The organism is Pseudoselenomonas caprae (genome assembly GCF_008271345.1).
Taxonomy (GTDB): Bacteria; Bacillota; Negativicutes; order Selenomonadales; family Selenomonadaceae; genus Selenomonas_A; species Selenomonas_A caprae.
This window is the reverse complement of sequence record NZ_VTOZ01000015.1, coordinates 1-57400: the sequence shown is the minus strand read 5'-3', so window position 1 is coordinate 57400 and position 57400 is coordinate 1. Positions and strand designations below refer to the sequence as shown.

At 55.0% G+C, this 57400-nt stretch carries 60 protein-coding genes and 1 riboswitch (1 of these 61 cut by a window edge); of the genes, 56 read left to right on the top strand and 4 right to left on the bottom strand.

Annotation, left to right across the window (positions count from 1 at the left end; genetic code table 11):
* The 7 genes from FZ041_RS08375 to FZ041_RS08345 form a co-directional block, all read left to right on the top strand.
* Positions 1-1328 carry the 3' portion of a recombinase family protein gene (locus tag FZ041_RS08375; RefSeq protein WP_149189248.1) on the top strand. It extends 250 nt beyond the left edge of the window, so 1328 of the gene's 1578 nt are visible here — the last part of the coding sequence; its start codon lies off the left edge, out of view; the stop codon is at positions 1326-1328.
* Between the two features lie 172 nt (positions 1329-1500).
* Positions 1501-1905: a hypothetical protein gene (locus FZ041_RS08370; protein WP_149189247.1), complete on the top strand. Its 405-nt coding sequence runs from the start codon at positions 1501-1503 to the stop codon at positions 1903-1905.
* A gap of 24 nt (positions 1906-1929) precedes the next feature.
* On the top strand, positions 1930-2415 hold the full coding sequence (locus tag FZ041_RS08365) for a flavodoxin family protein (RefSeq protein WP_149189246.1): 486 nt from the start codon (positions 1930-1932) through the stop codon (positions 2413-2415).
* Positions 2416-2536: 121 nt separating this feature from the next.
* Entirely contained in the window at positions 2537-3460 is a 924-nt protein-coding gene (locus tag FZ041_RS08360; protein WP_255449314.1) for a type I restriction-modification system subunit M, read from the top strand.
* Between the two features lie 2 nt (positions 3461-3462).
* Positions 3463-4740 (top strand): restriction endonuclease subunit S, encoded by a 1278-nt coding sequence (locus tag FZ041_RS08355; protein ID WP_149189245.1) that lies wholly within the window; start codon positions 3463-3465, stop codon positions 4738-4740.
* 21 nt (positions 4741-4761) lie between these two features.
* Positions 4762-5778, top strand: coding sequence for a PDDEXK nuclease domain-containing protein (locus FZ041_RS08350; RefSeq protein WP_149189244.1), 1017 nt, complete (start codon positions 4762-4764; stop codon positions 5776-5778).
* Positions 5779-6216: 438 nt separating this feature from the next.
* Positions 6217-9255 carry a type I restriction endonuclease subunit R, EcoR124 family gene (locus FZ041_RS08345; RefSeq protein WP_255449313.1) on the top strand — a complete coding sequence of 1013 codons (3039 nt, stop codon included), beginning with the start codon at positions 6217-6219 and terminating at the stop codon, positions 9253-9255.
* 111 nt (positions 9256-9366) lie between these two features.
* Here FZ041_RS08345 and FZ041_RS08340 read toward each other — a convergent pair whose 3' ends face one another.
* A complete protein-coding gene (locus FZ041_RS08340) occupies positions 9367-9933 on the bottom strand; it encodes a zinc-ribbon domain-containing protein (protein WP_149189242.1) in 567 nt (188 codons plus the stop codon).
* A 216-nt stretch (positions 9934-10149) separates the two neighbouring features.
* Here FZ041_RS08340 and FZ041_RS08335 point away from each other — a divergent pair, with 216 nt between their 5' ends.
* The 10 genes from FZ041_RS08335 to FZ041_RS08295 all read left to right on the top strand — a co-directional run bounded on the left by FZ041_RS08335 (position 10150) and on the right by FZ041_RS08295 (position 18685).
* Positions 10150-10968 (top strand): zinc ribbon domain-containing protein, encoded by an 819-nt coding sequence (locus FZ041_RS08335; protein ID WP_187626348.1) that lies wholly within the window; start codon positions 10150-10152, stop codon positions 10966-10968.
* 137 nt (positions 10969-11105) lie between these two features.
* Entirely contained in the window at positions 11106-13160 is a 2055-nt protein-coding gene (locus FZ041_RS08330) for a methyl-accepting chemotaxis protein (protein WP_149189240.1), read from the top strand.
* A gap of 354 nt (positions 13161-13514) precedes the next feature.
* A complete protein-coding gene (locus tag FZ041_RS08325; protein ID WP_149189239.1) occupies positions 13515-15641 on the top strand; it encodes a PTS sugar transporter subunit IIABC in 2127 nt (708 codons plus the stop codon).
* A gap of 121 nt (positions 15642-15762) precedes the next feature.
* Positions 15763-15900: an adenosylcobinamide-GDP ribazoletransferase gene (locus FZ041_RS08320; protein WP_187626347.1), complete on the top strand. Its 138-nt coding sequence runs from the start codon at positions 15763-15765 to the stop codon at positions 15898-15900.
* Complete coding sequence (locus FZ041_RS14970) at positions 15858-16028, top strand: histidine phosphatase family protein (RefSeq protein WP_369407319.1); 171 nt, start codon at positions 15858-15860, stop codon at positions 16026-16028. Before FZ041_RS08320 ends, FZ041_RS14970 begins: the two co-directional genes overlap by 43 nt.
* On the top strand, positions 15998-16408 hold the full coding sequence (locus FZ041_RS08315) for a histidine phosphatase family protein (RefSeq protein ID WP_187626345.1): 411 nt from the start codon (positions 15998-16000) through the stop codon (positions 16406-16408). The genes FZ041_RS14970 and FZ041_RS08315 overlap by 31 nt, the downstream gene beginning before the upstream one ends.
* A 203-nt stretch (positions 16409-16611) precedes the next feature.
* Positions 16612-17193, top strand: coding sequence for a translation initiation factor IF-3 (gene infC, locus FZ041_RS08310; protein ID WP_082336330.1), 582 nt, complete (start codon positions 16612-16614; stop codon positions 17191-17193).
* Positions 17180-17377, top strand: a complete 198-nt coding sequence (rpmI, locus tag FZ041_RS08305) for a 50S ribosomal protein L35 (RefSeq protein ID WP_075445608.1) — start codon at positions 17180-17182, stop codon at positions 17375-17377. The genes infC and rpmI overlap by 14 nt, the downstream gene beginning before the upstream one ends.
* A 47-nt stretch (positions 17378-17424) precedes the next feature.
* The gene (gene rplT / locus FZ041_RS08300) at positions 17425-17778 is read left to right on the top strand and encodes a 50S ribosomal protein L20 (protein WP_075431006.1); all 354 of its coding nucleotides are present in this window, start codon (positions 17425-17427) and stop codon (positions 17776-17778) included.
* Between the two features lie 85 nt (positions 17779-17863).
* Entirely contained in the window at positions 17864-18685 is an 822-nt protein-coding gene (locus tag FZ041_RS08295) for a TrmH family RNA methyltransferase (RefSeq protein WP_149189236.1), read from the top strand.
* On the opposite strand, the gene FZ041_RS08290 is transcribed toward FZ041_RS08295, so the two are convergent.
* Entirely contained in the window at positions 18667-19383 is a 717-nt protein-coding gene (locus FZ041_RS08290; RefSeq protein ID WP_149189235.1) for a thiamine diphosphokinase, read from the bottom strand. The genes FZ041_RS08295 and FZ041_RS08290 overlap by 19 nt on opposite strands.
* A 130-nt stretch (positions 19384-19513) precedes the next feature.
* On the opposite strand from FZ041_RS08290, the gene FZ041_RS08285 reads away from it, so the two are divergent.
* From FZ041_RS08285 to FZ041_RS08180, 22 genes are all read left to right on the top strand, one after another.
* Positions 19514-20188, top strand: a complete 675-nt coding sequence (locus tag FZ041_RS08285) for a metal-dependent hydrolase (protein ID WP_149189234.1) — start codon at positions 19514-19516, stop codon at positions 20186-20188.
* Positions 20188-21135, top strand: a complete 948-nt coding sequence (gene miaA / locus FZ041_RS08280) for a tRNA (adenosine(37)-N6)-dimethylallyltransferase MiaA (protein WP_149189233.1) — start codon at positions 20188-20190, stop codon at positions 21133-21135. Before FZ041_RS08285 ends, miaA begins: the two co-directional genes overlap by 1 nt.
* A gap of 28 nt (positions 21136-21163) precedes the next feature.
* A complete protein-coding gene (gene hfq, locus FZ041_RS08275; RefSeq protein WP_075445613.1) occupies positions 21164-21415 on the top strand; it encodes an RNA chaperone Hfq in 252 nt (83 codons plus the stop codon).
* A 70-nt stretch (positions 21416-21485) separates the two neighbouring features.
* Complete coding sequence (gene dut, locus FZ041_RS08270; RefSeq protein ID WP_075445614.1) at positions 21486-21941, top strand: dUTP diphosphatase; 456 nt, start codon at positions 21486-21488, stop codon at positions 21939-21941.
* A gap of 146 nt (positions 21942-22087) precedes the next feature.
* Positions 22088-23341 (top strand): replication-associated recombination protein A, encoded by a 1254-nt coding sequence (locus FZ041_RS08265; RefSeq protein ID WP_255449316.1) that lies wholly within the window; start codon positions 22088-22090, stop codon positions 23339-23341.
* Between the two features lie 81 nt (positions 23342-23422).
* Positions 23423-23872, top strand: a complete 450-nt coding sequence (locus tag FZ041_RS08260; protein ID WP_149189232.1) for an RrF2 family transcriptional regulator — start codon at positions 23423-23425, stop codon at positions 23870-23872.
* A complete protein-coding gene (locus tag FZ041_RS08255; protein WP_075445616.1) occupies positions 23869-25023 on the top strand; it encodes a cysteine desulfurase family protein in 1155 nt (384 codons plus the stop codon). Before FZ041_RS08260 ends, FZ041_RS08255 begins: the two co-directional genes overlap by 4 nt.
* Before the next feature lie 187 nt (positions 25024-25210).
* The gene (locus FZ041_RS08250) at positions 25211-26032 is read left to right on the top strand and encodes a helix-turn-helix domain-containing protein (protein WP_149189231.1); all 822 of its coding nucleotides are present in this window, start codon (positions 25211-25213) and stop codon (positions 26030-26032) included.
* Positions 26032-27918, top strand: coding sequence for a YgiQ family radical SAM protein (locus tag FZ041_RS08245; protein ID WP_149189230.1), 1887 nt, complete (start codon positions 26032-26034; stop codon positions 27916-27918). The genes FZ041_RS08250 and FZ041_RS08245 overlap by 1 nt, the downstream gene beginning before the upstream one ends.
* Entirely contained in the window at positions 27915-28391 is a 477-nt protein-coding gene (gene nrdR, locus FZ041_RS08240) for a transcriptional regulator NrdR (protein WP_149189229.1), read from the top strand. The genes FZ041_RS08245 and nrdR overlap by 4 nt, the downstream gene beginning before the upstream one ends.
* Before the next feature lie 35 nt (positions 28392-28426).
* Positions 28427-30151 (top strand): TIGR03960 family B12-binding radical SAM protein, encoded by a 1725-nt coding sequence (locus FZ041_RS08235; protein WP_149189228.1) that lies wholly within the window; start codon positions 28427-28429, stop codon positions 30149-30151.
* A gap of 47 nt (positions 30152-30198) precedes the next feature.
* Entirely contained in the window at positions 30199-31020 is an 822-nt protein-coding gene (gene pgeF / locus FZ041_RS08230; protein ID WP_149189227.1) for a peptidoglycan editing factor PgeF, read from the top strand.
* A 14-nt stretch (positions 31021-31034) separates the two neighbouring features.
* Positions 31035-31727, top strand: coding sequence for a YggS family pyridoxal phosphate-dependent enzyme (locus FZ041_RS08225; RefSeq protein ID WP_075445622.1), 693 nt, complete (start codon positions 31035-31037; stop codon positions 31725-31727).
* 12 nt (positions 31728-31739) lie between these two features.
* Positions 31740-32237: a cell division protein SepF gene (locus FZ041_RS08220; protein WP_075445623.1), complete on the top strand. Its 498-nt coding sequence runs from the start codon at positions 31740-31742 to the stop codon at positions 32235-32237.
* 15 nt (positions 32238-32252) lie between these two features.
* Positions 32253-33047, top strand: a complete 795-nt coding sequence (locus FZ041_RS08215; protein ID WP_149189226.1) for a YlmH family RNA-binding protein — start codon at positions 32253-32255, stop codon at positions 33045-33047.
* Positions 33048-33083: 36 nt separating this feature from the next.
* Positions 33084-33707 (top strand): DivIVA domain-containing protein, encoded by a 624-nt coding sequence (locus tag FZ041_RS08210; RefSeq protein WP_149189225.1) that lies wholly within the window; start codon positions 33084-33086, stop codon positions 33705-33707.
* 7 nt (positions 33708-33714) lie between these two features.
* Positions 33715-34158, top strand: coding sequence for a signal peptidase II (lspA, locus tag FZ041_RS08205; RefSeq protein ID WP_075445626.1), 444 nt, complete (start codon positions 33715-33717; stop codon positions 34156-34158).
* A gap of 1 nt (position 34159) precedes the next feature.
* Entirely contained in the window at positions 34160-35113 is a 954-nt protein-coding gene (locus tag FZ041_RS08200; protein ID WP_149189224.1) for an RluA family pseudouridine synthase, read from the top strand.
* A gap of 45 nt (positions 35114-35158) precedes the next feature.
* Positions 35159-35713, top strand: coding sequence for a bifunctional pyr operon transcriptional regulator/uracil phosphoribosyltransferase PyrR (gene pyrR, locus FZ041_RS08195; protein ID WP_075445628.1), 555 nt, complete (start codon positions 35159-35161; stop codon positions 35711-35713).
* A 146-nt stretch (positions 35714-35859) separates the two neighbouring features.
* On the top strand, positions 35860-36453 hold the full coding sequence (locus FZ041_RS08190) for a DUF5662 family protein (RefSeq protein ID WP_149189223.1): 594 nt from the start codon (positions 35860-35862) through the stop codon (positions 36451-36453).
* The gene (locus FZ041_RS08185; RefSeq protein WP_149189222.1) at positions 36419-36766 is read left to right on the top strand and encodes an arsenate reductase family protein; all 348 of its coding nucleotides are present in this window, start codon (positions 36419-36421) and stop codon (positions 36764-36766) included. The genes FZ041_RS08190 and FZ041_RS08185 overlap by 35 nt, the downstream gene beginning before the upstream one ends.
* 139 nt (positions 36767-36905) lie before the next feature.
* Entirely contained in the window at positions 36906-37289 is a 384-nt protein-coding gene (locus FZ041_RS08180) for a DUF488 domain-containing protein (protein WP_255449311.1), read from the top strand.
* Positions 37290-37432: 143 nt separating this feature from the next.
* Here the strand turns inward: FZ041_RS08180 and FZ041_RS08175 are convergent, their stop codons facing one another.
* Positions 37433-38743, bottom strand: coding sequence for a flagellin N-terminal helical domain-containing protein (locus tag FZ041_RS08175; RefSeq protein ID WP_149189269.1), 1311 nt, complete (start codon positions 38741-38743; stop codon positions 37433-37435).
* A 762-nt stretch (positions 38744-39505) separates the two neighbouring features.
* Positions 39506-41260: an Rqc2 family fibronectin-binding protein gene (locus FZ041_RS08170; protein ID WP_149189221.1), complete on the bottom strand. Its 1755-nt coding sequence runs from the start codon at positions 41258-41260 to the stop codon at positions 39506-39508.
* 161 nt (positions 41261-41421) lie between these two features.
* On the opposite strand from FZ041_RS08170, the gene dapF reads away from it, so the two are divergent.
* The 17 genes from dapF (at position 41422) to pepD (ending at position 57345) form a co-directional block, all read left to right on the top strand.
* Positions 41422-42255, top strand: a complete 834-nt coding sequence (dapF, locus tag FZ041_RS08165; protein WP_075442582.1) for a diaminopimelate epimerase — start codon at positions 41422-41424, stop codon at positions 42253-42255.
* 24 nt (positions 42256-42279) lie between these two features.
* Positions 42280-43158: a YicC/YloC family endoribonuclease gene (locus tag FZ041_RS08160; RefSeq protein ID WP_149189220.1), complete on the top strand. Its 879-nt coding sequence runs from the start codon at positions 42280-42282 to the stop codon at positions 43156-43158.
* Positions 43159-43172: 14 nt separating this feature from the next.
* The gene (remA, locus tag FZ041_RS08155) at positions 43173-43469 is read left to right on the top strand and encodes an extracellular matrix/biofilm regulator RemA (RefSeq protein WP_075442584.1); all 297 of its coding nucleotides are present in this window, start codon (positions 43173-43175) and stop codon (positions 43467-43469) included.
* Positions 43466-44068 carry a guanylate kinase gene (gene gmk / locus FZ041_RS08150; protein ID WP_075442585.1) on the top strand — a complete coding sequence of 201 codons (603 nt, stop codon included), beginning with the start codon at positions 43466-43468 and terminating at the stop codon, positions 44066-44068. The genes remA and gmk overlap by 4 nt, the downstream gene beginning before the upstream one ends.
* Positions 44068-44304, top strand: a complete 237-nt coding sequence (gene rpoZ / locus FZ041_RS08145) for a DNA-directed RNA polymerase subunit omega (protein ID WP_371263007.1) — start codon at positions 44068-44070, stop codon at positions 44302-44304. The genes gmk and rpoZ overlap by 1 nt, the downstream gene beginning before the upstream one ends.
* Positions 44305-44307: 3 nt before the next feature.
* Positions 44308-45534: a bifunctional phosphopantothenoylcysteine decarboxylase/phosphopantothenate--cysteine ligase CoaBC gene (gene coaBC, locus FZ041_RS08140; RefSeq protein ID WP_149189219.1), complete on the top strand. Its 1227-nt coding sequence runs from the start codon at positions 44308-44310 to the stop codon at positions 45532-45534.
* Positions 45535-45611: 77 nt separating this feature from the next.
* Positions 45612-47351, top strand: a complete 1740-nt coding sequence (locus tag FZ041_RS08135; protein ID WP_149189218.1) for a phosphoethanolamine transferase family protein — start codon at positions 45612-45614, stop codon at positions 47349-47351.
* The gene (locus tag FZ041_RS08130) at positions 47335-48153 is read left to right on the top strand and encodes a Cof-type HAD-IIB family hydrolase (protein ID WP_075442588.1); all 819 of its coding nucleotides are present in this window, start codon (positions 47335-47337) and stop codon (positions 48151-48153) included. Before FZ041_RS08135 ends, FZ041_RS08130 begins: the two co-directional genes overlap by 17 nt.
* Before the next feature lie 16 nt (positions 48154-48169).
* Complete coding sequence (locus FZ041_RS08125) at positions 48170-48454, top strand: hypothetical protein (protein WP_075427881.1); 285 nt, start codon at positions 48170-48172, stop codon at positions 48452-48454.
* Positions 48455-48464: 10 nt separating this feature from the next.
* A complete protein-coding gene (locus tag FZ041_RS14810) occupies positions 48465-48599 on the top strand; it encodes a hypothetical protein (protein WP_255449310.1) in 135 nt (44 codons plus the stop codon).
* A 145-nt stretch (positions 48600-48744) separates the two neighbouring features.
* Positions 48745-49749, top strand: a complete 1005-nt coding sequence (locus FZ041_RS08120) for an ABC transporter substrate-binding protein (protein ID WP_149189216.1) — start codon at positions 48745-48747, stop codon at positions 49747-49749.
* Between the two features lie 96 nt (positions 49750-49845).
* Positions 49846-50727, top strand: coding sequence for an ABC transporter permease (locus FZ041_RS08115; protein WP_149189215.1), 882 nt, complete (start codon positions 49846-49848; stop codon positions 50725-50727).
* Complete coding sequence (locus FZ041_RS08110; protein WP_149189214.1) at positions 50727-51521, top strand: ABC transporter ATP-binding protein; 795 nt, start codon at positions 50727-50729, stop codon at positions 51519-51521. Before FZ041_RS08115 ends, FZ041_RS08110 begins: the two co-directional genes overlap by 1 nt.
* An 84-nt stretch (positions 51522-51605) precedes the next feature.
* Positions 51606-51710: riboswitch (SAM riboswitch) on the top strand.
* A 104-nt stretch (positions 51711-51814) separates the two neighbouring features.
* On the top strand, positions 51815-53005 hold the full coding sequence (metK, locus tag FZ041_RS08105) for a methionine adenosyltransferase (protein ID WP_149189213.1): 1191 nt from the start codon (positions 51815-51817) through the stop codon (positions 53003-53005).
* Between the two features lie 225 nt (positions 53006-53230).
* Positions 53231-55051 (top strand): translational GTPase TypA, encoded by a 1821-nt coding sequence (gene typA, locus FZ041_RS08100; RefSeq protein ID WP_074515485.1) that lies wholly within the window; start codon positions 53231-53233, stop codon positions 55049-55051.
* A gap of 205 nt (positions 55052-55256) precedes the next feature.
* Complete coding sequence (locus tag FZ041_RS08095) at positions 55257-55799, top strand: cell division protein SepF (RefSeq protein ID WP_075442594.1); 543 nt, start codon at positions 55257-55259, stop codon at positions 55797-55799.
* A 97-nt stretch (positions 55800-55896) separates the two neighbouring features.
* Positions 55897-57345, top strand: a complete 1449-nt coding sequence (gene pepD, locus FZ041_RS08090; protein ID WP_149189212.1) for a beta-Ala-His dipeptidase — start codon at positions 55897-55899, stop codon at positions 57343-57345.
* Positions 57346-57400 lie beyond the last annotated feature (55 nt).

The following is a 57400-nucleotide window of genomic DNA, read 5'->3' as shown; positions in this document are numbered from 1 at the left end:
TCACCCGTATGATAAAGGATGCCCTTGATGGGAAAATCCAACTTATTATTACGAAATCCGTTAGTCGTTTTGCGAGAAACACCGTTGACTGTCTGACTACTATAAGAAAACTGAAGGCCGCTGGGGTTGAGGTGTACTTCGAAAAAGAGGGTATCTGGACATTGGATTCTGCCGGCGAACTGCTAATAACCGTGCTCTCGTCAATAAGCCAAGAAGAAGCCCGGAGCATATCGGAGAATACCACATGGGGGCATCGGAAGCGGTTCGCTGATGGCAAGGTCAGCGTGCCCTTTAAGCGGTTTCTTGGCTACGACAGGGGCGAGGATGGGAATCTGGTCATCAACCCGGAGCAAGCCAAGACAGTGAAGCTTATCTACAAGTTGTTTCTTACTGGGCTGTCCTATAAGGCAATCTGCAGGGAACTGATGGCGAGGGGCATAAAATCCCCGGCTGGCAAAGATAACTGGAATGCAGGAGCGGTGAAGAGTATCCTTACCAACGAGAAGATGAAGGGTGATGCCTTGCTCCAAAAGCAGTTCACCGTGGACTTCCTCACCAAGAAACACAAGAAGAATGAAGGGGAGATTCCGCAGTACTATGTGACGGGCAACCATGAAGCTATCATTCCCCCAGCCACCTTCGACTTGGTGCAGGCGGAGATTGAGCGGCGTAAGGCTGGCAAGCGGTATAGCGGCGTGACCATTTTTTCCAACAGAATCAAGTGCGGCGAGTGTGGACATTGGTATGGTTCCAAGGTCTGGCACAGCAACGATAAGTATCGGCGGGTGATATACCAGTGCAATCATAAGTTTGATGGAGAAAAGAAATGCTCCACGCCCCATCTAGTGGAAGAAGAAATAAAGACAGCCTTCATCAAGGCGGTGAACAAATTGCTGAAGGGTAGGAATGACATGCTAGAAAATATCCGGCTAGTAAAGGAGCAGATATGTGTTACGGCTGACCTTGAAGCCGAAAGCCAGCGGCTGATGAGGGAGTTGCAGGTGCTATCGGACATGGTGCAGAGCTGCATCAATGAAAATGCCCGCATTGCCCAAGATCAGACGGACTACCAGAAACGCTACGATGAACTGGTCAGCCGTTACGATGCCGTCAAAGCAAAATACGATGCGGCAGAACAAGGCATCAAGAAAAGGAGAGCCAAGGCCGAGCGGCTGGATGCTTTTGCTAAGGCAGTTAAAGCGCAGGATACGGTGGTGACGGCATTTGACGAAGGTCTGTGGGGGACGCTGGTGGACTTCATGATCGTTTACAGCAAGGAGGACATAGGCGTAACATTCAAGGATGGGACAGAAATTCGAATACGGTAAGAAGTGGCACGGGCAAAGGGCTCGTGCCCTTTTTGAATATTTGCAGGAGCATATGATTGATGGTAAAATTATAAAAGAGTAAGATTTTGAGAGGGTCATTCCTACAGGTGTGGTCATGCTACGATATACGGAAGTAGAGTTAAGCCCATATGAGATTCCAGGTGAGCGTTCGTTGAATATCTACATATCAGGATGCTTGAATCATTGCCCTGATTGTCATTATCCAGAACTGCAATGCCCTGATTTTGGTGAGGAGCTTACCAGATATATTGCGAATATTGTTTCTTTATATGAAAGATTTGCTACTTGTATTACGTTCATGGGTGAAGGTTCCTGTACAGATGAGGAAAAGGCTGAACTATGTGGGTATGCGAAAAAGATTCATGAAAGAGGGATGAAGGCAGCACTCTATTGTGGCAGAGATACAGAAATTGAGTCATGGATGGAAAATTTTGACTATGTTAAAATCGGTAGTTATCAAGCGAAGAAGGGAACTCTGACACAGAAATCCACCAACCAAAGACTGTATAAACAATCTCAGGGAGAATGGACGGATATTACATCTGTATTTTGGTAGTGCGGTATAAAGGAGACATTGTAAGTGAAGACAGCAATAGTTTACGATTCGAGAACACATACAACAGAGAAGGCCGCAGGCTTTATTGCAGAAGGGCTGAATTCGGTGGCTGATATTGAGGTGAAGTGCTTCAGTATCGATGAGGCCGATTTTGATTATATCCATCAAGCCAATATGGTGATATTGGGCTCTCCAACCTACATGGCTTCTGTTACGGCGAAAATGAAGAGCTGGCTGGAGAGCAATGCTGGCAAGCTGAAGTTGGCGGGGAAACTTGGTGGTGCTTATGCTACGGAGCAGTATATCCATGGTGGTGCGGAAAATGCCATCCAGGAAATGTTGGTCTTTATGATGGTCATGGGCATGATGACATACTCTGGCGGCTCTGCCTGTGGAAAGCCCGTAATTCATCTTGGACCGGTAGGCATGAGTCAGGACATTGAAAGCTTTAAGGAGTTGTTTGTAACCTATGGGCAGCGGATGGGCGAGCAGTTGCTTAAGATACGATGAGGCGTTCGAACAGGCTGAAGCAAGCAATATCAAGGGCGTTTGGGTACAGTCAAACGGCTTGCAACCCCCACATTTAGGGGTATGTGATTGTATCAATTTTATACAAAGGTTGGATCCGTGCATGGGGTCTGGTTCTTTGCTGCTGCATGCCCGCAGCTATATCCATGAGGATTGCCGCAATGGCATCCAGTTCTACGGGCAGGAAATCTCTCATACGACCTACAACTTGGCGCGCATGAATATGATTCTGCATAATGTGCCGTTCCAATATCAGCATTTCCGTAATGGCGATACCCTGGGGGCTGACTGGCCGACGGAGGAGCCGACAAACTATGATGCTACCGTGATGAATCCTCCCTATAGCCAGCATTGGAGTGCGGCGGCAGGCTTTTTGACTGACCCGCGGTTCCAGCGGTATGAGAAGCTCGCGCCGAAGTCCAAGGCGGATTTTGCCTTCCTGCTTCATGGCTTTTATCATCTGAAGGAAAACGGCACCATGGGCATTATCCTGCCTCATGGTGTATTGTTCCGCGGGGCAGCGGAGGGGACAATCCGCAAGCATCTGCTGGAAGATGGCAATATTTACGCCGTTATCGGCCTGCCTGCGGGGATTTTCTTCAGCACGGGCATACCGACCTGCATTATCGTGCTGAAAAAGAATCATCAGAGCCGCGATGTGCTCTTTATTGACGCGTCAAAGGAGTTCCGCAAGGAAAAGGCGCAGAACTTTATGGATGCGGAGCACATTGACAAAATTATGGCGGCTTATAATGAGCGCAAGGATGTGGACAAGTTTGCCCATCTGGCTACCTTTGAAGAAATCAAGGAAAATGATTACAACCTCAATATCCCCCGCTATGTGGATACCAGCGAACCCGAGCCGGAAGTTGACCTCAAAGCCGTCTGCGCCAATTTGCAGGGAATTGATGCCGAAATCAATGCGGCTAATAATGAACTGATGGCCATGCTGAATGATTTGACCAGTGATAATGCAGAAGCAAAAGCGGCATTGGCAGAACTGGGCAAAATCATACAGGGGGTGTGAAAATGAGCACACCTAAAGTTAGATTTAAGGGATTTACGGATGATTGGGAACAGCGGAAGCTAGGGGATGTTATTGACGACTTAAAAAGTGGTCTTTCACGAGAATTACAATTGGATGATATAGGTATACCTGTTGTTAGAGCAAATAATGTAGATGATAATAAACTTGATATGAAGAGTGAGGTAAAATATTGGTATAAGGATGACCCACAAGGGGCGAATACTAGTAACTATTTGATTCACAAGGATGATATACTGATTAATTTTATCAATTCAGAAGCAAAAATGGGGACAGCTGCTATTGTAGAAGATGAGCCTTTGCGAGATACAATATACACCACAAACATTTTAAGGTTAAGAACCAATGAAGAATTACATCCATATTTTTTCTTGATGGAAACCAATTTAGCGGAATATAAATCGTTCATAAAAGCTATAACTAAACCAGCAGTTAATCAGGCTAGTTTTACAACAGTTGATTATAAAAAGTATGATATTAAGATACCAAATTATAAGGAACAAGCGAGGATAGGAGGCTTTTTCAAGAAGCTTGAAAATCTTATCACATCGTATCAGCGAAAGTGTGATGAACTGCAAAAAGTAAAGAAGTATATGCTTCAAAAAATATTTCCGAAAAAAGGAGAAAAAGTTCCAGAGATTCGCTTTGCTGGATTTACTGGCGATTGGGAACCGCGAAAGTTGTTTGATTGTCTTGATAGTATAATCGATTTTAGAGGAAGAACTCCTAAAAAATTAGGTATGGAATGGAGTGAAGATGGATATTTGGCTTTATCCGCTTTGAATGTAAAAGATGGGTTCATAGACTTTGCACAAGATGTTCATTATGGCAATCAAGATTTATATGACAAGTGGATGACTGGAAAAGAATTACATAAGGGACAAGTCTTATTTACCACCGAAGCGCCGATGGGGAATGTAGCTCAAGTACCAGATGAGAGGAAATATATTCTTAGTCAAAGAACGATTGCATTTGAAGTAAAAGACGATATTATAACTGAAAATTTTTTGGCAGTGATTCTTCGTTCTCCAAATGTTGTAGATGATTTGAATGCTTTAGCAAGTGGAGGAACGGCCAAAGGGGTAAGTCAAAAGTCGCTTGAAAAAGTATCATTTTTTATGCCTAGCAATATAGAAGAGCAAACTAAAATAGCAGATACGTTTTCTAACCTCGACAACCTTATCGCCCTTCATCAGCGTAAGCATGATACCCTTAAAGAAATCAAGAAATATATGTTGCAAAATATGTTTCCTAAGAAATAAAGGCGTTGGGGGTTAATCGGTATGAATGAAATCGAGAAGGTATCGCAGGATATTTACGGCGAAATCAGACGAAGCATAATTCATGTGCAGCATAAGGTACAGCAGACTGTAAATGCTGGCATGGTGCAGATATATTGGGAAGTTGGTCAGCAGTTGGATAAGGCCTGTGATGGCAAGCAGGCAGAGTATGGCAAAGGTGTATTGCAACAGGTTTCGGAGAAATTAACGGCTGAATTTGGGAAGGCCTACTCTATTAGAAATTTGCAGATGATGCGGCAGTTTTATCTGGCTTTTCCAAATGCGAACACACTGTGTTCGCATTTGAGCTGGTCGCATTATAGACTGCTGATGAGAGTGAATAATATTGAGGCAAGGACATACTATGAGAAGGAATGTGCCGCCTCACGTTGGAGCGTAAGGGAGTTGGAAAGACAAATTTCAACCCTTGCATATCAGCGAACATTGTCGATACAAAAAGAAGACCAAAATCTGCCACAAGTGGCTTCAAAAGAAGAATCCGATGTGGCATATACAGATTTTATTCGTGACCCGTATGTATTGGAATTTCTCAATTTGAAATCTACGCCAAACTTTCATGAAAAGGATATAGAACAGGGAATCATCGAACACTTAAAAGAATTCCTCCTTGAGTTGGGACGTGGGTTTTCATTTGTTGCCCGCCAGAAGCATATAGACCTGGATGGTGACCATTTCTATATCGATTTGGTGTTCTATAATTATATATTAAAGTGTTTTGTTCTTATTGACTTGAAGTTAGGTAAGGTAAAACATCAGGATATGGGGCAAATGCAGATGTATGTCAATTACTATAAGCGCAATATGAAAATTGACGGAGATAATGACCCTATCGGTATTGTTTTGTGTGCAGAGAAAAATGAAGCGGTAATTAAATATACTTTAGGGGATGACAGCAACACGCAGATATACGCTTCCAAGTATTTGTCGTATATGCCGACTGAGGAAGAATTGAAAAAGGAGTTGCATTTGCAGGAGCTTCCGCTAGTGGAAGAAGACTGAGTTTTCGGTAGCAAGGTGCTTTTTGAAAAAGAAAAGGGAGTTCTGATGTCGCGGTTATCGTGACATCGGAACTCCCTTTATGTTATAATATCCGTGGTGCTATCACACAGGAAGCGGTTAGCCCTCTGCGGAGGGACTGTGACCCTCCGATTACATAGAAATCCCTTTCGGGAAATATGTATAAGGAGGGATGTCTGGTGACAATAGAGTCTTTGCTGGCTGTAATTGGTTTTGCCATAGCCATCTTTAGCCTAGGCTATATGATTGGAAAAGACTTGAATACAAGAAAATGACCGCCCCTAGCCTGCAAAACTAGACGGTCATTTTTCTTGTGACTATCAAAACGGGCTAATACCCTTGTGTGAAGCACCCTTTGCTATATACAAATTATAGCAATAAAATAAATCCTCGTCAATGATGAGGTGATAATCGAGGTGCATGAACATGGCGCAGAGCGAGGCTGTGATGGAAAGGGATTTGATACGGCAGTTGACGCAGGATGTGTCGCAGTGGACGTATCGCAAGGATATTCGGGATGAAGCGTCGCTTTGGGCGAATTTCCGCGATAAGCTCAATCAGAACAATCAAGCCGCCCTTGATGGGGAGCCTATTACCGATACCGAGTTCCATCAGATTCGGGAGTATATGCTCGATGTGGCCAAGAGCCCTTATAAGGCGGCACTGTGGCTGGCGGGGGAGAATGGCGAGGCGGTTATCCCGCTTACGCGCGAGGATGCCAGCAAGGGGACGATTCATCTTATGGCAGTCAGCAACCGTGAGATTGCGGGCGGCCGTTCGTCCTATGAGGTCATCAACCAGTTCGTTTCCGATAAGCAGGATGCGGATGACCGCGAGCGCCGTTTTGATGTGACGCTGCTCATTAACGGCCTGCCGATGATTCATATTGAGCTCAAGAATCAGGAGCATCCTTTTATGGATGCATTCCATCAAATCAAGAAGTACAGTCTCGAGGGCAAGTTCCGCGGGCTCTTTGGCATGGTGCAGATGTTTGTGGTGTCCAATGGCAGTAATACGCGCTATATCGCGGCCGATACGGGCTCGAATCTCAATGAGAAGTTCCTGACGGCTTGGGTCAATCAGCAGAATGAGCCGGTGGAGAATTATCTGGAGTTTGCGCGGGAAGTCCTGCGGATTCCTGCGGCTCATGAGATGATTGGTCATTACAGTGTCATTGATGCCGAGCGCCATAAGCTCATCCTGCTGCGGCCCTATCAGGTCCATGCCATTGAGGCGGTCAAGCGGGCGTCGGCCAGACAGGAGTCGGGCTTTGTCTGGCATACGACCGGTTCGGGCAAGACGCTGACTTCCTATACCGTAGCCAAGAATCTCTCGCTTATCCCGGGCATCGACAAGACGATTTTCCTCATTGACCGCAAAGACCTTGACCAGCAGACGTCGCTCGCGTTCAAGGCCTATGCCGAAAATGACAGCATTGATGTAGACGATACCGATAACGTGCACGAGCTTTTGCAGAAGCTCAAGAACAAAGACCGGCTGGTGATTGTCACGACTATCCAGAAGCTACAGATCATCATGAAGCGGTACAATGCGGAGGTCAAGAGGGATTCGCCGACGGCGAAGCGCTTCCATGGATTGTGCATCGCCTTTGTCGTCGACGAATGCCATCGCACGGTCACGCCGGAGACCCAGCGGGAGCTGCAGAAGTTCTTTTGCCATTCGCTTTGGTATGGCTTTACGGGAACGCCAATTTTCGACGAGAACAAGCGCCAGCGCAAGGGCGATTTGGCGCGCACCACAGAGGCCCTCTATGGGCCCTGCCTGCATAACTATACCATTAAGGAAGCCTTGCAGAACAAGGCGGTGCTGGGCTTTCAAATCGACTATAAGGACTCCCTGTCGGAGGATACCATCCTGACAATCGGTGAGCAGTTGGGGGCGGGCAGCTACACGGCGCTGGCAGGGCAGGATGCTGTGGTGCGTGAGCGCAGTGTCTTGCAGGCTTTCTATAAAAATGAAGGGGAAGACGCCTACGATAACGACGAGCATCGCCGTGGTGTGGTCGAATACATCCTCAACAAGACGGCGGGCAAATTCCGTTTGCAGGCACCGCAGGGCGAAGCCTATGAAGCCATCCTTACCGTGCCATCCATCGCGATTGCGCAGAAGTATTATACTTTGTTCCAGCAGTATATTGCGGAGGGGAAGATTGCGGCCTCGGTGCGCGAGAAATGCGTCGATTTCCCGAAGATTGCCATTACCTACACCGTCACGGAGAACGAGGAAGATTCTATCGCTAATCAGCAGGCGATGAAGGCATCCCTTAACGATTATAATGCAATGTTTGGGACGAAGTTCGGGCTGGACAGCCTGATGGCCTATAATACGAATCTCAATGACCGTCTGGCGCGTAAGAAAGGCCGTTATAAACAGCGAAAGGAGCAGCTTGACCTCGTCATCGTGGTAGACCGCCTGCTCACTGGTTTTGATGCACCGCCCTGTGCCATTTTGTTTGTCGACCGTCCGCCCATGGCACCGCAGAATATCATTCAGGCCTTCAGCCGTACCAATCGCATCTATGATAAGAGCAAGCGCTATGGTATGATTGTCATCTTCCAGCGGTCGGCGGAGTACAAGGAAGCGGTGGATGGTGCGCTGTTGCTTTACAGCCATGGCGGCACCAATGAAGTCAGTGCGCCAGCTTTTGCGGAACTGGAAAAGGAGTTTCGGAAGGCGCTTAACGAACTTAAGAGTCTGGCGCCGACGCCTGAAAATGTCGATGCGCTGACAGACCGCAGTGCGATGCAGAAATTTGCCAAGGCCTTCCAGAAGGTCGACCGCCTGAGCGGGGAGCTGCAGGTCTATCAGGAGTGGGAAGATCATGACCTTTCGGAGTATGGCGTCCATAAAGAAATGCTTAACGATTATAGCGGTAAATACCGCAATGTTATCGAAGAACTGCGCAAGTCAAAAGAAGATGAAGACGAGCCGATTGCCATCGATATCGGTTATGAGCTCGAGAACATCACCAGCGTGACCATCGACTATCGCTATATCCTTTCACTGATTCAGAGCTATATGCCCGAGGAGGATGTCCTAATCGCTGCGCCTATTGAGGATGAAGCCATCGACAACCATATTACTAAACTTCGTGAGACGAATCCGGCATTGGCCGATGTCATTGGCGGATTCTGGGAGGATATGAAGCAAGACCCGATAAAGTACAAGGGCCTTGATGCGCGGACGGTGATCGAGATGCGCATTGAGGAAATCGTCGCCAACCAAATCAACGATTTCACGGAAGAATGGTGTGCCCGGAAAAAAGACGTACTGGCTATCTTGGATACGTTCAGGAAAGGCGACAAGGTTTCGCTCGTCACCGACTATGATGCCTATAAGCAAAAGCATGAGGGCGTCAGCAAACTAAAATACAACCGCAACGCCAAAGAGGCTGTGATTGAGCTCATAGAGAAAATCCGGCCGTTGCGGGAAAAGTAAATGCAAAATGAGGATAATCGCTGATGCGATTATCCTCATTTTTTTATTTGCAGTTTTTTTCGCGTCGCACTTGGAGTTCCCCTTTGCCGCTAAACGCTTGCGGTCAAAGATTCAATGGAAGCGGCCCAGGATAATGATGAGGAGGAAGACCAGGACTCCGAAAAGATAGGCGGCGCCAAAGAAATATGAGAAGAAATGACGATGACCGGTCAATTTTTCCCGACGATATAAATAAATTGGCGGGCAGAGGAATATCGCAAGATAATACCATTTGGATAGCGGAAATCCTGCGCGTTCCAAGTAGTTTTTATCAATGCAAAGCAGGGAGGAAGAGAAGAGCGAGATGTAGGGCGGCATAGGTGGCAGATGCAGGGAATTCTGCACGATGCCGTAGAGGAAGGGGAGAAACAAGGCCAGCCGGCAGAGGTTCCAGCCTTTTTGCAGAAGCGCTAAATCCTCAGGCGTAGGGGGGAAAATCATGTTTGCCGGACCGGACGCTGCGCCACTGGCGGCGTAGTTCATGTTCATAGGGGGAGTTGCAGCAGTGGAAAATTCTGGTGCCTTTTGGTCAGTCGTATTTGGATTGGCTGCTGGTCCTGGACTGTTTACAGGCGTGCCGCAGCTTGAACAGAACTTTGAATCATTTTCCAATGGATTACCACATTTCATGCAAAACATAACAATTCCTCACTTCAAATAATATTTTGCTAAGCTATCCAATATAGATAGTTTATACAATTATTCCTTATACATACTACGCAGGGATTGTTTGGTAAGCGTTAATCTTCGATTAGATATCCGTTAAATCGTGCAAATTTTAATGAAATTATATTTTTTACGTGCTATGGTGTCTAGCGGAAAAATTCTTATGAAAAATGGATGGAGGATACGATTATGTTTTGTAAAAATTGTAACACGCAGCTGCCGGATAATGCGACATTCTGCAAAATTTGTGGCGCACGTCTGACACAGGAATCCGCAGGGCCCGCGAAACCGCAGACGGTTATCCAGCCGCCGGAGCCACCGATGGGGTATACGGCTTCGCAGATGAACAGGCAGGGGGACTATTATACACAGCAGCCGCAACGAGCTTCAACGCTGAAGATTGTAGGCTTGACTTTGGCGGCGGTAGTGGCAGTTGGTGGTGTTTTCTTTGCCGTCTCTGGCTCAGATGCAAAGGATAAGCCGTCTACGGAGGTAAGCGAGCCGGCAGCACCGGGCGGGAGCAGCACGAAGCAGGATAAAACCCAGCCGTCACAGGCACAGCCCCAGCAGACTCAGCAGCCGGCGGCAGCGGCAGGAACGTTAGCAATTAAGGAGAAAAATTTAAAAGTAAGTCTAAAAGAAACTGGTCAGCAATTGCTGAAGATAGCCGATGCACAGATTTCTTTTGATGCATCCGGCCGTCCGCAATTGTGCTTCTTGTACCAAAATGATACTGGCAAGCAGGTGAAGAGCCTCGATCTGCTGGTCAGAGCTGTTGGCCCGAATGGTGAGTTTATGAAAAGCCCTGTAACGGGAGATACGGTTCAGGCTGTGGAACTGAACCGTGTCCTGGCACCGGGCGCAGCTACGAGCGCTAGTGACGTTATTCCTTTGACGGATCTGCCACAGGCTGGCAAATATCAGGTCGTAATCAGCTGTATCAATTATGCGGATTCTAGTTATCTGATGTTTGACTACGACTATCGCCCGACGCTTGTTCTCGAGTGATGAATAAATCCGGTCACTGCGGGATAAGTGATATTCGGCGGTAAAAGTAAATTTATGCAGGAAAATCAAGTCCTCCGTAGAATACAGTAAGGGAAAGGATGTGATTGTTCAATGGAACAAGGGAGGACGAGGAGATTATGAGGAAACCAGAAGGCAGTATAAAGACACTGTTTATAACATGTATTGTCGTTATTACAGGTGTTTTGCTGGCGATACAGACATTCATCAATGTATCGCAATTCCAAAAAGGTATGGAAGCGCAAGTCAAAGCTACGCTGGAACAGCAGGGGCAGGGGATTGCTGCCAAGCTCGATCAGCGCTTGCTGCAGATCGAGCAGAAGGGCGAAGGCCTTTCCCGTGCGGTAAGCAATATGGCAAGCTATGACAATACGGTTTTGCTCGCGACCGCCAAGAGCTTTATCGAATCGGATAAGCTGGTACTCGGCAGTGGCTATTGGTTTGAGCCGAACGCTTATCAGGAGGGAATGGAATTCTACGGTCCTTACCAGATGCGCAAGGGCAGCCAGATCGAGCTGACGATGGAGTACAGCACGGCCAGCTATAATTATTTTTCTTATCCTTGGTACAAAGAGGCTCTGGCTAATCCTGGCAAGGTTTTCTGGGATGGACCCTATCATGATGATACCTCCGGGACGAATATGCTGACCAGCAGCTGCGGCTTTACCAAGAATGGAAAAGCCGTCGGTGTCATCACGATGGATGTTGGTATCGATGAGCTGGAAAACTATGTACAGAGCATCAAAGTAGGCGAACATGGCTATGCTTTCCTGCTCAGCAAGGACGGGTACTATCTTGGCCATAAGGATAACGACAAGAACATGAAGGTCAAGATGAGTGAAGAGTCCAATCCGTCGGTGGCAGCGCTGGGCAAGCAGGCTGCTGGTATCCAGGACCTGACGCTGGTAGAAAGCGATGCGTTGGGCGAGGACAGCTATCTGATGATGGTGCCGCTTGCTATCGACAATATGAATCTGGTTCTTGTCGCACCGAAATCTGATTATACGGGCCCGATTACGCAGGCGAAATACACGAGCATCGTCATGGCCCTTATCGTCATGCTGATACTCTGCGTCGTGCTCATCGGTATTTTCAACCGCCGGGTAGGCAACCCCATCGGACACTTGATGGAGGAGGCCGGGCAGATTGCCGATGGCAACCTGACTGGTCATGTCAATGTCGCAGCCAATGACGAAATGGGCGCTCTGGGCGGCTCGCTCAACCATATGATCGAGAACCTGCGCAAGGTCATCCGCCATGTAACCGATATGTCCCAGCAGGTGGCTGCGGCCAGCGAACAGCTTACGGCAAGTGCTGACCAGTCGGCACAGGCTTCGCATATGGTCGCAGACAGCGTCGTCAATATCGCCGAAGGCGCCAGCGAGCAGGCGGTAGAGGCTGGCAATATCCAGGCTACGGCGGAAGATGTCACGGCACATGCCAAAGAGCTGGTCAGTGATACCAAGATGGTACTGGATAATGCAGTGGCTGCCAAGGCGAAGATTACCGATGGGCGCCAGTCCATTCAGGAGGCAGTAAGGCAGATGAATAATATCACTGCCAGCACGGACAGCATTCAGCAGTCCATCGAAAAACTCGACAAGAGTTCCCAGCAGATTGCCGACATCGTGCAGATGATTACCGGTATTGCTGAGCAGACGAATCTTCTGGCACTCAATGCTGCTATCGAGGCAGCCCGGGCTGGCGAAGCCGGACGCGGGTTTGCCGTAGTGGCGGATGAGGTCCGCAAACTGGCGGAAAGTTCCAATCAGTCTTCGCAGCAGATTGCACAGCTCGTACAGGCCAATATGCAGGATATGAAGTCGGCGGTTGAGGCCAGTGCCAGTGGGGCGCAGAGCGTGCAGGAAGGCATCAGCACCGTACAGTCTGCCGATGGCGCGTTCCAGGAAATCGTTGCGGTTATCGATCAGCTGACGGATAAGATCCAGACCATCGCCAAGGGCATTGAGCAGATGGCAGAAGAGAACGAAACGATGCTGCAGGCCAGCAACAATATTGCGGCGACCAGCGGCAAGAATTCCGATGAAGCCCAGTCTGTATCGGCGGCAGGCGAGGAGCAGAGTGCTTCCATGCACGAGATTTCCGATGCAGCCCGCAGTCTGGCTCAGCTGGCTGGCGATTTGCAGGCCGAGATGGAGAAGTTTAGATTATAATCCTTAAAAACGAAAACAGTGCAGTTCCGAGGAGCCCCTCGGAGCTGCGCTGTTTTTTGTTTTTTTGTCAAAAGAGGAAAACGGCTGGCTTTCGAAATCTGGTATATGTTACGCAAACGGTTGGCTGAGATGTAAAAAAATACTAAAAAACCAACGATTTTGTAACAATGTTCCATTTTTTGCTTCGAAAGCCATTTTTTTTGACGTGAGTCTTGAAGTATTTTGGTCGGCTATGTTATAATAACCGCGGTAAATATTTTATGGTGTGTCCGGTAATAAGCATTTATCTGCTATGGTACTCGGGTTAAATAGCAGGTAAATGCTTTTTTTATTGGACGAGAGAGGATGTGTCTAATGAAAGACGAAATTTTCAGCGTGCTGCAGCGCGTTGGCCGAAGTTTCATGCTGCCAGTTGCAGTCCTGCCGATTGCAGGTCTCTTGTTAGGCCTTGGTGCGTCGTTTACGAATCCGACGACCATCAAGACCTATGGACTGGAAGCCATCTTTGGGGATGGAACTGTGCTCCATTCCCTGCTGACGGTTATGAGCGCTGCCGGCGGTACGATTTTTGGCAACTTGCCAATCATCTTTGCCGTTGGTGTAGCCATTGGTATGGCAAAGGCCGAGAAAGAAGTTGCGGCACTGGCTGCGATGATTGCTTTCTTTGTCATGCATGTTTCCTGTAATGCAATGCTCCAGCTGACGGGAAAAATCCTGGCTGATGGCTCGATTGCCCCGGGCGTGCTCGAGGGTACGATTGCCTCGAGCTGCGGCATCATGTCGCTGCAGATGGGCGTTTTCGGCGGTATCATCGTTGGTATCGGCGTTTCTATCCTGCACAATCGCTATCATAAAATTGTTCTTCCGGATGCGCTGTCCTTCTTCGGTGGCTCGCGTTTCATTCCGATTATTTCGACGGTGGTCTTCCTGTTCGTTGGTATTGCGATGACGTTTGTTTGGCCGGTGGTCCAGGACCTCATCTTCGGTCTGGGCAATGTCGTTACGGGCACGGGCTACATCGGTACGCTGATTTTCGGTATCGTAAAACGTGCACTGATTCCGTTTGGTCTGCACCATGTCTTCTATTTGCCGTTCTGGCAGACGGGCGTTGGCGGCAGCATGATGATCGATGGCCAGCTCGTACAGGGTGGTCAGAACATCTTCTTTGCGCAGCTCGCTTCGCCGAATGTCGCTCACTTCAGTGCTGACGCTACGCGTTATTTCTCCGGTGAGTTCATTTTCATGATCTTCGGTCTGCCGGGTGCTGCACTTGCTATGTACCGCTGCGCTCGTCCGGAGAAGAAAAAGGTCGCTGGCGGCCTGCTGCTTTCGGCAGCGCTTACGTCGATGCTCACGGGTATCACGGAGCCGATTGAGTTCTCGTTCCTGTTCGTTGCACCGATGCTCTTCGGTGTTCAGGTTATCCTGGCTGGCGCCGCTTATATGATTGCGCACATGCTCAATATCGCTGTCGGCCTCACGTTCTCGGGTGGTCTTTTGGACCTCTTTATCTTCGGTATCCTGCAGGGCAATGATAAGACGAGCTGGATGCTCATCATCCCGGTTGGTATCGTTTATTTCTTCCTGTATTATTTCGCGTTCTCGTTCCTCATCAAGAAGTTCAACTTCAAGACGCCGGGACGCGAGGATGACGATGAAGAGACGAAGCTTTACACGAAAGCTGATGTCAAGGCCCGCAAAGAGGGCGCTGCTGGTGCTGGCGATGAGCTCAGCCCGGTTATTGCCCGCGCGCTGGGCAGCAAGCGCAACATCACGTCGGTGGACTGCTGCGCAACGCGTCTGCGCTGCTCGGTAGCAGATTCGGAGCTCGTTGATCAGAAACTCCTGAAGGCTACGGGGGCTTCGGGCGTTATCGTCAAAGGTACGGGCGTCCAGGTCATCTATGGACCGAAAGTTGCCGTTATCAAATCGAACCTCGAAGAGTATCTGGCTACGGCTCCGGATGTTGAGCCGGAGGCTGATGCTCCGGCAGTAGAGGAGCAGGCAGAAACTACGGCTGAGGCTCCGGCAGCAGCTCATGGTGAGCATGAGTTCTATGCGCCGGTCGCTGGTACGGCCCATGCCATTACGGAAGCTCCGGATGATGCTTTTGCCGGCAAGATGATGGGCGATGGTTTCTTCATTGCTCCGGCTGATGGCAATGTCGTTGCTCCGTGCGATGCCGAGGTCATGTTCGTATTCGATACGAAGCATGCGATTGGCATGAAGGCAGCTGACGGTACGGAGTTCCTCATCCACTTCGGCGTTGACACCGTCAAACTCGGTGGCCAGGGCTTTGAGGTCTTCGTCGAGCAGGGCCAGCAGGTCAAGAAAGGTGACAAGCTCATGCAGGTCGACCTCGACTATGTCAAGGCTAACGCTCCGTCGGATGTCTGCCTCGTGATCTTCACGGGCGGTCAGGCTGTCCATATGGAAAAATCCTATGGCGTCAAAGCATTGGATGCTGTTGCTTCCTATTGATTAGACTGCCATTATATGTGCTGGTAAAAATGTGCTAGCATTGACGCTTGAGGGGAGGCTGAACCCAGCCCCTTCTCAAGCGTTTTTTTATGGATAACCTACGCTGTCCATGTGGTGGACGATGTTGACACGCTATATCGCAGGCATCTTGGGCGGTATGACGGGAGATACTTTGGGAGCTGGCGATGAATTGAGTGAGATACTCTTTCTGGGGCTTTGTTGTCTGGGGGCTACTATGGGCGCACCGATTGCCCGCTGACCGCCAAAGGGTGCCGGCAGGCAGAAAGGGCCGGCGCCACCCTGCGGGAATTGCGGGCGGCAGGATCGGGCAGGGATCTGCTGCTCCTTACCAGTCCTTGGAGCGGGCACGGCACACGGCGGAAATAGTCCGCGAAGCTGCCGGGCTTGACGGGGCCTTCCTCGTTGAGCCGGATTGGCAGGAAATCGACTTTGGCCGCTGGGAGAAGCGCCACTACCAAGACATAGCGCGGGAAGAACCGGCAGCATGGCAGAGCCTTTGTGACGATTGGCAGGCGTTCTGCTATCCGCAGGGGGAAAGCTTCCGCATGTTCGCGGAACGTGTCATAGGGGCATGGCAAAAGTGGCAGCAGGCTGCTGCAAGAGAGGAGAAAGGCCTGCTCGTAGCCAGTCATGGCGGCGTGCTGAAAGTCATCCGCTTGTTTGCTGAGGCGCGGCCCTGGGAGGATTTCTGGCAGCTGGACATTTCTTTGGGGGAAGTCCAGCTTATGTCCCTTCCGGTTCGCTGATCGTATGAGCGGGGAAATTTTTGGAAAAAAGATTTGACAGCTCATGGCAGGTATGATAAACTAACAGAGTCGTGAACAAGAAGAGGCCACCGCTTCTCACCTGCTGGCATAGGTCAGATGGGTTTATAGCATGAGTTTTTTAGAGGTGGCTTTGTGCCGCCTCTTTCTTGTTTATAAAAAGAAATACCAGGAGGTGTTCTACTATTAGCAGAGATTCGTTACGCATCAATGAAGAAATTCATATCCGCGAAGTACGCGTGACCAGCGCAACTGGTGAGCAGCTCGGCATCATGCCGACGCGTGAGGCGCTTCGCATGGCGGAGGAGCAGCATCTTGATCTCGTCGAGGTCGCTCCGAAGGCAAAACCGCCGGTCTGCCGTATCATGGATTTTGGTAAGTATAGATACGAACAGCAGAAACGGGAGAAAGAGGCTAAGAAGAAGCAGAAAGTCATCAGCATCAAGGAAGTCAAACTTCGCCCGAACATTGAACAACACGATTTTGACGTCAAGTTGAAGAATGCTCTTCGCTTTGTCGAAGAAGGAAATAAAGTCAAAGTGACTATCATGTTCCGCGGACGAGAGCTTTCTCATCCGGAGCTCGGCAAAGAGGTATTGGGCCGCGTAGCTGAAAAGCTGGGCGACAGCGTCTCGATTGAGCGCAATGCCAAACTTGAAGGAAAAAATATGACGATGATCGTTGCACCGAAGGTGCAGAAGGCATCGAAACCAAAGAAGTCGAAAGAGACTCAGTCTAAGGAGGAAAACAGTAATGCCAAAGATTAAAACTCGCAGAGCTGCTGCAAAACGCTTTACCGTAACGGGTAGTGGTGAATTCAAACGTAACAAGGCTTTCAAGAGCCATATCCTGGAGAAGAAATCTCCGAAACGCAAACGCAACCTGCGTAAAGCTGCTCTGATCACGGCTGCTGATCATGGCCGCGTCAAGAGAATGCTTCCGTACGCATAATTCGATAACGGATAGATTGATTAGCCAATATTTAGGAGGATGAAAACATGCCAAGAGTAAAAGTAGGCGTGACTGCACATAGACGTCATAAGAAAATCCTGAAGCTCGCAAAGGGCTACAAAGGTACGAAGAGCAAACAGTTCAAAAAAGCTAACGAGACCGTAATGAAGGCTCTCTACTACGCACGCCGTGACCGCCGTGCGAAGAAGGGCAACTTCCGCCGTCTCTGGATCGCTCGTATCAACGCTGCTGCACGCGTCAACGGCATTTCCTACAGCCGTCTCGTTTGCGGCCTGACGAAGGCTGGCGTTGAGGTCAACCGCAAGATGCTGGCTGACCTGGCTATCTCCGACGAGAAAGCTTTCGCACAGCTCGTTGCCGTTGCTAAAGAGAACCTGTAATTCATAGGTTTACACGAAGAAGTGGGGTTGATGGAACCAATGGTTCTGTCAACCCTTTTTGTCGTTAGGAGTTAGGAGGGAACATATGCGGGAACGGATCGACAGTCCGGCCAACAAGAAAGTCAAGCTGGCCGCAAGCCTGCACAGCCGCAAGCATCGGGAGAAGGAAGGCCTGTTCATCGCGGAGGGCATCCGCCTGGGAGAGATGGCAGCTGCTGCTGGCTGGGACATCGTCTTTGGGCTCTATACGACGGAGCTTGGCGAGCAGGCGCGGGGCCGGCAGCTACTGGCTCAGCTGGAGGCGCAGGGCTGCCTGCTCTGTGAGACGACCGCCGCGGTGTATCGCAAGGCTTCGGCTACTGATACGCCCCAGGGGATACTGCTTGTCATGCGGCAGCAGAAAAGCCGCCTGCAGGAACTGCCGGCGGCGGGAAAACAGCCACTCTATGTGGTTCTCGATGGGGTGCAGGACCCCGGCAATGCGGGCACCATCATCCGCACGGCCGATGCGGTGGGGGCCGATGGCGTCATCCTGCTCAAGGGCTCGGTGGATGTGTTTGGCGATAAGACCGTGCGCTCGACGATGGGCAGCCTCTTCCATCTGCCAGTCTGCACGGATGTGACTGCGGAGGAGCTTATGGACTTTGCGGCGGCCCAGGACCTGACGCTCTATGCGACGGCACTCGACGAGAGCGCGCAGCCGCATTTTGCCCAGGACTTCACGCGGGGGACGGCCATCGTCTTTGGCAATGAAGGCAATGGCGTGTCCGAAGCGATCCTGCAGCGCGCGGCCAAGACCTATATCCCGATGTATGGCAGGGCCGAATCGTTGAATGTCGGCGTGTCCGCGGCCGTGGTGCTCTACGAGGCCGTGCGGCAGCGGCAGTCTCAGTATTTGCCCCAGTAGCAGTAGACGCCGAGGATGCCCGAGGCTATGCTGACTGTCAATTCGTTTTGACCGGTCAGAAGCTCGTTGCTGACGGCATTGGGCTGGCGCTGTGACAGTGTGGCCCCCGCAAGCGGCCAGCGCACGTTGTCGATATTGACGCCCGTGCAGGTTCCGGTAAAGGGCAGCAGTGAAATCGCCTTTGGGCGCATTTGACAGGTCAGTTGGATTGACATGTCAGCGGTTACGTAAAAGAGCGCCTCACTTTCGTCAATCAGGCAGCAGGGAATCCCCGCGTTGGCAGCGCTGAAGATGGTGCTGAAGGCATGATCGAAGCGGCCGCCGAATGCTCCGGTGAGGACAATGAACGGAGCTCCCTCAGCCTGCATCATGGTCAGCGCCAGCTGCGTGTCGGTAAGGTCCTTGGCCGTCGGGAATTTACAGATGGGGATATCCTGTGCTGCGGCCCACTGCCAGGCAGCGGTGCTCGCGCTGTCCCCGTCGCCGAGCAGGCAGTCGGGCAGCCGGCCATCTTTCTGGCAGGTATCGATGCCGTGATCGGCAGCCCAGCAGCGGGCAAAGCCGTGAAGCTTTCTAAGCCAGGCGGCTTGCGGCGGACGGCCGCCGGTGATGAGCAGCCATGGGGCGGCGGCAGATTGTGCGGGATAGGTCGCGGTAAGCTGGGGGAAGGATAGTTGCAGGCTGGATGTCTGGGACATAAAAAGACCTCGATTCACGGAATATAGGAATAGCGTACGTTTATTTGCATCATATGATATAATGATTATAAGCGATGCTTATAGCATAGCATGGAAAAAAACAAGGAGCAACCGCAAGGGAGGTATATATATGGTAACGTTCAAATATTATGGCCATTCCTGCTTTATGCTGGATAATGGCGAGCATAAGGTGCTGTTCGACCCGTTTTTGACGGGGAATCCGAAAGCCACCATCAAGGCTGAGGAGATTGAATGCGATTTCATCTTGATTTCTCATGCGCATAGCGATCATCTCGGCGATGCGCCGGAAATTGCAGGCCGTACGGGCGCGGAGCTGGTGGGGATACCAGAAGTGCTCGCAATCTGTGAGCAGCGCGTGCCGGGGCTCAAGCAGCATCCGATGAATCTCGGCGGCTCGATAAATCTCCCGTTCGGCAGGGTGCGCATGACGATGGCGAAACACAGCGCGGGCGTGGCGGGCGGCATTGCCTGCGGCTATGTCATTTCGATGAGCGGGCTCAAGATTTACTTTGCGGGTGACACGGCTTTGTTCGGCGATATGCAGCTGATTGGCCGCAAGGATGAAATCGACTATGCCATCCTGCCGGTGGGCGACAACTATACGATGGGCCTTGAAGATGCGGCGCTGGCCGCGCAGTGGCTCAATGCGCGCCATGTCATCCCTGTGCACTACAACACCTGGCCCATCATCAATCAGGATGTCAAGAAGTATCGGGAGATCACGGAGGCGATGTCACGGGCTGAGGTCCATGTGGTCGAGCCGGGGGTAGAACTGGAGCTTTGATGAGCAAGGAGAAGTTAATCGTCATTTTAGGCCCGACGGCTGTGGGCAAGACGGCCCTGTCGATCGAGCTGGCCAAGCACCTCGATACGGAAATCATCTCAGGGGATTCGATGCTCATCTATCGCGGCTTCGACATCGGCTCGGCCAAGCCGACGCTGGCCGAGCGGCAGGACATCGTGCATCATCTCGTGGATGTGCTGCCCCCCGATGCGGCCTTCAATGTCACGGATTTTGTCGCTGCAGCCCGCGCGCTGATCACCAGAATCAATGCTGCGGGGAAGATTCCCATCCTGGCTGGCGGCACGGGACTCTATGTCAAGGCACTGCTCGAGGGCTATGCGTTTAATGAGACCTCGGGCCACGCGGAATACCGCGCGGAGCTCGAGGAGCTCGGGCGCACCAAGGGCCATGCATACGTGCATGGGATGCTGGCAAAGGTCAATCCCGAAGCAGCGGCGCGCCTGCATCCCAACGATTTCCGCCGCATTGTGCGGGCGCTGGAGGTCGCGCATTTCGGCGATGAGGCGATCTCACAGTCGCGTGCGGCTGCGGATGGGGAACTTTGCTACGATGCGCTGGTGATTGGCCTGAACCGCGACCGCCAGCAGCTCTATGACCGCATCAACCGGCGCGTGGAGCTGATGTTTGCGGACGGGCTGGCCGCGGAGGTGCAGGGGCTCCTGGACGCGGGCATCCCGCGGGAGTCACAGGCCATGAAGGGCATTGGCTACAAGGAGACGGCGGCCTGGCTGGCTGGCGAGATGACGTATGAGGCGGCGGTCGATCTCATCCAGAAGTCGACGCGTCACTTCGCCAAGCGGCAGCTGACCTGGTATCGGAAAATGCCCTATATCCACTGGTATCGTGCCGATGAGATACCGGAAGAAAACTTGTTGCCGATGGTTTTTGCTGATGTGGCAGGATTTTTTTCTCAAGGGTCGAATTAGTAAGTAGTACCGTAATGGAGGGATTTTTATGCCAGCAAAAAACATCAATCTGCAAGATAGCTTCCTGAATCAGGTCCGCAAGGAGAATGTCGCCGTGACGATCCATCTCCTCAATGGATTCCAGATCAAGGGCAATGTCAAGGGATTTGACAATTTCACGGTCGTTCTTGACGTTGCTGGCAAACAGCAGATGGTTTATAAGCATGCGATTTCCACGATTTCACCGGCGCGGCCGATCAGCGGCATCTTCGGTGTGGATAAGCGTGACGACGAAGAATAATAGATGAGAAGAAGCGGGGCCTTTCTCTGAAAGGCCTTTTTTTGATGGTAGCAGCAGACAGGAGAAAAACATGAAGGTACGAGGCTTTGAATGGGTTACAGGCTGGCAGCAGCGCGGCGCGATACTGCCGCAGCGCAAGACGGCGGCAAGCGCGGGCTATGATCTGGCAGCGGCTGAGGGCGCCGTGATTCCGCCGCAGGCCATGGTCATGGTGCCGACAGGTGTCAAGGCGTATATGCAGGCGGATGAGGTGCTGATGATCCATATCCGCTCGAGCCTGGCTGTCAAGCGACAGCTGGTGCTCATGAACAGCGTCGGTGTGGTCGATGCGGATTACTATAATAATGAAGACAATGAGGGCCATATCTTCATCGCCCTCTGGAACCGCGGCACGCAGCCTGTGGTCATCGAAGCGGGGGAGCGCATCGCCCAGGGAATCTTCCAGAAGTACCTGACCGTAGATGGCGACATGGCTGGTGACGGTGCGGCGCGGCAGGGCGGTTTTGGTTCGACAGGAAAGGCGTGAGGGATATGGCAGACGAAGGCATGGATTTATTTGCGATGCCTGCGGCAGCTGACTGGTCAGGCAATGACCGGTCAACGGTTGACAAGTCAACGGCTGACAAGTCAACGCTGGGGGCGGCGCGGCCCTTTGAACCGCTGGCCCAGCGCATGCGGCCGCGCAATTTCGAGGAGTTCATCGGCCAGCAAGAGGCTGTGGGAGCTGGCCGCTTCCTGCGGCAGATGATCGAGCGGGACCAGATCTCGTCGATGATCTTCTACGGGCCGCCGGGCACAGGCAAGACGACGCTGGCGCAGATGATCGCGGGCATGACGGGCAGTGCGTTCCGCAAGCTCAATGCGGTATCCTCGGGCATCCAGGATATCCGCGTGATTGTCAAGGAGGCGGATGAGCAGCGCAGATATTATCAAAAGCGGACCATCGTATTCATCGACGAGATTCATCGCTTCAACAAGAGCCAGCAGGATGTGTTATTGCCCTATGTCGAAGACGGCCGCTTGATTTTGATCGGTGCGACGACGGAGAATCCGTTCTTCGAGGTCAATCACGCCCTGCTCTCGCGGGTGCGTATCGTGCGGCTCTATCAGCTGAGTGACGGCCAGCTCGTCAAGATCCTGCGGCAGGCCCTTTTAGATACAGAGCGTGGCCTGGGCGGGCAGCAGCTGGCGGTAGATGATGAGGTATTGCTCGGCATTGCGCAGCTTGCGGGCGGTGATGCACGCATGGCGCTCAACATCCTCGAAGGCGCGGCTTCGATGCTGCCGCCGAATGGCGGCACGGTCACGCTGGAGATGGTGCAGGAGATCCTCGGCCAGCGGGTGCAGCGCTATGACAAGAAGGGGGACAATCATTATGATACGGTGTCGGCTTTCATCAAGAGCATGCGCGGAAGCGATCCCGATGCAGCCCTTCACTATCTGGCGCGGATGCTCGCAGCTGGCGAGGATGTCAAATTCATCGCGCGCCGTATCGTTATCTGCGCGTCGGAGGATGTGGGCAATGCCGATCCCATGGCGCTGGTCGTAGCGATGAATGCTGCCCAGGCCGTGCAGTTTGTCGGCATGCCGGAGGCGCGCATCATTTTGGGTCAGGCTGTGACCTATATCGCCGCAGCTCCCAAAAGCAATGCGGCCTATATGGGAATCGATGCGGCCCTGCAGGATGTCCGCAGCAAGAATTGCGGGGCCGTGCCGATGCATCTGCGGGATGCCCACTACAAGGGAGCGTCCAAGCTCGGCCATGGCACCGAGTACATCTATCCGCACGACTATCCAGAGCATTTCACGCCGCAGGAGTATCTGCCCAGGGAACTGGCCGGTGCACATTACTACCAGCCCTCTGAGAACGGTACCGAAAAGCGCCTCGGGCAGTACCTGCATCACTGCTGGCCGAAGCGGTACTGATAGGTTTTGACAGATGGCGGCGTTTCTGCTATATTGAATCCATGAAATCTGACAAGGATACTCAGAATTCCGAGGTGGAACATGAAGATGTCAACAAAAGGCCGTTACAGTGTGACGGCTCTTTATGAACTGGCCCTGCACTATGGCGAGGGGCCGGTAGCGCTGAAATGCGTGGCGCAGAGCCAGGGGCTGTCGGAGAATTATCTGGAGCAGCTCATGGTGCCGCTGCGGCGGGCGGGGCTCGTCAAGAGCATCCGCGGGGCGCAGGGCGGCTATATGCTCGGGCGCGAACCGAGGGAAATCACGATCGGCGCAATCATCACGACGGTGGAAGGGCCGATTGCCGTTGTGGACTGCCTGCTGGCTGAGGCGGGGGCAGAGGACCAGCCCTGTGAGCGGGCTTGTGCCTGCGTGACCCGCGGCATTTGGGAAAAGGTCTGCGACAGCATCAGCGAGGTGCTCGATAGCATCACGCTGCAGACGCTGATGGATAACGATGGCAGCCGCAAGCACGTGGGGTGCGGCCGATGAAGCCGGTCTATCTGGATTATGCGGCGACGACGCCAGTGGACGAGCGCGTGCTGCCAGCTATGCTGCCCTATTTCATGGAGCAGTTCGGCAATCCGTCGAGCGTGTATGGCCAGGGGCGTGCGGCCAAGCGCGCAGTCGCTCAGGCGCGTGCGCAGGTGGCGGCACTGCTCCAGGCGGAGCCGGAGGAAATCTTTTTCACCAGCGGCGGCAGCGAGAGCGACAACTGGGCGCTCAAGGGCATGGCCTTTGCTCTGCGCCGCGCGGGGCGCGGCTGTCATATCATCACGAGTAGCGTCGAGCACCATGCCGTGCTCAATGCCTGCGCATGGCTGGAGCAGCAGGGCTTTGCAGTGACCTATCTGCCCGTTGATGTAGCCGGCCGGGTGCAGCCCCAGCAGGTCAAAGATGCTGTGCGTGACGATACGATCCTCGTCAGCATCATGACGGCGAACAACGAAGTCGGTACGATCGAGCCCATTGCCGAAATCGGCGCATTCCTGCAGGCAAAGGGGATTTTCTTCCACACCGATGCGGTGCAAGCCGCCGGACACATTCCGTTGTCGGTGGATGAGCTGCATGTGGATGCGCTCTCCCTGTCAGGGCATAAGCTCTACGGCCCGAAGGGCATCGGCGCGCTCTACTTGCGCCGCGGCTTTCGGCCCGACCCCTTGGTTCATGGCGGCAGTCAGGAGCGCGAGCTGCGGGCTGGTACGGAAAACACCGCTGGCATCGTGGGCCTCGGCAAGGCGGCCGAGATTGCCCGGGAGGAGCTCACGACGGAGTGGGAGCGCCTATCGGAGCTGCGCGACTGGTTCATGGCAGAGATCAAAACGATTCCGGGCAGCTGGATCAACGGCGATGAGGAATACCGCCTGCCGGGCAATGTGAATTTCGGCATCGAGGGCATCGCCCAGGATACCCTGCTGATCCGTCTCGATATGGCAGGTTTCGCCGTTTCGGCGGGCAGTGCCTGCAGTGCAGGTTCCCTGGAGCCCTCCCATGTGCTCAAGGCAATGGGGCAGACGCCGGAGCAGGCAGCCTCTGCGCTGCGTGTCACGCTGGGACGCTTCACGACAAAGGACGAGCTCGAGGGCTTGCTGACTGTTTTGCAGCAGGCAGTCACAGCAATCCGCGGCCAGGCCGGCAGCTGAATATTTGGAGCAGAAGACCTGCGGGAAACCGTCAGGTCTTTTTTCATGAAACTTTTATGAATATTTTTAGTACCAAATAGCAAAAAAATTTGTATTGACAAGCATTATTATGTATAATTAAAAGGTAATGCTTGAAGGAAAAGATTTGACAAGCTGTAAAGCACAGGCAGGAGGGTTTTGATACAATATGTTAGGAGATATGCTGCGTGCAGAACGCGAAAGACAGAATCTTACCATTAAAGATATCGAGAAGGGCACGAGTATCCGTGCGTTATATATAGAGTGCATTGAAAACGGCGATTACAGCCAGCTGCCAGGAGAAGTATATACGAAGGGCTTTATCCGCAACTACGCAAACTTCCTGAAGATGGACGCTGACGCGATTGTCAAGCGCTTCACCGAGGAGAATCATCCGGAGCAGGCTGCGGCTCAGGCCGCCAAAGAGGCGGAGCAGGCAGCGGAAGAGGAAGCTCCGCAGAAGGCAAAGGTTGCGCCCGCTTTTTCAACGGGCAAGGATTTCCATCAGCGGGTGGAGTCCTCTCATAAGCGCCAGAACTTTTTCCTCGTGGCTGTCATCCTGCTCGTGGTAGCTGCGGGTGCTTTCTTCCTGCTGTCGGACAGCGACAGCCCGACCACGGCAAAGCCAGCTAAGACGGCAACGACCACGGCCAAGGCGCCGCAGGAAAAGACGGAAAAGCCGCAGCAGCAGGCTGCTCCAGCCAAGAAGGCCGAGGGCGTTGAAGTCGTCGCCAAGACCACGGGCTCCTGCTGGACCCAGGTCAAGGCTGATGGCAAGGTTGTCTATGAGGGCACCCTGGAAAAGGGCAAGATCGAGACTTGGAAGGGCAAGGAATCGGTTGTCATCACGGCAGGCAATGCCGGTGCAATCGCCTTCAATGTCAACGGCAAGGATCTCGGCAAGGCTGGCGATATCGGCGAAGTGACGGAGAAGACCTTCACGCCAGAGGGCGAGAAGTCGGCAGACAGCAAGAAGGATAGCAAGAAATAATGAACGGATTTTTGCCAATCAGCAAGAAGGATATGGAAGAACGCGGCTGGCAGCAGCTCGACTTCGTCTTCGTGTCCGGGGATGCCTATGTGGATCATCCGAGCTTTGGCCCGGCCATTCTTTGCCGCCTGTTGGAAAAGCATGGCTATAAAGTAGGAATCATACCCCAGCCAGACTGGCATTCTACCAGGGATTTCGACCGCCTGGGAAAACCGCGGCTGGGGTTTCTTGTTTCTGCGGGCAATATGGATTCCCTGCTCAATAAATTCACAGCGGCGCGCAAGGTTCGCCATCAGGATGCTTATTCGCCGGGCGGCAAGGCTGGTTTCCGGCCGGAGCGCGCGACGATTGTCTACTGCAACCGCCTGCGCGAGCTCTATCACGATGTGCCCATCATCATCGGCGGCATCGAGGCGAGCCTGCGCCGGCTGGCCCACTACGACTATTGGAGCAACACCGTGCGCCGTTCCATCCTGGCTGACAGCCAGGCAGACCTGCTCATCTTCGGTATGGGGGAGCGGGCGCTTCTGGAGGTGGCGGCGGATCTGCAGCAGGGCGTAGCCATCGAGAACATCCAGGACGTGCAGGGGACGTGCTACCGCGTGCCCAACATGGACTATGTCTGGGATCATCTGCCCCTGCCATCCTATGCGGAGGTGGCGGCGGACAAGAAGAAATTCGCTGAGTCCTTCAAGCTGGAGTATCTGGAGCAGGACGCTATCCGCGGCCGCAAGCTGGCCCAGCAGAATGGCGAATGGTGCATCGTCCAGAATCCGCCTGCCCGGCCGCTTAACGAAGAGCAGATGGATGAGATCTACGATCTGCCGTATATGCGCACGTGGCATCCCATCTATGACAAGGCGGGGGGCGTGCCGGCCATCCAGGAAGTGCAGTTCAGCCTTGTGAGCCAGCGCGGCTGCTTCGGCGGCTGCAATTTCTGCGCGATCATCTCCCATGAGGGGCGCATCATCCAGCGCCGCAGCCATGCCTCCCTGCTGCGGGAGGCTAAGATCCTCACGCAGCTGCCGGGATTCAAGGGCTATATCCATGACGTCGGCGGCCCTACGGCCAATTTCCGCCGCACGAGCTGCGACGGGCAGCTGGAGCGCGGCACCTGCCGTGGCAAGCCGTGCCTGTCGCCGGTGCCCTGCCGCAACCTGGTGGCCGACCATAGCGACTATCTGAAGCTGCTGCGTGAGCTGCGGGCCCTGCCAGGGGTCAAGAAAGTCTTCGTGCGCTCGGGCGTGCGGTTCGACTATCTGATGCTGGCCAAAGATGAATTCCTTGAGGAGCTCTGCAAGTACCATGTCAGCGGGCAGCTCAAGATCGCGCCGGAGCATGTATCTGACCGGGTGACGCGCATGATGGGCAAGTCGAACCGCAAGGTCTATCAGGCCTTTGCGGAAAGGTTCCGCCGTACGAACGAGAAACTCGGGCTGAAGCAGTACCTCGTGCCGTATTTCATGTCGAGCCATCCGGGCTCCGAGCTTGCTGATGCCATCGAGCTGGCGGAATTCATCCGTGACATGGGCTACCATCCGCAGCAGGTGCAGGACTTCATCCCAACGCCGGGCACCCTCTCGACGGCCATGTGGTATACGGGCATCGACCCGCTGACGGGGGAGAAGGTATACACGGCCAAGTCCTACGAGGAAAAACTCATGCAGCGGGCCCTCATGCAGTATTGGCTGCCGCAGAACCATGCCATCGTGCGCAAGGCACTGCGCCTGGCACACCGCGAGGACCTCATCGGCTTTGACCGCAAGTGCCTTGTGCGTCCCGAGGGCAGCGAGAAGAAACACACGCCGGACAAGGGCAGACGGCCGCGCCCGGCGAACCATAGGAATAGCAATCACAGCAAACGAGAAAAGAAGGTGCGGCGATGAAATGTCCATTTTGTAAACAGGCCGACAGCCGGGTAATCGACTCGCGGGCCGCCGAGGATGGTACGACCATCCGCCGGCGCCGTGAGTGCAATGGCTGCGGCAAGCGGTTCACGACCTATGAGGTCGTTGAGAAATTGCCGCTGATGGTCGTCAAGCAGGACGGCCGCCGCGAGGTATTCAAGCGCGACAAGATATTGAATGGCGTCGTGCGTTCGTGCGACAAGCGCGACATCTCGATGGAGCGCATCGTGGCGCTGGTCAACGAGATCGAGCGCGATGTGCGCAATACGATGGAGCAGGAGGTCCCATCGTCCAAGATCGGCGAGCTCGTCATGAACCGCCTGAAGGACTTCGATGAGGTCGCCTATATCCGTTTTGCATCGGTATACCGCAAGTTTGCCGATATCAGCAGCTTCCTTGAGGAGCTCAAGGTACTGCAGGCCCACAAGGGCGAAGAAGCGAAGGATAAGTAAGACAGGCATAAGCAGGACTGGGAGGAAGAAAGCATTTGGATTGGGAACTCAAACGAGAACTGAAGGAGCAGCTGGCGCAGGAGACTGGCTATTACCGCTACCCGATGGGCACGCGGACGCCCGTGGCGCTGGTCTATCCCAATTCGTATTTCGTCGGCATGTCGAATCTCGGCCTGCACATCGTCTATGAGCTCTTGAACGAGCGCGATGATGTGGCTTGTGAGCGCGTGTTCCTGCCGGAGCGCAAGGAGCTCAAGCGCTATGAGAATACGCGCACGCCGCTCATGAGCATCGAGAACCAGACGCCGTTGCATGATTTTCCCATCATTGCGTTTGTGCTGTCCTTTGAGATGGACTATTTCAACGTCATGCAGATGCTGGCGCTGGGCAAGGTCAGGGTGAAGGCGGCTGAGCGCACGGAAAAAGACCCCCTCGTCATCGCGGGAGGGCCCTGTGCGACATTCAACCCTGAGCCGCTTTCCGGCGTCGTCGATGCCTTTGTCATCGGCGAGGGCGAGGTCATCATGCCGGCCTTCATGGATGCCTGGCACGAGGCCCAGGCACAGGGCATGAGCCGTCAGGAGATGCTCTTGCATATCGCCAAGGTTCCGGGCATCTATGTGCCGTCCCTCTATGAGCACCAGTACGATGAAGCGGGACATCTGACGGCTATCCAGGCCCTGCCGGGGGCTCCCGAGCGGGTCAGCCGCCAGTGGGTGCAGGACCTTGACGCGCATCCGGCCCATACGGTGGTCATCACGGACAACACCGAGTTCAACTTCTATCTCATAGAGACGGCGCGGGGCTGTGGCCGCCACTGCCGGTTCTGCATGGCGGGCTACTGCTTCCGGCGGCCGCGCAACCGCTCCCTGGGCGTCATCACGCGGGAGGTCAAGGCGGCGCTCAAGCATAAGCGCCGCATCGGCCTGATGGGGGCGGCGATTTCGGATTATCCCGAAATCAACGAACTCTGCCGCGAGATCCTCGGCGAGGGGCTGTCGATGTCGGTGGCGTCCTTCCGCGCCGATTCGGTGACGAAGGAGCTCGTCGATTCGCTAGCCCAGAGCGGCCTCAAGACGCTGACGATGGCGCCCGAGGCGGGAAGCCGGCGCATGCGTGCAGTCATCAACAAGGGCATCGAGGAGGAGCACCTGTTCAATGCCATGGAGCTGGGGCTCAAGGCGGGCATCCGCAATTTCCGCCTGTATCTCATGCTGGGCCTGCCCTTTGAGCAGGAGGAGGATATCGATGCCATCATCGACCTGGCGAACCGTCTCAAGGACTACATGGAGGAAAAGGGGGCGAAGGGGACGCTGACGCTCAGCGTCAATCCATTCATCCCCAAGCCTTTCACGCCGTTCCAGTGGAAGCCCATGGCCGACCGCAAGTATGTAGAGCATGCCTTCAAGCGCCTGACCCAGGAGCTCAAGAAGCGCAAGCATATCATTGTCAACGTCGAGTCGCCCAAGGAGGCCTATATCCAGGGCGTCATCGCCCGCGGCGGCCGCCGGGTCGGCGAGGCCTTGCTCCTGGCCCATGAGCTTGGCGGCAGCAAGGCATTCAAGCGGGCTATGAAGGAATGCGGCCTTTCGCTGGCGGAGGAGCTCTACCGCGAGCGAAAGGAGCAGGAGGTATTTCCCTGGGACAGGCTCGACATGGGCTTCACGCGGGAGTACCTGTACGCAGAGCTTGAAAAGGCTGGCGGCCTCAAGGCGACGATCCCGTGCTTTGACGGCTGCCACCGCTGCGGGGTCTGCTGAGCAGGGGATAACATCAACAAATCTAGCAAACAAAGAGGGTGCGATGGATGAGTTTTGTGCTTGAACATATGCGGGATAATCTCTGGCGGGGCAAGTTCTCGTCATTTACGGAGGACCTTTGTGTGCATGGTCTGACGGGACGCCTCGGCGGCGTGAGCAAGAAGCCCTATGACTCGCTGAACATGGCGCTGCATGTCGGTGACGACCCGCAGACCGTCTGGCAGAACCGGCAGCGGTTCCTGCATGCCTTGGGGCTGAAGCCCGAGAACATGGTCACGCCGGAGCAGGTGCATGGCGATGCCGTCATGCGCGTCGGGGCAGCTGAGGCCGGCCGCGGGGCGCGTGACTACGCCGATGCGATTGCGGCCACGGATGCCTTGATCACCGACGAGCCAGGACTGCCGCTGGTGCTCTGCTTTGCAGACTGCACGCCCATCCTGTTCCTTGACCCCGAGCATCGGGCCATCGGCATCGCCCATGGCGGCTGGAAGGGCACGGTGAACAAGATCGCGCAGAAGACTGCCCAGGCGATGCAGCGCGAGTTCGGTACCAATCCCGACGAGCTCCTCGTCGGTATCGGGCCGGCCATCGGGCCCTGCTGCTATGAGGTCGGCGAAAACGTGGCGGATGAGTTCCGGCAGGCCTTCCCTGCTCATGAGGACAAGATCGTGCTGGCAGAAGATGGCAAGCCGCATCTGAACCTTTGGCAGGCCAACCGCCTGCAGCTCATGGATATCGGCGTGCGCAGCGAGAACATCGAGATGGCCGATACCTGCACAGCCTGCAAGCATCAGTGGTTCTATTCCTACCGCGCCGATGGCGGCACCACGGGCCGCATGGCAGCTGTCCTGGCACTTACGAAATACTGATCGGGGGTAATCGCATGATAAAAGAGAAGTTTCATGAAGTCGAGGCCGCTATCGCTGCCAGCATGGAACGACGCACCCGCGTGCCCAAGGATGCGCCCGTAAAACTCATCGCCGTGACGAAGAATCACGATGTGGCGGCGATGCGCGAAGCCATCGATGCTGGTGCGACCGATGTGGGTGAGAACCGCATCCAGGAGGCCAAGGAGAAATACGCGGTGCTGGACCGCGAAGTGACCTGGCATCTGATCGGCCATCTGCAGACGAACAAGGCCAAGGTGGCGGTGCAGATTTTCGACCTGATCCATTCGGTGGATACGCCGCATCTGGCCAAGGCACTGGACAAGGAGGCTGGCAAGATCGGCAAGGTCCAGGACATCCTGGTGCAGGTCAACCTGGCCAAGGAGGACAGCAAATCCGGGGTCTATAAGGAAGACCTGCGGGCCATGCTCGATCTGGTCGAGACGCTGCCGCATCTCTGCCTGCGCGGCTTGATGTGCATCGCACCGAACTACGAAGACGTCGAGTTGTGCCGGCCGTTGTTCCGGGAAATGCATGAAATTTACCAGCAAGTAAAGGAATTGCCGTATCCAACGGCGAATATTACATATTTATCTATGGGTATGACCCATGACTACCCCATTGCGGTCGAAGAGGGCGCAAATATAGTCCGGGTAGGAACCGCGATTTTTGGACCGCGACAATACTAAAGAGGTGGCATTATGAGTATTATTGATAAAGTTTGCGGAAAGATGGGCCTGATGGACCCCGAGGACGAGAAGCTCGATTTCGCCGACGAGGAACGCGAGCAGAAGCCGGAGATGAAACGTGAACCAGCCGAGGAGGAACAGGCTATGAATCATGAGAAAGAGGGCGCCCACAACGTCGTGGACTTCCACTCGGCCGCAACGGCGCGCGAGAACACCGTGACCAACTACAAGATGAAGGTCATTGTCATCGAGCCGCAGACCTTTGACGATGCGCAGCAGGTCGCCAACAACCTGCGTGAGAAGAAGCCGGTCGTCATCAATTTCGAGAAGACGGACGCCGAGGCAGCTAAGCGCATCATTGACTTTATCAGTGGTACGACGTACGCGCTGAACGGTGAGATCAAGAAGGTCGGTCACAACGTATTCCTCTGTGCGCCGAGCAACGTCAACGTCAGCTATACGGAAGAAGATCGCCGGGTATCGACGGAGATGCCCTGGCTGAAGAAATAAGGGAACTAGAGCAACATGGCAAGTGAACAGAAAGAAAAACTGATCCGTTTCTACAAGGGGACGGAGGGCGAGGAAGCGGTCATAAAGCTCGTCGATATGGCTGAGGCCGTCCTGCACAACCAGAAGTTTCGCATGAGCGGCTTCCTCGACCCCTTCGGGCAGGAAATCGCCGAGACCGTGGCGGCCAACTACGGCCGGCTGCGCGTCGACTTTGAAGGCGGCTATCAGGGCGCGGAACGCTGCCGCGCCATTTATGTGCATGAGGACTTTTTGGGGACGCCGGCAGGCTTTGACATTGACTGCATCGAGGCGCGCTGGAATGGGCAGTTTGCCCGCCTCTCGCACCGCGATGTGCTCGGGGCCCTCATGGGGCTTGGCATCGAGCGCGACTGCATCGGTGACCTGCTCGTGACGAATGACAGCGTCAAGATCCTCTGCGATAAGAAGATGGCAGAATATTTCCTCGCGAACCTCACGAAGATAGGTGCTGTCGGCGTGAGCTGCCAGCGCGTCGAGCTTTCCTCGATCGCGCCGAAGGAAGAGCGCTGCAAGGAAATCCGCGCGACGGTGGCATCCCTGCGCGTCGACTCGATTGCGGCATCGGGCTTTGGCTCCTCGCGCAGCCGGGCGGCCGCTGACATCGCCGCCGACAAGCTGAAGCTCAACTGGCAGCCGGTCAAGAGTGCCTCGCAGACCGTCAAGGAGGGGGACATCCTCTCGATGCGCGGCCGTGGCCGCCTGGAGGTCGCTGAGGTGCGCGGCACGACGAAGAAGGGCCGCACGGTCGTGGTCCTCAAGCGCTATATGTGATAGACAAATACTCGTTTCAGATGGGAGATAATAACCTTGCTTACACCAATGGACATCCATAACAAAGATTTCAAACGCAGTTTCCGCGGCTACAACGAGGATGAGATCGACGATTTCCTCGACCAGGTCGTCAACGACTACGAGAAGCTGTTCCGTGACAACGACCGCCTCAAGGAGGAGCTTGAGCGGGCACGCAAGGACAACGAACAGTATCAGCAGCTGGAGCAGAACCTCAAGGACACGCTGCTGGTGGCTCAGAAGACGGCGGAGGAAGTGACGTCGAATGCGCGCCAGAATGCTGAGGAGCTGCGCGAGAACACGGCCAAGGAGTGCCAGAACATGCGCCATGAGGCCGAGATGCAGGCTAAGAAGCAGCTCGATGATGCAGCTGCCAAGGTGCGCAGCATCGTCGCTGAGTACGACCGCCTCGTGCGCGAGAAGAACCAGTTCCTGCGCAAGGTCAAGGTGACGATGGAGTCGGAGCTGGCTGTCATCAATGAGACGCTGCGTGTGCTGCCGGACCCGGAAGCCGCTGAGCGCCAGGCTGAGCAGCAGAAGCAGGCAGCTGCGCAGCAGACCGCCGAAGAGCCCCAGGTAACGGAGCAGGCAGCTGCTGAGGAAGCTGAGGAGAAAGACAAGGCAAGCGAGGAGAAAGAGTAAGTAAGTGATGGCCTTTTGTTTGTTTGTTGTTCTGCTGGTATTGGATCAGGTAGTCAAAAGCTATGTCAGCACGGCCATGCTGCTCGGTGAGACGATACCGGTTGTGCCGGGGATATTCCACATCACGTACATCCTCAATCCAGGGGCAGCCTTCGGGATGCTTGCGCATCAGCGCTGGTTCTTCATCCTGGCGGGGATCATCATCGTCGCGGCGTTCCTTTACTATTATCCGCGGCTCAGGCGCCAGTGCGGCTGGTTCCATTACGGCTGCGTGGCGCTGCTGTCTGGTGCTGTGGGCAATCTCATCGACCGCATCCGGAACGGACTGGTCATCGACTTCATCGATTTCCGCGTCTGGCCGGTGTTCAACATTGCCGATATAGCGATTGTGCTTGGTGTTGCCAGCATGATATATGCAATTCTATACAAGATGAAAGATACAGAGGATTGATATGGCAGAACCATTGTTATTCATAGCAGATAAGGCTGGCGAGCGGCTGGACGTCTTTTTGACGCGCCAGCAGCCTGACTTGTCAAGAGCACATGTGCAGAAGCTCATCACAGAGGGCGCGGCACTGGTGGATGGGACGGTCCGCAAGGCGAACTACAAGCTGCGTGGTGGCGAGCAGGTCAGCCTGACGGTACCCGAGGCGGCACCGGTGGAGATCAAGGCAGAGGATATCCCTCTGGATGTGCTCTACGAAGATGAGGATATCATCGTCGTCAACAAAGCGCGCGGCATGGTCGTGCATCCGGCGGCGGGCGTCAATACCGGGACGCTCGTCAACGCATTGCTCTGCCATTGCCACGATCTTTCGGGCATCAACGGCGAGATCCGCCCGGGCATCGTGCACCGGCTCGATAAGGATACCTCGGGTGTCATGGTCTGCGCCAAGAACGACAAGGCGCATATCGACCTGGCAGAGCAGATCCGCACGAAGGCGGCGCACCGCATCTACTGGGCCATCGTGCATGGCAACATCAAGGAAGAGGCGGGGATCATCAAGGGCGACATCGGCCGCCATCCCACCGACCGCAAGAAGATGGCCATCGTCCGCGAGAACGGCAAGCCTGCCGTCACCCATTTCAAGGTGCTGGAGCGGTTTGGCGACTACACGCTGATCGAGTGCCGCCTGGAGACAGGGCGCACGCATCAGATCCGCGTCCATATGACGAGCATTGGGCATCCGCTTGTCAACGATCCCAAGTATGGCCCGAAGAAGCCGTCGCCCTTTGCCATCGAGGGGCAGGCCCTCCATTCGCTGACCTTGACGCTGACCCATCCGGGGACGGGGGAGCCGATGGAGTTCTCGGCACCTGTGCCTGAGGATATGCAGCGGATACTCACAGGCCTGCGTGACCGCCTGGCCAAGGACCGCAGGAAAGCTGCTGCGATGCAGCCTTGATGGCACGATATACCTAGCGATAAGAAAAGACGGGAGTGACAGATTATGCCAGTATTGACGGATAAGACCGTACTCATGGATTCCGAGGGAATCCGCCGCGCGTTGACGCGCATTTCCCATGAGATTGTCGAGAAGAACAAGGGCGTCGAGAACATCGTGCTCGTAGGTATCCGCACGCGCGGCGTGCCGATTGCCGAGCGCATCGCCGCCAGCATCGAGCGCATCGAAGGCACGAAACCGCCAGTCGGTGTCCTCGACATCACCCTCTACCGTGATGATCTGTCAACGCTCTCGTACCAGCCCATCGTCCATCCGACGGAACTGCCTGTGGATATCACGGGCAAGACCGTGGTGCTCGTCGATGATGTGCTCTATACAGGGCGCACGATCCGCGCGGCTCTCGACGCCCTCATCGATATGGGGCGTCCCAAGACCATCCAGCTGGCCGTCCTCATTGACCGCGGCCATCGCGAGCTGCCCATCCGTGCCGATTTCGTCGGCAAGAACGTACCGACCTCGTCCCACGAGGTCGTGAGCCTGCAGCTCACGGATACCGACGGTGCCGAAAAAGTAGTGATCCGCGAATTCAAAGAAGATTGATAAGATAGCAAAGGCTGCTGCACAGCCATTATGTGCAGCAGCCTTTTTTACAATGATGAAAACTGCAGGAAATAAGGGATATACAGGACACGCGAAACGTATTATACTTGAGAAAGAATATTTGTCGATTGTTGGAGGTTGGGCTTGTGAATCTGGTGGAACGTGTCTGTGGTCATACTTGGATGATTTTGCGTCATAAGTATTGGGTGTTTCGGTTTTGCTGTATTGCGGGGATTCCGTGGCAAGGTTTTATGCATGACTGGTCAAAATTCTCGCCGACGGAGTTTATCGAAAGCGTAAAATACTACAATGGCAAGGTTTCGCCGATAAAGATCTGCAAGCGGGAAAACAACGGCCTGTCCATGGCCTGGATTCATCATCATGGACGGAATCTCCATCATTATGAGGCTTGGTGGGATAACTTCGATCATGGTGCCCACCCGCAGGATATGCCCTATAAATACGCGGTGGAAATGATATGTGACTGCCTGGGGGCGGCCAAAGCCTATGGCCGGGATGAATTCGCCTTTCAGGCCGAATACGAATGGTGGCAGAATAAATGTGCCACCGGTGTTGGCATGAGCCCTAATATGCAGGCCTTTGTGGAAACGATACTGAGCCAGCTGGCGGCGACGGAAGATCTGTCCTTGCTGCGGCCGAAGTCCCTGCGGAAAATATATGCATCAGTAGTGAAAGAAGGAAATTATGAATATACAGATTTTCGGCACCAAGAAGTGTAACGATACGAAGAAAGCCCAGCGGTTCTTTAAAGAGCGCGGAATAAAGTTCCAATTCATCGACATGCTGGACAAGGGCATGAGCAAAGGCGAATTCCAGTCCGTGGCCAAGGCCCATGGGGGCATCGATGGGATGATCGATCCGGATTGCAAGGATAAAGATGCCTTAGCCCGCGTAAGCTATATGGCCGACAAGCTGGAGACGCTTCTGGAGAATCAGCAGGTCATAAAGACACCGGTGGTAAGGAATGGCAAAGAGTCAACCGTTGGTTATGAGCCGGAGATTTGGAAAAGCTGGCAGGCAGCAAAGGGATAACCTGCGCAAACAGGCGGTCTGACATGTCAAATCTTGACATGTCAGACCGCCTGTTTATGTGGGGTTGTGATAAAGCTGACAGCAAATGGGGACGGGATGTGCTAAGGTATTCCTGGATAGAGGCAGGTGGAGGGAAGGCTTGCAGAAAGGATTGCTTATGGTGAACAGGATTTTACTCAAGCGCATCTATGAACCGCCAGAGGAAAGTGATGGATACCGGATACTGGTGGATAGATTGTGGCCGCGAGGCATCAAGAAGGTGGCGGCTCATCTCGATGAATGGGCCAAGGTCATCACGCCTGGTACCGAAATCCGGCGTTTGTATCACCAGGGCGAGATGCCCTTTGATGGCTTTGCGGAGGCCTATCAGGAAGAACTGGCAGCTAGCGAAGGGGCGGCAGCTTTTGTTGCCCATTGCCGGGAGCTGCTGGAGGCGCAGAATGTGACCTTGGTGTATGCGGCGAAAAACACGCAGGAAAATCACGTGCTCGTCTTGCGGGAATGGCTGCGGCGGAATATGTAAAACATGCATCGGGCGCAGAGGCTGGCTATGGTGCATAAGAGCGGTGTGACTGTCACGGATATGCAGGCTATGAAAAAAGCTCCTTGAACGATTCAAGGAGCGGCTGGGCAGATGGAACGATAGGGCGGCAGCTATGGAAAGCTTCAACCTTGCAAGAGGCTCAGGAACCAGCCGGCGCTGTGGTTGTTCTGGGCCAGCATGGCCTGGGCGGCTTGCAGCAGGATGTTTTCTTTGGTGAATTCGGTCATTTCCTTGGCCATGTTGGCATCGAGGATGGTGGACATGGCCGCCGTGAGATTTTCGCTTTCGGTGGTGAGATTGCTGATGGTGTATTCGAGGCGCATGCTCATGGCGCCGATGGTGGTCTGCTGGTCAAGGGCGCGTTCGAGGGCCCGGTCGATGGCACTCATGGCGGCATTGGCGCCTTTTTGCGTGGTCACGTCGATGGCGTGTCCATTTTTGCCGGTCAGCCCGAGGGCGTAGGAGCTCATGTCGTCGATGGAGCCGCGGATGCCACGGTTGGCATCGGCACTGCTGGCGATGTAGAAGCTCGAATCGCCCTGCTGATCGCGCGGCGCGATGCTTTCCTTGAAGTCGTTGAGGGCCGTAGTGGCCGTTTTCTTGACCTGTCCCTTGGTGTCGGTGATGCTGATGGTGATGCCCGCAACCGCGCCATCAAGGCCCGTGGCGGCAGCCGTGAAGGAAACGGCATTCTGCTCGTCGGCGGTGTGGACGGTCTCACCATGGGCATCCACGCCAATGGTGGAATCGGTCTGCAGTTTTGACGGGTCAAAAACTGACTGGTCAATGGCATTGAATTGGGTAAGCATGTCTGCAAGGGTAGTGGTGCCGGCTTGGTAGCTGGCCGAGTATGTCTTGCCGTCTTTGATATAGGAGAGGTTCACGGTATCGCCTTCCTGGATGTTCAGCGAAGAGCCGTCCCGGCGTTTCAGGTCAGTCAACTTGGTGCTGGCGGTGGTCGTGGTGGCAAGGCTCTGGTTGGTGAGCACCTGTGCCGTCGGTTCAGCGGCCGAGGCCATGGAACCGTCGAGCAGCAATTTGCCGTTATAGGTGACGCTTGCGTTGTCGTTGATCTGATCGCCGAATTGGTCAAAGAGCTTTTGGATGGTGCGGCGGTCCGTATCTGTGCAGGTATCGCTGGCGGCCTCGATGGCTTTTTCCTTGAGGTTGCGCAGGATGTCGATGGTGGAGCTCACGCCGCCCTCCGCGACCTTCAGCATGCTGAGGGAAAACTGGGCATTGCGGCTGGAGGCATCAAGGCTGCGGATGCGCACGTCCATGCGCTGGCCGATGGCCCAGCCCGAAGGATCATCCGCGACACTGGCAACGCGCTGGCCAGTCGCCAGATGGTGCATATGCTTGGACAGTTTGAATTGATGTTTGTCCATGATGTTTAAGATATTCGTCGACATGACGGAATTGCTGATCATCATATTTGTCACCTTCCTTGTGAGCAAAAGAAATCCGTATCCAATACTATTATACTACTCTAAATACTATTATACGTAAGTATACATAAATTGCAGTTTGTAATTACCAGGAATTTATTCGTAGAATACCGCGCCGCCGGGCAGGGGAGTACCAACGCTTCACTTAGATGCTTTGCTAAAAATATTTTCTTCACGTAAACCATCAATGTTACGCTTATGGTACTCCCCTGCCCGGCGGCTTCGTTTCAGCAATAGCCCGAATGAATCTTCAACCTGCTAATACGTTAGTGCGTATCATTCTGTGCCTAGGACAGTCGCTTCAGACAGAAAGAAGCACTACTCCGTTCGCCCCTATCATCCGTATGAGCAGGTTTGTACGAACCGTTTCTCTCGTAACAAGCACATCGCTGTAATTCGTAGCCTAATGCCGGAACAAAGCAGGCTTATCCAAACGTAGCAGAGGGCGGGGGCGGGTACACTTTCTTCGCAGCGGGAGCGACTGCCCGAACGAAGTGAGGGATGGCCCGCAATAAATGCTATCTGGAACGACACGATGTATTGGCGTGCCGCTGGCCTGCCCGGCACATGTATCTAAGTACGTACTAAAGCAGCCGCGCGGGTCATTTAGCGGGAGCGGAGAAAAAGTGCACCCGCCCCCGCCCAAGCTGAGCTCTTCCAAGTTTATTTTAAGCTCGCACCGACAGGCAAACTGCAATTTTATAGCAAACGGCCCGCTGGTTTTTGTGTGCCAGCGGGCCGTTTGTTTTATTTTTCCTGCATGAGGAACGGACGCAGTTCTTCTTCGTCGGGGGTGATGTAGAGGGTCTTTTGGTTCGTGAAGATGACGAAGCCTGGTTTGCTGCCCGAGGGCTTCTTGACGTAGCGGATTTCCGTGTAGTCGACGGGGATTTTGGATGAGCCCTGGGCTTTGCTGAAGTGGGCGGCAAGGCTGGCGCAGAGCAGGAGGTTGTCCTCGCTTACGGGATCGCCGCCGTTGCGCAGGATGACGTGGGAGCCCGGGATGTTCTGGGTGTGGAACCAGGTGTCGTTGAAGCTGGCGGTCTTGCAGGTCAGCTTGTCGTTCTGGTAGTTGTTCTTGCCGATGAAGATATCGATGCCGTCAGGCGTTTGGAAGTGGAACGGATGGGAGGGCTTATCGTTGTTCTTGCGCTTGAGCTTTTCGCGCAGGTAGCCGCTTTCCACGAGCTCGTTGTGGATTTCGGCGATTTCGCCAAGGCTTTCGGAGGCCAGCAGGGAGGCTTCGATGCTCTCAAGATACGTGATGTTGTCTTCGCATTCGCGGCGCTGGACGCGCAAGAGCTCCTGGGCGCGTTTGAGCTTGTCGTATTTCTTGTAGCAGGCCTGCATGTTCTGGATGATCGTATAGCGCTGGTCCAAAGGGATCGTGATGGTCTCGCCGGTCTCGCTATAGATGTTGGCTACGGTGATCTCACTGTCCACATGGTCCTGGAACTGGTACTGATAGGTCATGAGATTATCGCCGCGGATCTTGTACTCCTCGGCATTTTCGGCGGCCGCGATTTCCTCGTCGAGCTTCACGAGCTTGTTCTCGGCACGGTTCAGCTCATTCTTGACCAGTTTCTTGAACCGGTCCTTGTCGGGCAGGACGTAGCTTCCGGCAAGCTGGTCGGCCTTTTCGAGCATGGCGCTGATGGTGGGGAAGGTAAGGCTGGTACCGCTGGCCAGATAGTGGAGCGGGAAGGAGCTCATGGCCAGGATTTTCTTGTTTTCATCGATTACAAGAACGGGCTGGGCGTTTTCGTCGCTGGCGGCGGCGCGGATTTCCATGAGGGCATCGCGGATGGCCGTGAAGTCAACGGCTTCGAGGGTGCCAATGCGGGTGCTGGGGGCAAGGCCGGCGGAGAAACAGGTCTCCTTGGCCGACACGGGGCCAAAGCCCATGCAGGCAGAGAGCAGGGCCTTGTCGAGCCGCTGCTCGCCATCCTTCTGGATGCTGGCGATGATGTCGTCAAGGTCCGCGGTGAAGAGGTCGAGCTTGTCCTGCCCCGGGGGCAGCTCGTAGGCATCGCCAGGCAGGACCGTGCGCACGCGGCTGCTGTTGGCGCCGATCTTGCGCAGGGCATCGATGATGGTGCCGTCCTGCACGAGGATGATGTTGCTGTACTTGCCCATGAGTTCCATGACGAGGGTCTTGGTGACTATCTTGCCGCCAGCGGCCAGCGAATCCACGTCCATGAGCAGCAGGCGGTCGAGGCCGTGCTGGCGGATGGCGGCGATGCGTCCCGTTTCCAGCTGCTTGCGCAGTACCATGCAGAAGACGGGAGGTTCGGGCGGGTTCTCGAGATTGCGCTCCAGAAGATGTGCCGAAGGATTCTGCGAGTTGATGGAGATATGCAGCAGGTAATTCTGCCCTGGCTGTCGAATCGACAGGATGATGGATTGTTTGTTGGGCTGCGTGATTTTATCGATGCGCCCGCCGGCGAGCGTCGCGTTGAGCTCCCGGGCGAGGGCATGCATGGAAAAGCCGTCAAGACTCATGATGATTCTCCTTTATAAATCGTAGGGTATAACTTCTAAATTATATCATCAATGCCAGAGCGGGGCAATTCGTGACGTGACCTCGAGGGAGGGTATTGCATAAGATTGCAAAAAACAATATAATACTATAATGAGTAACTAGAATTGGGAGGCTGTAGGCGATGAAATTTACGAAATGGCAGGGCTGCGGCAATGACTTTGTGCTCATTGACTGCCGCGAGCAAGAGCCGGAGGATTATGCGGCGCTTTCCCAGAAGGTTTGTGATCGTCATTATGGTATCGGCGCGGATGGCATCCTCGTCGTACTGCCGTCGGCCAAGGCGGATTTCCGCATGCGCATCTTCAATACGGATGGCAGTGAGGCGGAGATGTGCGGCAACGGCATCCGCTGCTTTGCGCGGTATCTCTACGACTATAAATTGACCAGCAAGACCGAGTTCACGGTGGAGACGGGGGCTGGTATCCTCGTGCCGAAGATCATCCTTGCAGAGGATGAAGTGACTGGCGTCCAGGTGGATATGGGCGAGCCCCATCTTCTGGGCGAGGAAATCCCCGTTCTGGGTTTTGATGGCAGGAAGGTCATTGCCGAGCCGATTACAGTGGCCGGCACGACCTATGCGATGACGGCGGTCTCGATGGGCAATCCCCATTGCGTCGTCTTTGTGGATGATGCAGAAAAATTCCCGATTGAGGAGCTGGGCACGCAGTTTGAGCATCATGCGTTGTTCCCGCGCAAGACGAATACGGAGTTCGTCGAGGTAAAGGACCGCAGCCATGTGCGCATGCGCGTCTGGGAGCGTGGAGCGGCAATCACGCTGGCCTGTGGCACAGGCTCCTGTGCCACGGTGGTGGCCGGTGTCCTCAACGATAAGATCGACCGCAAGGCCGAGGTCCAGCTCGATGGCGGCAAGCTCCTTGTGGAGTGGGCGGCAAATAACCATGTGTTCATGACTGGCCCGGCAGAGCTCGTGTTCACGGGCGAGTGGATTGGTTGAGACAGCAGGGAAAGAGGCGGTTCGATGCTAAAGAGCATGACGGGATTTGGTGCGGCGGCCATCGAGACGGAGGATTACAAGGTCTCCGTTGAGGTCAAGGCCGTCAACCAGCGGTTCCTCGAAATCAATTTCCATATGGGCCGGCAGCTGAGCCAATGGGAGGATGCGCTGCGCAAGTGCATCAAGGGCGTGGCTGCCCGCGGCAAGCTGGATGTGTATGTGAGCTTTGCCGACAAGCGCGAGAGCCAGGCTCATATCCGCGTCAACAAGGGGCTGGTGCTGGCCTACCAGCAGGCGCTCAACGAGATGAGCGATGTGCTGCATCTGGCGCGGCCCGATGATGTGCAGTCGTTTGCGGCCTTCCCTGATGTGCTGGAGATTGAAAGCGACAGCGATATCTCGGGGATGAAGCCGCTGCTCCTGCAGGCAATGGAGCAGGCGCTGGCAAACTTTGATGCCATGCGGGCGGCCGAGGGCAGCAACATCGAGGCGGATTTTGCGGCCCGGCTCAAGAAGCTCCTGTCGATGCGGGCAAAGGTCAGTGAACTGGCGCCTGGCATCGTGCAGGCCTATCGCGACCACTTGCAGCAGACGATAGCTGAGGCCCTGCAGAGCCAGACCTTTGACGAAACGCGGCTCATCCAGGAGACTGCGATCTACGCGGACCGCGTGGACATCACCGAGGAGCTCGTGCGCCTCGGCAGCCATTTCCAGCAGTTCCAGCAGATCGTTGCCCAGTCCGCAGAGCCGGTGGGGCGCAAGCTGGACTTTTTGATCCAGGAGATCAACCGCGAGACGAATACCATCGGCTCGAAGGCCAACAGCACGGAGGCCGCACAGCTTGTCGTCGATATGAAGAGCGAGATCGAGAAGCTGCGCGAGCAGGTTCAGAACATCGAATAAGAGGAGGTACCCCTTTGGATATCAAACTCATCAATATTGGTTTTGGCAATATCGTATCGGCCAACCGGATCGTAGCGATTGTCAGCCCCGAATCGGCGCCCATCAAGCGCATCATCCAGGAGGCCCGCGATGGCGAGCGCCTGATTGATGCCACCTATGGCCGCCGCACGCGCGCCGTCATCATCATGGACAGCGACCACGTCATCCTGTCGGCTGTACAGCCCGAGACGGTGGCCCATCGCGTCGAAGACGATGACGATACGGAAGTGAAAACTGAAATCAAAGAGAAAGAAGACGAGACGCAAGAATGAGCAAGGGATTATTGATTGTGGTTTCCGGGCCATCGGGCACCGGGAAGGGAACGGTCTGCAGCGAGCTGCTCGCGCAGACGCCGGAACTTGCCTATTCCATTTCGGCCACGACGCGCCAGCCGCGTGAGGGTGAAGTCGATGGTAAGAACTACTACTTCATGGATAAGGCACAGTTCGAGAAAATGATCGAGGAGGGCGGCTTCCTCGAGTATGCCAATGTCTATGGCAACTACTACGGCACGCCGCTGGGCAAGATCGAGGAGCGTCTCGCCGCTGGCGAGGACATCCTGCTGGAAATCGACACGCAGGGTGCGCTCAATGTCATGAAGAAGTGCCCCGACGGGCTATTCATCTTCCTGCTGCCGCCGTCCATCGGCGAGCTCGAGCGCCGCATCCGCGGCCGCGGCTCGGAGACGGCTGATTCGCTGGCCAAGCGTCTCGGCGCTGCCAAGGAGGAGATCGCCATCGGCCGCCAGTATGGCTATGCCGTGGTCAACGATACGGTACGCCAGGCAGTCAAGCGCATCAAATGCATCATGACGGCTGAGCATTGCCGTGTAAGCATGAACTTAGATAAATTTGAGGAGTTGGAACAGTAATGAAAGCAAATAACAATCCCGTAATGAGCATGGTAAATCCGTCCACCGATACGCTGATGAAACAGGTCGACAGCCGCTATGGCCTTGTCGTCTGCGCTTCCAAGCGTGCCCGTCAGCTGCTGAGCGGCGAGGAGCTCAAGGAGCTCAAGTCGAAGTCGACGAAGAATGTCACGAACGCGCTGGAGGAGATTGCCGAGGGCAAGATCAACTACAAGATTTCCAAAGCGGATCTCTAAGCCATGGAACTTCAGGGCAAGAAAATCGTTCTGGGCGTGACGGGGGGCATCGCGGCCTATAAGGCGGTAGAGATTGTCAGCCGCCTGCGCAAGGCAGGGGCTGAAGTGCACGTCATCATGACGAAAGAGGCGACACAGTTTGTCACGGAGCTGACCTTCCGCGAGATCAGCGGCCAGCCAGTGGCTGTCGACATGTGGGAGAAAGTCACGCATTTCAACGTGGAGCACATCGCCCTCGCGCAGCTTGCTGACCTTATGCTGATCGCACCGGCTACGGCCAATATCATCGCCAAGGCGGCTGTGGGCATCGCCGATGACATGCTCTCGACGACGCTGCTGGCGACGAAGGCGCCCATCTACGTGGCGCCCGCGATGAATACGAATATGTACGAGAATCCCATCACGCAGCGCAATATCGCTGAGCTGAGGTCCCGTGGGTTCCATATCATCGAGCCTGCGTCGGGCCATCTTGCCTGCGGTACAAGTGGCAAGGGCCGCCTGCCAGAGCCTGCGGATATCGTGCGTATCGTAAGTGAAGCCTTGACAAGTCAGAATTTGACAAGTCAGGAATTGACAAGTCAAAATTTGACCGGTCAAAAAATCCTTGTGACGGCTGGTGGCACGATTGAGCCGCTCGATCCCGTGCGCTATATCGGCAACCGCTCGACGGGCCGCATGGGCTATGCCATTGCAGAAGAGGCCGCGCGGCGTGGCGCCGAGGTCGTTCTGGTCTCGGGCCCGACGGTGCTGGAGGATCCTGCGGGTGTCCGCGTCATCCGCATCGAGACGGCGCGGCAGATGCGCGAGGCTGTTCTGGCGGAGTTCCCGACGGCGTCGGCTGTCATCAAGTCGGCGGCCGTGGCCGACTATCGTCCAGCTGCTGTGGCGGAGCAGAAAATCAAGAAGAGCGAGGATGATCTGACGCTGCATCTCGTGCGCAATCCGGACATCCTCTATGAGCTCGGCCAGAAGAAGGAGCACCAGGTGCTCGTCGGCTTTGCGGCTGAGACCTGCAAGGTCGAGGAGTACGCGCGCAAGAAGCTGGCGAAGAAGAATCTCGACTTCATCGTGGCCAACGATGTCTCCGAGGCTGACGCTGGCTTTGGCGTTGAGACGAACCGCATCAAGCTCATTGACCGGTCAGGCCGGATGACGCCATATCCGCTGATGAGCAAGAAGGAATTGGCGGGCATCATACTCGACCATGTGGCTGAGGTGCTGGAAAAATAGACAGATGTGTAAGGTAACGGAAGCAGTCTTTGCCGGTGGCAGGGGCTTCTTCCGTTTCTTTGTGGGGAGATGAAGCGTTGTACCTTCACTATTATTGGCTGCGCCTGAAGCGCTGGATGCGCTGGTTCGTGCATCGCTATGGCGTCTTGTTCGTGGCGCTGGCGGCCTGCAATATCCCGACGATGGTGCAGATCGGCATGTTCCAGGAGGAGGCTGTGCCCCTATGGGGGCGTGCTGCGCTGACGCTGGCAGGGATCGTCCGCACGCTGGGCATGGTCTTCCTGCTGACACTGGCGCTGGGCTGGCTGCCCAAAGTGGTGCAGCGGCTGGCAGTGCTGACAAGTTTCCTGCTGGCGCTGGCCGATGGATTTGCCCTTTACAGCTATCATAACTACCTCGACGAGGGCATGATGCAGGTCATCTTCGAGACGAATCCGCAGGAGGCGCGCGAGTATGTGCTGGCCCAGTCGGGGCATCTTGTCCTGCTGCTGGCGGCAGCACTGGCAGCCTGTGGCCTGCTCTGGCAGGGGCGGGGGAAGCTGTCCAGGCTCTGGCAGCGGGCGCAGCCACGGCTGGCGGCGGTGCTGGCCTGTGGTGTCTTCCTGTTCGCGGGCACCGTGGCCTATGCTGGCTCGGAGGCTGCGCAGGATGGCATGGATGCGGCGGTGTACCTTGGCAAGAATTATCCGCAGCAATATTCGCTGGGCCGCGTGGCCTACATCATCCCGAAGGCCTTCGAGGAGATAGGCTCGGCGGAGTATGTCGATGCCACGCTGGCCGCGCAGCCGGTGGAGCTTCTCCGGCAGGAGAACGACATCCCGCAGGTCGTCTTCATCCTCGGCGAGTCGACGAGCCGCCATCACATGCAGCTCTATGGCTACGAACTGCCGACGACGCCGCAGCTTGCAGCACGGGCGGCAAATGGGGAACTTACGGTGTTTACCGATGCCATCAGTCCGCATGCGGCGACGATGGCCGTCATGAAGACGTTGTTCTGCTTTTACGATCATGCGCAGGAGCAGGCGGGCGGCGTCTGGTATGAGCAGCTCAATCTCTTTGATATCCTGCGGGCGGCTGGCATCCGCACAGCCTGGGTCTCCAATCAGGAGTCGGCGGGCTTCTATGGCAGCATCGGCCGCACCCTGGCAGGACGCTGCGATGAGCACCGCTTCACCAGCTCAACCTCGCATACCATTGACTTGGTCGAGCGCTATGACGAAGAGGTGCTGCCGCTGCTTGATGACAGCCTGACGCGCAGTGCGGCGCAGAATTTCACGGTGGTGCATCTGATGGGGGCCCATGAGGACTTCATCCGCCGCTATCCTGCGGCGTTTGCGCAGTTCACGGCAGCAGATGAAAGCGGCGAGGGCCGCGCGGTGCGTGCCGAATATGACAATGCGGTGCTCTATGATGACTACATCGTCGACCAGATCATCCGCCGGTTCGAAGCACAGGATGCCATCGTCATCTTCATCTCCGACCACGGCGAGGAGATCAACGACACCCGCGCCGTGGTCGGCCATGGCGATGAGAGCAGCAGCTGGCAGCGCGATATCCCGATGGTCTGCTGGACCTCGGAGAAGTTCCGCGCCAAGCGCCCTGCGCTCATGGAGCGGCTGGCAGCGGCCAGCACGCGGCCCTATATGACGGATGATATGATCCATACCCTGCTGGACCTCATGCAGACTGAAGTGCCGGCCTACCGGCGCGACAAGAGCATCCTGCAGGCAGGCTACCGGCAGGAGCTGCGGCTGCTCAAAGGAAAGAAGCCGTATAGATACAGGGGAGAGGATAGAGAACGTGAAGAAAGATTATAAATTGCTGGCACTGGACTTTGACGGCACGACCCTTGACTCGGCCAAACGGTTCCCAGCGGAAATCAGTGCGGCCGTGCATGAGCTCAAGGCGCGCGGCATCGAGGTGATCGTCTCCAGCGGACGCGGCAAGGCGGAGCTCAAGGATTACGAGCGGGAGCTTGCGGATTTTGACTATGGCGTCATGATCAGCGGCGGCCTTGTCTACGATTTCCGCGCCCGTGAGCCGATAGCCAGACAGCCCTTGCCGGAGGCGGTCCTGGTACAGGCCTTTGCTGCGGCGGAGGAGGAACAGGCGATGACCCAGCTGCTGACCGTGGACGAGTCCGTGACGCGGGGCAGCCATATCGCGCGCATGGAAGATTTCCACATGGAGATATACCGGGAGATGTATGAACGCGTCTGCCGCTGCGAGGAAGACCTGGCAGGTTTTATCGCGGCACAGGCTGGAGACATCTGCAAGATGAATATCTATCATCGCGATGAAGCGTCGCGGCTGCGCAATTACGAGCGCCTCGGAAAGCTCGGGCTCTCGATGACCTTTGCCGAGCAGACATCGCTGGAGCTGTCGGCCCAGGGCATCTCCAAGGCCCATGGGCTCAAGGTCATCTGTGACCATCTGGGCATCCGCACCGATGAGGTTGTAGCCATCGGCGACGCGCCCAATGATGAAGAGGTACTCAAGCTGGCGGGCCTCGGTGTTGCCATGGGCAATGCCAGCGAGGAGATCAAAGCCATCAGCGATGCCGTGGTGGCCGATAACGACCATCTCGGTGTGCTGGAAGCGATAAACAGGTTCTTCTGACGAAAGGATGATTACTATGCCAAAATCTATGCCCAAATTCTACAATTCCCTGGTCCAGGCCTGGAATACGATTTTCTTTGCGATGCTGCTGGTCGGCGGCATCTATGCATTCATGTCCGGCCATCCCGTGGCTGGCGTGCTCATGGTCATCGCCGGCGGCTGGGGCGTATGGTTCTGCGGCAAGCAGGTCAACTACCTCATGAATACGAAGGCAGAGGACCTGCCCAAGACCAAGCTCGACGAAAAGCTGGCTGAGCAGACGGCAAAAGCGCTGGAAGCGAACATGAAGAAGGGCGAATAAAGAATAAAGATTGACGAGTCAACCTGGCGTTGGCTCGTTTTTTCATGCGCAGAAGGAAGACCGCCGCCGAGGCGTCAGCTATATCGATGTGCTGGTGGCGGAAGCAACGGGCTGCATGGACGGGATTGTTTCCTGCATGGAATAATCTGGTAAGTATGTCTGAAAGTGTTTTGTTCTGGAAAAAGAATTGCTACGAATGTCCGCCTGTTAAAAACTTTACTGGATTTTATTGTTGTAACATTGTATAATATTACATGGTGTACAAATTCTTGAAAAGGGTGGGAGACATTATGAAATTATCACGCAAGGTAAAACTGCTGGCACTCGGCGTTACGACGATGCTGGCTACGGGAATCATGGCTGGCTGCGGCGGCTCGGAGCAGGCGTCCAGCAGTGGCGGCAAGACGTACAAGATCGGTGTGGTGCAGCTCGTCGAGCACAGCGCCCTCGATGCTGCCAACAAGGGCTTCGTGGATGGTTTGAAGGAACGTGGCTTTGAGGAAGGAAAAAACGTCACCTTCGACCAGCAGAATGCACAGGCTGACCAGTCAAATCTGCAGAACATCGCCCAGCGTTTCGTCAGTGGCAAGATGGATCTCATCTGCGCCATTGCGACGCCGGCCGCTCAGTCGATCGCCAATGCGACGAAGGATATCCCTATCCTCGGCACGGCCATCACGGACTATGTCGGTGCCAAGCTGGCAGCCAGCAACGACAAGCCGGGGGCAAATGTCTCGGGTACGAGCGATATGAACCCCATCAAGGAGCAGGTTGATCTCCTGATGAAGCTTTGCCCGAACGCCAAGACGATCGGCGTCATCTACTGCTCGAGCGAGGTCAACTCTGAGGTGCAGGTCAAGGCAATGACGGAGTATGCAGCCTCCAAGGGGCTGACGGTCAAGACCGCGACGATCTCGACGGTCAACGATATCCAGCAGGCGGCGCAGAGCCTGGTTGGCGCTGTGGATGCCTTCTATGTTCCGACGGATAACGTCATCGCCTCGGCTATGCCGACGCTGGTGGCCATCACCGATGCGGCCAAGAAGCCGGTCATCTGCGGTGAGCCGAACATGGTCAAGGCCGGCGGCCTGGCTACCTATGGCATCGACTACTACAAGCTCGGTGTCCAGACGGGCCATATGGCAGCTGATGTCCTTGAGGGCAAAGCAAAACCGGCTGATATGCCAATCCAGACGGCAAGGGATCTCAAGGTCGTGATCAACAAGAAGAATGCTGCGGCACTTGGCATCACGCTGCCGGAGGATGTCCTCAAAGGGGCAGATGTCATCGAGTAAGTGATGGGAATACAGGAAAGAGCGCAGGCCAGTGCAGTTCTGCTGCATCAGCCGCGCTCTTTTTGCTACAACGTCTAGGTAATAGGAGATTCAATTATGGATTTAGTAATCGCTACGGTCTCGCAGGGAATGCTATGGGCGCTGCTGGCTATCGGCGTCTATCTGACCTTCCGTGTGCTCGATATTGCTGACCTCACGGTGGAGGGCAGCTTTCCCCTTGGTGCAGCCACGGCGGCGACGATGATCGTCGCGGGTGCCCATCCGCTCATGGCCATCCTGGCCGCTTGCCTGGCGGGCATGCTCGCCGGTGTAGTCACGGGCTTCCTCTGCACGAAACTCAAGATCCCGGCTTTGCTGGCGGGAATCCTCACAATGATTGCCCTCTATTCGGTCAACCTGCGCATCATGGGCAAGGCCAATCTGCCGCTATTGCAGCAGGATACGGTCTTTACCATCTGGACTGTCGGTGGGCTGGACAAGTCAATGACGACACTTGTGATTGGCACGATCATCGTGCTGGTGGTGGCGCTGCTCAACTACTGGTTCTTCGGCACGGAGCTGGGCACGGCAGTGCGCGCGACGGGCTTCAACCCGCATATGATCCGGGCCAACGGCATCAACACGGACAATATGATCGTGCTGGGCCTCCTGCTGTCCAACGGCCTGGTGGCCATTTCGGGAGCGCTGGTCGCCCAGAGCAATGGCTTTGCTGATGTGGGCATGGGCGTTGGCACCATCGTCATCGGCCTGGCCTCGGTCATCATCGGCGAGGTGCTCTTCGGCACGCGCAGTTTCAAGAACTGCCTGATTTCGGTCATCCTCGGATCGATTGTCTACCGCGCCGTCATTGCCATCGTGCTGCAGATGGGAATGCCGCCCAATGACCTCAAGTTGTTCACGGCCATTCTCGTCGCACTGGCGTTGTCACTGCCGCTCTTGCAGGCGCGCTGGAACAAGTTCCGGAAGGGGGTACACTGATGCTGCATATCGATAACATTTCCAAGACATTCAATCCGGGAACCATCACGGAGAAACTGGCGCTGCACAATGTCAGCCTGCATCTGGCACCAGGCGATTTCGTCACGGTCATCGGCGGCAATGGTGCGGGCAAATCGACGCTGATGAACTCGATCGCCGGCACGTATCCGGTGGATGAGGGCAGCATCACCATTGCTGGCACCGACATCACCAAATGGCCGGAGCATAAGCGTGCCAAGTATATCGGCCGCGTGTTCCAGGACCCGATGATGGGCACGGCGGCCGGCATGATGATAGAGGAGAACCTCGCAATCGCCGAGCGCCGTGGTTTGACGCCGACGCTGCGCTGGAGCTCCTCGGCTGATGGCCGCGAACACTTCCGCCGGCTGTTGAAAGGGCTGAACCTTGGCCTTGAGGACCGGCTCGAGTCAAAAGTCGGCCTGCTCTCGGGCGGCCAGCGCCAGGCATTGACGCTTTTGATGGCGACGATGGCGCAGCCGAAACTTCTGCTGCTCGACGAGCATACGGCGGCCCTTGACCCCAAGACGGCTGAGAAGGTGCTGGCGCTGACAGAGAAGATTGTAGCTCAGCAGCATCTCACGACCCTCATGATCACCCATAACATGCGCGATGCCTTGAAATACGGCAACCGCCTCATCATGATGTATGAGGGCCATATCCTGTTCGATGTCGACAGTGAGAAGAAAAAGACCCTGGGCATCAAAGACCTGCTCGAGATGTTCGAGCAGGCTGCTGGCAGTGAGCTCAGCAGTGACAGCCTGTTGCTTAGCTGAGGAGATTTTATGAATCGCATTCATAAATAAGACTTGACTTTAAGATACGGGTACGGTATCATTAAATCATCAAAGCTGAATATGAACTCATCCAGAGCAGTGGAGGGAATGGCCCGATGAAGCTGCGGCAACCATTGACGCAAGTCAAAACGGTGCCAATTCCTTTAGGTTTTACCTATAAGATGAGAGTTAGGAAATGAAAGCTCTCGTTTTGGCGAGGGCTTTTTCTTATGAACCGGGACGTGTGAGGATATTCAGCAGCAAGTATTTCAACTACTGGGGAGGTAGATTTAATGAGTAAGAAACGTATGCTTTTTACTTCGGAATCGGTTACCGAAGGTCATCCGGATAAGATGGCAGACCAGATTTCCGACAGCATCCTCGATGCCATCCTGGCCGAGGACCCGATGGGCCGTGTTGCCTGCGAGACGATGGTGACGACGGGGCAGGTCCATGTCGTCGGTGAGATTTCGACGAAATGCTATGTCGATATTCCGAAAATCATCCGTGAGACGGTCAAGGAGATTGGCTATACGCGCGCAAAATATGGCTTCGATGCCGATACCTGCGGCATTCTCGTATCGCTTGACGAGCAGTCGCCGGATATCGCGCAGGGCGTAAACGAGGCCATCGAGTCCCGTGAGGGCGAAATGGATGCCGCTGAGGCTATCGGTGCTGGCGACCAGGGCATGATGTTCGGCTATGCGACGAACGAGACGCCGGAGTTCATGCCGCTGCCGATCGCGCTGGCTCATCGTCTGGCCCGCCGCCTGACGGAAGTCCGCAAGAACGGCACGCTGCCGTATCTCCGTCCGGATGGCAAGACCCAGGTCACGATTGCTTATGAGGATGGCAAGGCAGTAGCTGTCGAGACTATCGTCATCTCGACCCAGCACGATGAGGACGTGACGCTGGAGCAGATCCGCAAGGACCTCATCGAGCAGGTCATCAAACCGGTTGTTCCGGCTGAGCTTTTGAAGGACGATACGAAAATCTTCATCAACCCGACGGGCAAGTTCGTCATCGGCGGCCCGCAGGGTGATTCGGGCCTCACGGGCCGCAAGATTATCGTCGACACCTATGGCGGCTGGGCCCGTCATGGCGGCGGTGCCTTCTCGGGCAAAGACCCCACGAAGGTTGACCGCAGTGCGGCCTATGCGGCCCGCTATGTTGCAAAGAACATCGTCGCTGCAGGTCTGGCTGACAAGTGTGAGGTTCAGCTGGCCTATGCAATCGGCGTCGCTTATCCGGTATCGATCATGATCGATACCTTCGGCACGAATAAAGTGGCTGAGGAAAAGATTGAGGAAATCGTAAGCCGCAACTTCGATTTGCGTCCGGCCGGTATCATCAAGATGCTCGACCTGCGCCGCCCAATCTACAAGCAGACGGCTGCTTACGGCCACTTCGGCCGCACCGATGTCGACCTGCCGTGGGAGCACACGGATAAGGCTGACACGCTGAAGAAAGAAGCAGGGCTCTAAGAATATGGCAGGGCTCCCTCGGAAGGGGGAGCTCTTTGCTGTTTTCGCGGACAGGGTGTCAAGGAAAATACCTGTACAATGGGGCAAAAAGATATTGACAACTCAGACGGTCAATATTAAAATTAGATTGTTGCTTTACGATAAGAGTAATGTAATATGCAAGAGAGTATGGATACCAACGCGTATCCCTTTTTATTTATAGGAGGCAGATTACACAGAATGAGTATGATGACCAATGACAAGCTGAGAAATATTGCAATTATCGCCCACGTCGACCATGGTAAGACGACGCTGGTCGATGCAATGCTCAAGCAGAGTCACGTTTTCCGTTCCAATGAGCAGGTTGCAGAGCGTGTCATGGACTCCGGCGATATCGAGCGTGAGCGCGGTATCACGATCCTGTCCAAGAACACGGCAATCATGTACAACGACATCAAGATCAACATCGTCGATACGCCGGGCCATGCTGACTTCGGCGGCGAGGTTGAGCGTGTCCTCAACATGGTTGATGGTGTCGTTCTGCTCGTCGATGCTTTCGAGGGCCCGATGCCGCAGACGAAATACGTTCTGCGCAAGGCTCTCGAGCAGGGCCTCAAGCCGATCGTTGTCATCAACAAGATCGATAAACCGAACCAGCGCGTAGACGATGTCTATGACGAGGTTCTCGAGCTCTTCATGGAGCTCGATGCCGATGACGATCAGCTCGACTTCCCGGTTATCTATGCGACGGCCCGTGATGGTGTTGCCAAGTACAAGATGGAAGACGATAACGCTGACCTCAAACCGCTGATGGAGACGATCGTCAAAGAGATTCCGGCACCGAAAGGCGATCCGGAGGCTCCGCTCCAGATGATGGTCACGACGCTGGAGTCTGACTCCTTCGTTGGCCGCGTTGCCATCGGCCGCATCATCCGCGGTACGGCTAAGACGAACCAGAACGTCGTCCTCATCAATGGCGACCAGACGGTCAAGGCCAAAATCGGCAAGGTATTCGTTTACCAGGGGCTCAAACGCGTGGAAACCGAGTCGGCAAGCATGGGTGACATCGTCGCTCTGACGGGCCTTGGTGATGTTTCCATCGGCTACACGGTTGCCGATGCAGAGAATCCGGAGGCTCTGCCGACCATCAACATCGACGAGCCGACGCTCTCCATGACCTTCGGTGTCAACACGAGCCCGTTCGCTGGCCGTGAGGGTGAGTTCGTTACGTCCCGCCATCTGCGCGATCGTCTGTTCAAGGAGATCGAGACCAACGTTGCTATGAAGGTCGAAGAGACGGATTCTGCCGATGTCTTCAAGGTATCCGGCCGTGGTGAGCTGCATCTGTCCATCCTCATCGAGACGATGCGCCGTGAGGGCTATGAGCTGCAGGTCGGTAAACCGGAAGTTGTCTACAAGACCATCAATGGCCAGCTCTGCGAGCCGATCGAGAACCTGACGGTCGAGGTACCGCAGGAGTTCATGGGCGCTGTCATGGAAGGCCTCGGCACCCGTAAGGCTGAGCTCGTCAACATGACGGAGACGGCTGGTTACATGCGCCTTGAGTTCACGATTCCGGCCCGCGGCCTGATCGGTTTCCGTTCCGAGCTCCTCACGAGCACGAAGGGCAACGGTATCATGAACCATGTCTTCCACGGCTATGCTCCGTACAAAGGCGACATCCCGGGCCGTACCCGCGGTTCCCTCGTTGCCTTCGAGCAAGGTGAGACGACGGGCTATGGTATCTTCACGCTGCAGGATCGCGGCACGATGTTCGTCGGCCCGGGCGAGGCTGTCTACGAGGGTATGATCGTCGGTGAGAACTCCCGCGAGAACGATATCGACATCAACCCGTGCAAGAAGAAGAACGTATCCAACATGCGTACGTCGTCCTCGGATGAAGCCATCCGCATCACGCCGCCGCGCATCCTGTCCCTGGAGCAGGCTATCGAGTACATCAACAGCGATGAGCTCGTCGAGGTTACGCCGGAGCACGTCCGTCTGCGCAAGTCCATCCTGGACCGCACGATCCGTGGCCGTAACGCCAAGAACGCCCGCAAAGGCTGATAACGTCTGAAAAGACGACAATAGAGTTACAATTAAGAAGTCCTGCTGGAAAAATATAATTTTTTCCAGCAGGACTTTTGCATTTTACCAAGAATTATGATATCATGTGGATAGTTAAACTATCGATTGAATGGATAAGTCTTTATAGAACTTTTCGCTGAATGAAAATCGGAATTATTATGATTGATTTGGAAGGACGATAAACATGGGAGCAGGGGCAGTAATCAAGGACAAGATCAAGCAGTTGCAGGATCTTTTGATGCCGATCGAGTACGTGGACGAATTCGAGGAGGAGTTCGCCGAGGAACAGAAGTCTTCGCAGAAGAAGACGGCATCGGCAGCACAGGAACGCGTAGCAAGCTACGAGGAGGAAGTCAAGGTCGCTAACGGCGGTTCGTATCATGTGAGCCGTCCGAAGTACACGACGGGCTCCTACCAGAGCCAGGAGAAGAGCCGTCCGCAGCTGACGGTCCATACGACCAAGAAGATGGCACTCAAGGTGCAGATCTATGCGCCGAATAACTTCGACCAGGTCACGGCAATCGCGGATGACCTCAAGGCGGGCAAGGCCTGCGTCGTCAACTATGAGAAGATCGAGGCTGCTGAGCAGCGCCGCATCTGTGACTTCGTCAATGGTGTCTGCTATGTGCTCGATGGCTGCGCCAAGCGCGTCACGGGGCAGATCGTGCTCTACGTTCCGGCTGGCGTAGATGTTGCCGAGGCTATGACGGTAGCAATGCCGGAGTGATTCGCTGCCCGCAGTTTGTAGTTCATTTTGTCAAGAAGACCAGGCAGTCTGTGCAGACTGTCTGGTTTTTATATTTTTAAGTTAGTGAGGGGTTTCAATGGAACAGAACAATGAGATTTTGGATGGCGTATTGGATGAGTTTGCGAAGCTCGCAGCTATTCCGCGCAAATCTGGCCATGAGCAGGCAGTCAGTGACTTCCTGAAAAAATATCTGACCGAGGCGGGCTTTTCAGTCGTACAGGACGAGAAGAACAACATCATTGCCGATAAGCCGGCCAGCAAGGGATTCGAGAAGGCACCGCTGACGATCCTGCAGGGCCATATGGATATGGTCTGTGTGGCGGAAAAGGGCTATGCCTATGATCCGCTCAAGGACCCGATCAAGCTTGTACGCGGCGAGAAATATCTGGAAGCCGAGGGCACGAGCCTCGGCGCGGATGATGGCATCGGTGTGGCTGAAGCCATGTATATCATGAAGAACGCCAAGGATCATGGCCCGCTGCGCATGATCGTGACGGTCGACGAGGAGCAGGGCATGACCGGTGCCATCCACCTTGGTGCCGAGCATCTGCAGGATGCCAGCTTCCTTATCAACTGCGATTCGGAAAATTACGATGAACTGACAGTCGGCAGCGCGGGCAGCATCAATCTGGATTTTTCGCGCGAGCTTACGCGCGAGGCTGCTATGCAGGCCAATAGCTGGAAAATCGAGGTCAAAGGCCTGCTCGGCGGCCATTCGGGCGAGCGCATCGGCGACGGCCGCGGCAATGCTATTCGTACGCTGGCGCTGGCCCTGCTGGCCTTGCAGGCTAAGGGCACCGTGGAACTGGCAGACTTCCAGGGCGGCAAGGCGCGCAATGCCATCCCCGATGATGCCACGGCGGTAATCGTTACGAATCTTGACGAGCAGGCCGTAAACGAAGTGCTCGCCGCCGAAAAGGCGCGCTTTATGCAAAACTATGGCGCAGTCGATCCGGGGATGGAATTCGTCCTGACGGCGGCTGACAAACCGGCTGAGGTATTAAAGGCCGGCGATGCCCAGCGCCTGCTCCGTCTGCTGACCATCCTGCATACGGGCGTCTATGCGATGTCGACGGTTATCCCGGGCCTTGTCGAGACCTCGGCTAATCTCGGCGTCGTAGCTATGGACGAAAACAGTGTCAATGTCCAGTTCTTCCCGCGCTCGGCTATCGATGGCAAGAATGATGAATTCGCGCTGATGGCACAGGAATATGCGGCTCTGACGGGCTTTACGGCTCATATCGGCACGAAATCGCCGGGCTGGAAGGAAAACAAAGACAGCAAGCTCGCTAAGATCATGACAGAGACCTTCAAGGCACAGAACGGCAAGGATATGAAGGTCGAGACCATCCATGCCGGCCTTGAGTGCGGCTGGCACTTTCTCAAGAACCCGCAGCTCGATATGGTATCGATCGGTGTCACGACCATCGATATCCATAGCCCGAAGGAGCGCCTGCTGCTCGAGACGGTCAAACCGCAGGTGGATCTCATCGTAGAGACGCTGCATAAGATTGCCAAACTCTAAGCGTGTTTTCGCAGAATAATGATGGAGCATTGAGCCCACTGATGCAATGGTGTGT

Bases quoted from the DNA above. Each gene is read 5' to 3' on its own strand.
- FZ041_RS08360 (WP_255449314.1), top strand. From the start codon at position 2,537: ATGGGGTCTGGTTCTTTGCTGCTGCATGCCCGCAGCTATATCCATGAG.
- FZ041_RS08355 (WP_149189245.1), top strand. From the start codon at position 3,463: ATGAGCACACCTAAAGTTAGATTTAAGGGATTTACGGATGATTGGGAA.
- FZ041_RS08350 (WP_149189244.1), top strand. From the start codon at position 4,762: ATGAATGAAATCGAGAAGGTATCGCAGGATATTTACGGCGAAATCAGA.
- FZ041_RS08345 (WP_255449313.1), top strand. From the start codon at position 6,217: ATGAACATGGCGCAGAGCGAGGCTGTGATGGAAAGGGATTTGATACGG.
- FZ041_RS08340 (WP_149189242.1), bottom strand. From the start codon at position 9,933: ATGTTTTGCATGAAATGTGGTAATCCATTGGAAAATGATTCAAAGTTC.
- FZ041_RS08335 (WP_187626348.1), top strand. From the start codon at position 10,150: ATGTTTTGTAAAAATTGTAACACGCAGCTGCCGGATAATGCGACATTC.
- FZ041_RS08330 (WP_149189240.1), top strand. From the start codon at position 11,106: ATGAGGAAACCAGAAGGCAGTATAAAGACACTGTTTATAACATGTATT.
- FZ041_RS08325 (WP_149189239.1), top strand. From the start codon at position 13,515: ATGAAAGACGAAATTTTCAGCGTGCTGCAGCGCGTTGGCCGAAGTTTC.
- FZ041_RS08320 (WP_187626347.1), top strand. From the start codon at position 15,763: ATGTTGACACGCTATATCGCAGGCATCTTGGGCGGTATGACGGGAGAT.
- rpmI (WP_075445608.1), top strand. From the start codon at position 17,180: ATGCCAAAGATTAAAACTCGCAGAGCTGCTGCAAAACGCTTTACCGTA.
- rplT (WP_075431006.1), top strand. From the start codon at position 17,425: ATGCCAAGAGTAAAAGTAGGCGTGACTGCACATAGACGTCATAAGAAA.
- FZ041_RS08295 (WP_149189236.1), top strand. From the start codon at position 17,864: ATGCGGGAACGGATCGACAGTCCGGCCAACAAGAAAGTCAAGCTGGCC.
- FZ041_RS08290 (WP_149189235.1), bottom strand. From the start codon at position 19,383: ATGTCCCAGACATCCAGCCTGCAACTATCCTTCCCCCAGCTTACCGCG.
- FZ041_RS08285 (WP_149189234.1), top strand. From the start codon at position 19,514: ATGGTAACGTTCAAATATTATGGCCATTCCTGCTTTATGCTGGATAAT.
- miaA (WP_149189233.1), top strand. From the start codon at position 20,188: ATGAGCAAGGAGAAGTTAATCGTCATTTTAGGCCCGACGGCTGTGGGC.
- hfq (WP_075445613.1), top strand. From the start codon at position 21,164: ATGCCAGCAAAAAACATCAATCTGCAAGATAGCTTCCTGAATCAGGTC.
- dut (WP_075445614.1), top strand. From the start codon at position 21,486: ATGAAGGTACGAGGCTTTGAATGGGTTACAGGCTGGCAGCAGCGCGGC.
- FZ041_RS08265 (WP_255449316.1), top strand. From the start codon at position 22,088: ATGCGGCCGCGCAATTTCGAGGAGTTCATCGGCCAGCAAGAGGCTGTG.
- FZ041_RS08260 (WP_149189232.1), top strand. From the start codon at position 23,423: ATGAAGATGTCAACAAAAGGCCGTTACAGTGTGACGGCTCTTTATGAA.
- FZ041_RS08255 (WP_075445616.1), top strand. From the start codon at position 23,869: ATGAAGCCGGTCTATCTGGATTATGCGGCGACGACGCCAGTGGACGAG.
- FZ041_RS08250 (WP_149189231.1), top strand. From the start codon at position 25,211: ATGTTAGGAGATATGCTGCGTGCAGAACGCGAAAGACAGAATCTTACC.
- FZ041_RS08245 (WP_149189230.1), top strand. From the start codon at position 26,032: ATGAACGGATTTTTGCCAATCAGCAAGAAGGATATGGAAGAACGCGGC.
- nrdR (WP_149189229.1), top strand. From the start codon at position 27,915: ATGAAATGTCCATTTTGTAAACAGGCCGACAGCCGGGTAATCGACTCG.
- pgeF (WP_149189227.1), top strand. From the start codon at position 30,199: ATGAGTTTTGTGCTTGAACATATGCGGGATAATCTCTGGCGGGGCAAG.
- FZ041_RS08225 (WP_075445622.1), top strand. From the start codon at position 31,035: ATGATAAAAGAGAAGTTTCATGAAGTCGAGGCCGCTATCGCTGCCAGC.
- FZ041_RS08220 (WP_075445623.1), top strand. From the start codon at position 31,740: ATGAGTATTATTGATAAAGTTTGCGGAAAGATGGGCCTGATGGACCCC.
- FZ041_RS08215 (WP_149189226.1), top strand. From the start codon at position 32,253: ATGGCAAGTGAACAGAAAGAAAAACTGATCCGTTTCTACAAGGGGACG.
- lspA (WP_075445626.1), top strand. From the start codon at position 33,715: ATGGCCTTTTGTTTGTTTGTTGTTCTGCTGGTATTGGATCAGGTAGTC.
- FZ041_RS08200 (WP_149189224.1), top strand. From the start codon at position 34,160: ATGGCAGAACCATTGTTATTCATAGCAGATAAGGCTGGCGAGCGGCTG.
- pyrR (WP_075445628.1), top strand. From the start codon at position 35,159: ATGCCAGTATTGACGGATAAGACCGTACTCATGGATTCCGAGGGAATC.
- FZ041_RS08185 (WP_149189222.1), top strand. From the start codon at position 36,419: ATGAATATACAGATTTTCGGCACCAAGAAGTGTAACGATACGAAGAAA.
- FZ041_RS08175 (WP_149189269.1), bottom strand. From the start codon at position 38,743: ATGATGATCAGCAATTCCGTCATGTCGACGAATATCTTAAACATCATG.
- FZ041_RS08170 (WP_149189221.1), bottom strand. From the start codon at position 41,260: ATGAGTCTTGACGGCTTTTCCATGCATGCCCTCGCCCGGGAGCTCAAC.
- dapF (WP_075442582.1), top strand. From the start codon at position 41,422: ATGAAATTTACGAAATGGCAGGGCTGCGGCAATGACTTTGTGCTCATT.
- FZ041_RS08160 (WP_149189220.1), top strand. From the start codon at position 42,280: ATGCTAAAGAGCATGACGGGATTTGGTGCGGCGGCCATCGAGACGGAG.
- gmk (WP_075442585.1), top strand. From the start codon at position 43,466: ATGAGCAAGGGATTATTGATTGTGGTTTCCGGGCCATCGGGCACCGGG.
- rpoZ (WP_371263007.1), top strand. From the start codon at position 44,068: ATGAAAGCAAATAACAATCCCGTAATGAGCATGGTAAATCCGTCCACC.
- coaBC (WP_149189219.1), top strand. From the start codon at position 44,308: ATGGAACTTCAGGGCAAGAAAATCGTTCTGGGCGTGACGGGGGGCATC.
- FZ041_RS08125 (WP_075427881.1), top strand. From the start codon at position 48,170: ATGCCAAAATCTATGCCCAAATTCTACAATTCCCTGGTCCAGGCCTGG.
- FZ041_RS08120 (WP_149189216.1), top strand. From the start codon at position 48,745: ATGAAATTATCACGCAAGGTAAAACTGCTGGCACTCGGCGTTACGACG.
- FZ041_RS08115 (WP_149189215.1), top strand. From the start codon at position 49,846: ATGGATTTAGTAATCGCTACGGTCTCGCAGGGAATGCTATGGGCGCTG.
- FZ041_RS08110 (WP_149189214.1), top strand. From the start codon at position 50,727: ATGCTGCATATCGATAACATTTCCAAGACATTCAATCCGGGAACCATC.
- metK (WP_149189213.1), top strand. From the start codon at position 51,815: ATGAGTAAGAAACGTATGCTTTTTACTTCGGAATCGGTTACCGAAGGT.
- typA (WP_074515485.1), top strand. From the start codon at position 53,231: ATGATGACCAATGACAAGCTGAGAAATATTGCAATTATCGCCCACGTC.
- FZ041_RS08095 (WP_075442594.1), top strand. From the start codon at position 55,257: ATGGGAGCAGGGGCAGTAATCAAGGACAAGATCAAGCAGTTGCAGGAT.
- pepD (WP_149189212.1), top strand. From the start codon at position 55,897: ATGGAACAGAACAATGAGATTTTGGATGGCGTATTGGATGAGTTTGCG.